General features: G+C 34.4%; 59 protein-coding genes (2 of these 59 cut by a window edge). 35 read left to right on the top strand and 24 right to left on the bottom strand.

Annotated features, from left to right (window positions below; all coding sequences use genetic code 11):
- From Q5N74_RS02425 to Q5N74_RS02385, 9 genes are all read right to left on the bottom strand, one after another.
- On the bottom strand, positions 1-60 hold the beginning of the coding sequence (locus Q5N74_RS02425) for an SUF system Fe-S cluster assembly protein (protein WP_304387099.1). The gene continues 264 nt to the left of window position 1, outside the view; 60 of the gene's 324 nt are visible here — the first part of the coding sequence; its start codon is at positions 58-60; the stop codon falls past the left edge of the window.
- Between the two features lie 75 nt (positions 61-135).
- Positions 136-558, bottom strand: coding sequence for a SufE family protein (locus Q5N74_RS02420; protein WP_304387098.1), 423 nt, complete (start codon positions 556-558; stop codon positions 136-138).
- A gap of 40 nt (positions 559-598) precedes the next feature.
- A complete protein-coding gene (locus Q5N74_RS02415; protein WP_304387097.1) occupies positions 599-1027 on the bottom strand; it encodes a hypothetical protein in 429 nt (142 codons plus the stop codon).
- Between the two features lie 82 nt (positions 1028-1109).
- Positions 1110-2180, bottom strand: coding sequence for a zinc metalloprotease (locus tag Q5N74_RS02410; RefSeq protein WP_304387096.1), 1071 nt, complete (start codon positions 2178-2180; stop codon positions 1110-1112).
- A gap of 155 nt (positions 2181-2335) precedes the next feature.
- The gene (locus tag Q5N74_RS02405; RefSeq protein ID WP_304387095.1) at positions 2336-3550 is read right to left on the bottom strand and encodes an aminotransferase class V-fold PLP-dependent enzyme; all 1215 of its coding nucleotides are present in this window, start codon (positions 3548-3550) and stop codon (positions 2336-2338) included.
- A gap of 150 nt (positions 3551-3700) precedes the next feature.
- Positions 3701-5014: a Fe-S cluster assembly protein SufD gene (gene sufD / locus Q5N74_RS02400; RefSeq protein ID WP_304387094.1), complete on the bottom strand. Its 1314-nt coding sequence runs from the start codon at positions 5012-5014 to the stop codon at positions 3701-3703.
- Positions 5015-5088: 74 nt separating this feature from the next.
- Complete coding sequence (gene sufC, locus Q5N74_RS02395) at positions 5089-5841, bottom strand: Fe-S cluster assembly ATPase SufC (RefSeq protein ID WP_304387093.1); 753 nt, start codon at positions 5839-5841, stop codon at positions 5089-5091.
- Between the two features lie 39 nt (positions 5842-5880).
- Complete coding sequence (gene sufB / locus Q5N74_RS02390; RefSeq protein WP_304387092.1) at positions 5881-7332, bottom strand: Fe-S cluster assembly protein SufB; 1452 nt, start codon at positions 7330-7332, stop codon at positions 5881-5883.
- Positions 7333-7383: 51 nt separating this feature from the next.
- Positions 7384-7713, bottom strand: a complete 330-nt coding sequence (locus tag Q5N74_RS02385; RefSeq protein ID WP_304387091.1) for an iron-sulfur cluster assembly accessory protein — start codon at positions 7711-7713, stop codon at positions 7384-7386.
- Positions 7714-7969: 256 nt separating this feature from the next.
- On the opposite strand from Q5N74_RS02385, the gene thiL reads away from it, so the two are divergent.
- Entirely contained in the window at positions 7970-9010 is a 1041-nt protein-coding gene (gene thiL / locus Q5N74_RS02380; protein WP_304387090.1) for a thiamine-phosphate kinase, read from the top strand.
- On the opposite strand, the gene Q5N74_RS02375 is transcribed toward thiL, so the two are convergent.
- The 4 genes from Q5N74_RS02375 to Q5N74_RS02360 form a co-directional block, all read right to left on the bottom strand.
- On the bottom strand, positions 9000-9248 hold the full coding sequence (locus tag Q5N74_RS02375) for a hypothetical protein (RefSeq protein ID WP_304387089.1): 249 nt from the start codon (positions 9246-9248) through the stop codon (positions 9000-9002). The two genes, thiL and Q5N74_RS02375, sit on opposite strands and share 11 nt — an antisense overlap.
- A 71-nt stretch (positions 9249-9319) precedes the next feature.
- Complete coding sequence (locus Q5N74_RS02370) at positions 9320-9586, bottom strand: hypothetical protein (RefSeq protein WP_304387088.1); 267 nt, start codon at positions 9584-9586, stop codon at positions 9320-9322.
- Between the two features lie 57 nt (positions 9587-9643).
- Positions 9644-10423: an alpha/beta fold hydrolase gene (locus Q5N74_RS02365; RefSeq protein WP_304387087.1), complete on the bottom strand. Its 780-nt coding sequence runs from the start codon at positions 10421-10423 to the stop codon at positions 9644-9646.
- Positions 10424-10433: 10 nt separating this feature from the next.
- Positions 10434-11090: a hypothetical protein gene (locus tag Q5N74_RS02360; protein ID WP_304387086.1), complete on the bottom strand. Its 657-nt coding sequence runs from the start codon at positions 11088-11090 to the stop codon at positions 10434-10436.
- 211 nt (positions 11091-11301) lie between these two features.
- Between Q5N74_RS02360 and Q5N74_RS02355 the strand changes: the two genes are divergently transcribed.
- Positions 11302-12624: an aspartate kinase gene (locus Q5N74_RS02355; RefSeq protein WP_304387085.1), complete on the top strand. Its 1323-nt coding sequence runs from the start codon at positions 11302-11304 to the stop codon at positions 12622-12624.
- A gap of 70 nt (positions 12625-12694) precedes the next feature.
- Here the strand turns inward: Q5N74_RS02355 and Q5N74_RS02350 are convergent, their stop codons facing one another.
- Positions 12695-13987, bottom strand: coding sequence for an aminopeptidase P family protein (locus Q5N74_RS02350; RefSeq protein ID WP_304387084.1), 1293 nt, complete (start codon positions 13985-13987; stop codon positions 12695-12697).
- Positions 13988-14167: 180 nt separating this feature from the next.
- Here Q5N74_RS02350 and Q5N74_RS02345 point away from each other — a divergent pair, with 180 nt between their 5' ends.
- From Q5N74_RS02345 to Q5N74_RS02325, 5 genes are all read left to right on the top strand, one after another.
- On the top strand, positions 14168-15961 hold the full coding sequence (locus Q5N74_RS02345) for a T9SS type A sorting domain-containing protein (RefSeq protein ID WP_304387083.1): 1794 nt from the start codon (positions 14168-14170) through the stop codon (positions 15959-15961).
- A gap of 258 nt (positions 15962-16219) precedes the next feature.
- Positions 16220-16900 carry a succinate dehydrogenase cytochrome b subunit gene (locus Q5N74_RS02340; RefSeq protein ID WP_304387082.1) on the top strand — a complete coding sequence of 227 codons (681 nt, stop codon included), beginning with the start codon at positions 16220-16222 and terminating at the stop codon, positions 16898-16900.
- A gap of 10 nt (positions 16901-16910) precedes the next feature.
- On the top strand, positions 16911-18923 hold the full coding sequence (locus Q5N74_RS02335) for a fumarate reductase/succinate dehydrogenase flavoprotein subunit (protein ID WP_304387081.1): 2013 nt from the start codon (positions 16911-16913) through the stop codon (positions 18921-18923).
- A gap of 12 nt (positions 18924-18935) precedes the next feature.
- Complete coding sequence (locus Q5N74_RS02330; protein WP_304387080.1) at positions 18936-19676, top strand: succinate dehydrogenase/fumarate reductase iron-sulfur subunit; 741 nt, start codon at positions 18936-18938, stop codon at positions 19674-19676.
- An 87-nt stretch (positions 19677-19763) separates the two neighbouring features.
- Positions 19764-20690, top strand: a complete 927-nt coding sequence (locus tag Q5N74_RS02325; protein WP_304387079.1) for a M28 family peptidase — start codon at positions 19764-19766, stop codon at positions 20688-20690.
- Here the strand turns inward: Q5N74_RS02325 and Q5N74_RS02320 are convergent.
- Complete coding sequence (locus Q5N74_RS02320; RefSeq protein WP_304387078.1) at positions 20687-24109, bottom strand: hypothetical protein; 3423 nt, start codon at positions 24107-24109, stop codon at positions 20687-20689. The genes Q5N74_RS02325 and Q5N74_RS02320 overlap by 4 nt on opposite strands.
- A gap of 121 nt (positions 24110-24230) precedes the next feature.
- Between Q5N74_RS02320 and Q5N74_RS02315 the strand changes: the two genes are divergently transcribed.
- The 3 genes from Q5N74_RS02315 (at position 24231) to Q5N74_RS02305 (ending at position 27264) form a co-directional block, all read left to right on the top strand.
- Positions 24231-24995, top strand: coding sequence for an exodeoxyribonuclease III (locus Q5N74_RS02315; protein WP_304387077.1), 765 nt, complete (start codon positions 24231-24233; stop codon positions 24993-24995).
- Between the two features lie 39 nt (positions 24996-25034).
- The gene (locus tag Q5N74_RS02310) at positions 25035-25994 is read left to right on the top strand and encodes an OmpA family protein (RefSeq protein WP_304387076.1); all 960 of its coding nucleotides are present in this window, start codon (positions 25035-25037) and stop codon (positions 25992-25994) included.
- A 229-nt stretch (positions 25995-26223) separates the two neighbouring features.
- A complete protein-coding gene (locus tag Q5N74_RS02305) occupies positions 26224-27264 on the top strand; it encodes an NADP(H)-dependent aldo-keto reductase (RefSeq protein WP_304387075.1) in 1041 nt (346 codons plus the stop codon).
- Positions 27265-27318: 54 nt separating this feature from the next.
- On the opposite strand, the gene Q5N74_RS02300 is transcribed toward Q5N74_RS02305, so the two are convergent.
- Positions 27319-28425: a peptidoglycan bridge formation glycyltransferase FemA/FemB family protein gene (locus Q5N74_RS02300; protein WP_304387074.1), complete on the bottom strand. Its 1107-nt coding sequence runs from the start codon at positions 28423-28425 to the stop codon at positions 27319-27321.
- 213 nt (positions 28426-28638) lie between these two features.
- Between Q5N74_RS02300 and Q5N74_RS02295 the strand changes: the two genes are divergently transcribed.
- From Q5N74_RS02295 to Q5N74_RS02285, 3 genes are all read left to right on the top strand, one after another.
- Positions 28639-29541, top strand: coding sequence for a neutral zinc metallopeptidase (locus Q5N74_RS02295; RefSeq protein WP_304387073.1), 903 nt, complete (start codon positions 28639-28641; stop codon positions 29539-29541).
- A 122-nt stretch (positions 29542-29663) separates the two neighbouring features.
- The gene (locus Q5N74_RS02290) at positions 29664-30935 is read left to right on the top strand and encodes a DUF2254 domain-containing protein (RefSeq protein WP_304387072.1); all 1272 of its coding nucleotides are present in this window, start codon (positions 29664-29666) and stop codon (positions 30933-30935) included.
- A gap of 105 nt (positions 30936-31040) precedes the next feature.
- Complete coding sequence (locus tag Q5N74_RS02285; RefSeq protein ID WP_304387071.1) at positions 31041-31445, top strand: PID-CTERM protein-sorting domain-containing protein; 405 nt, start codon at positions 31041-31043, stop codon at positions 31443-31445.
- Positions 31446-31627: 182 nt separating this feature from the next.
- On the opposite strand, the gene Q5N74_RS02280 is transcribed toward Q5N74_RS02285, so the two are convergent.
- Both Q5N74_RS02280 and Q5N74_RS02275 read right to left on the bottom strand, forming a co-directional pair.
- Complete coding sequence (locus Q5N74_RS02280) at positions 31628-33175, bottom strand: ribonuclease E/G (protein ID WP_304387070.1); 1548 nt, start codon at positions 33173-33175, stop codon at positions 31628-31630.
- Between the two features lie 410 nt (positions 33176-33585).
- Positions 33586-33906, bottom strand: coding sequence for an HU family DNA-binding protein (locus tag Q5N74_RS02275; protein ID WP_262711322.1), 321 nt, complete (start codon positions 33904-33906; stop codon positions 33586-33588).
- Positions 33907-34014: 108 nt separating this feature from the next.
- Here Q5N74_RS02275 and mutY point away from each other — a divergent pair, with 108 nt between their 5' ends.
- From mutY to gldD, 4 genes are all read left to right on the top strand, one after another.
- A complete protein-coding gene (gene mutY / locus Q5N74_RS02270; protein ID WP_304387069.1) occupies positions 34015-35058 on the top strand; it encodes an A/G-specific adenine glycosylase in 1044 nt (347 codons plus the stop codon).
- A 107-nt stretch (positions 35059-35165) separates the two neighbouring features.
- Entirely contained in the window at positions 35166-35618 is a 453-nt protein-coding gene (locus Q5N74_RS02265) for a single-stranded DNA-binding protein (protein WP_304387068.1), read from the top strand.
- A 52-nt stretch (positions 35619-35670) separates the two neighbouring features.
- The gene (locus Q5N74_RS02260; protein ID WP_304387067.1) at positions 35671-36975 is read left to right on the top strand and encodes a gliding motility-associated protein GldE; all 1305 of its coding nucleotides are present in this window, start codon (positions 35671-35673) and stop codon (positions 36973-36975) included.
- Entirely contained in the window at positions 36975-37556 is a 582-nt protein-coding gene (gene gldD, locus Q5N74_RS02255) for a gliding motility lipoprotein GldD (RefSeq protein ID WP_304387066.1), read from the top strand. Before Q5N74_RS02260 ends, gldD begins: the two co-directional genes overlap by 1 nt.
- Positions 37557-37612: 56 nt before the next feature.
- Here the strand turns inward: gldD and Q5N74_RS02250 are convergent, their stop codons facing one another.
- Complete coding sequence (locus Q5N74_RS02250; protein ID WP_304387065.1) at positions 37613-37939, bottom strand: cation transporter; 327 nt, start codon at positions 37937-37939, stop codon at positions 37613-37615.
- 274 nt (positions 37940-38213) lie between these two features.
- On the opposite strand from Q5N74_RS02250, the gene Q5N74_RS02245 reads away from it, so the two are divergent.
- The 4 genes from Q5N74_RS02245 (at position 38214) to Q5N74_RS02230 (ending at position 40150) form a co-directional block, all read left to right on the top strand.
- Positions 38214-38657: a DUF4199 domain-containing protein gene (locus Q5N74_RS02245; protein ID WP_304387064.1), complete on the top strand. Its 444-nt coding sequence runs from the start codon at positions 38214-38216 to the stop codon at positions 38655-38657.
- Positions 38658-38764: 107 nt separating this feature from the next.
- Entirely contained in the window at positions 38765-39433 is a 669-nt protein-coding gene (gene rplU, locus Q5N74_RS02240; protein ID WP_304387063.1) for a 50S ribosomal protein L21, read from the top strand.
- A 44-nt stretch (positions 39434-39477) separates the two neighbouring features.
- Complete coding sequence (rpmA, locus tag Q5N74_RS02235) at positions 39478-39738, top strand: 50S ribosomal protein L27 (RefSeq protein ID WP_106660099.1); 261 nt, start codon at positions 39478-39480, stop codon at positions 39736-39738.
- Positions 39739-39874: 136 nt separating this feature from the next.
- Positions 39875-40150 (top strand): hypothetical protein, encoded by a 276-nt coding sequence (locus tag Q5N74_RS02230; RefSeq protein ID WP_304387062.1) that lies wholly within the window; start codon positions 39875-39877, stop codon positions 40148-40150.
- Positions 40151-40261: 111 nt separating this feature from the next.
- On the opposite strand, the gene ahcY is transcribed toward Q5N74_RS02230, so the two are convergent.
- Positions 40262-41578, bottom strand: a complete 1317-nt coding sequence (gene ahcY / locus Q5N74_RS02225) for an adenosylhomocysteinase (RefSeq protein WP_304387061.1) — start codon at positions 41576-41578, stop codon at positions 40262-40264.
- A 138-nt stretch (positions 41579-41716) separates the two neighbouring features.
- Here ahcY and Q5N74_RS02220 point away from each other — a divergent pair, with 138 nt between their 5' ends.
- The 7 genes from Q5N74_RS02220 (at position 41717) to Q5N74_RS02190 (ending at position 48890) form a co-directional block, all read left to right on the top strand.
- Complete coding sequence (locus tag Q5N74_RS02220; RefSeq protein ID WP_304387060.1) at positions 41717-42343, top strand: 4'-phosphopantetheinyl transferase superfamily protein; 627 nt, start codon at positions 41717-41719, stop codon at positions 42341-42343.
- Between the two features lie 63 nt (positions 42344-42406).
- Positions 42407-43132, top strand: a complete 726-nt coding sequence (locus Q5N74_RS02215) for a geranylgeranylglyceryl/heptaprenylglyceryl phosphate synthase (protein ID WP_304387059.1) — start codon at positions 42407-42409, stop codon at positions 43130-43132.
- Between the two features lie 46 nt (positions 43133-43178).
- Positions 43179-43811: a nicotinamide riboside transporter PnuC gene (gene pnuC, locus Q5N74_RS02210; protein WP_304387058.1), complete on the top strand. Its 633-nt coding sequence runs from the start codon at positions 43179-43181 to the stop codon at positions 43809-43811.
- On the top strand, positions 43772-44341 hold the full coding sequence (locus Q5N74_RS02205; RefSeq protein WP_304387057.1) for an ATP-binding protein: 570 nt from the start codon (positions 43772-43774) through the stop codon (positions 44339-44341). Before pnuC ends, Q5N74_RS02205 begins: the two co-directional genes overlap by 40 nt.
- Entirely contained in the window at positions 44341-45882 is a 1542-nt protein-coding gene (locus tag Q5N74_RS02200) for a DUF4301 family protein (protein WP_304387056.1), read from the top strand. Before Q5N74_RS02205 ends, Q5N74_RS02200 begins: the two co-directional genes overlap by 1 nt.
- Before the next feature lie 2 nt (positions 45883-45884).
- Positions 45885-46292, top strand: coding sequence for an alternative ribosome rescue aminoacyl-tRNA hydrolase ArfB (gene arfB / locus Q5N74_RS02195; RefSeq protein ID WP_304387055.1), 408 nt, complete (start codon positions 45885-45887; stop codon positions 46290-46292).
- A gap of 378 nt (positions 46293-46670) precedes the next feature.
- The gene (locus Q5N74_RS02190) at positions 46671-48890 is read left to right on the top strand and encodes a TonB-dependent receptor (protein ID WP_304387054.1); all 2220 of its coding nucleotides are present in this window, start codon (positions 46671-46673) and stop codon (positions 48888-48890) included.
- Between the two features lie 52 nt (positions 48891-48942).
- Here the strand turns inward: Q5N74_RS02190 and Q5N74_RS02185 are convergent, their stop codons facing one another.
- Complete coding sequence (locus Q5N74_RS02185; protein ID WP_304387053.1) at positions 48943-49383, bottom strand: hypothetical protein; 441 nt, start codon at positions 49381-49383, stop codon at positions 48943-48945.
- 169 nt (positions 49384-49552) lie between these two features.
- On the opposite strand from Q5N74_RS02185, the gene greA reads away from it, so the two are divergent.
- The gene (gene greA / locus Q5N74_RS02180; protein WP_304387052.1) at positions 49553-50026 is read left to right on the top strand and encodes a transcription elongation factor GreA; all 474 of its coding nucleotides are present in this window, start codon (positions 49553-49555) and stop codon (positions 50024-50026) included.
- Positions 50027-50173: 147 nt separating this feature from the next.
- Positions 50174-50563 carry an HIT family protein gene (locus tag Q5N74_RS02175; protein WP_304387051.1) on the top strand — a complete coding sequence of 130 codons (390 nt, stop codon included), beginning with the start codon at positions 50174-50176 and terminating at the stop codon, positions 50561-50563.
- On the opposite strand, the gene Q5N74_RS02170 is transcribed toward Q5N74_RS02175, so the two are convergent.
- Both Q5N74_RS02170 and Q5N74_RS02165 read right to left on the bottom strand, forming a co-directional pair.
- Positions 50558-50908 carry a hypothetical protein gene (locus tag Q5N74_RS02170; protein ID WP_304387050.1) on the bottom strand — a complete coding sequence of 117 codons (351 nt, stop codon included), beginning with the start codon at positions 50906-50908 and terminating at the stop codon, positions 50558-50560. The genes Q5N74_RS02175 and Q5N74_RS02170 overlap by 6 nt on opposite strands.
- 10 nt (positions 50909-50918) lie before the next feature.
- Positions 50919-52067: a HAMP domain-containing sensor histidine kinase gene (locus Q5N74_RS02165; protein ID WP_304387049.1), complete on the bottom strand. Its 1149-nt coding sequence runs from the start codon at positions 52065-52067 to the stop codon at positions 50919-50921.
- A gap of 209 nt (positions 52068-52276) precedes the next feature.
- Between Q5N74_RS02165 and Q5N74_RS02160 the strand changes: the two genes are divergently transcribed.
- From Q5N74_RS02160 to Q5N74_RS02145, 4 genes are all read left to right on the top strand, one after another.
- Positions 52277-53146 (top strand): flavin reductase family protein, encoded by an 870-nt coding sequence (locus Q5N74_RS02160; RefSeq protein ID WP_304387048.1) that lies wholly within the window; start codon positions 52277-52279, stop codon positions 53144-53146.
- Positions 53147-53198: 52 nt separating this feature from the next.
- A complete protein-coding gene (locus tag Q5N74_RS02155; RefSeq protein ID WP_304387047.1) occupies positions 53199-53576 on the top strand; it encodes a DUF3127 domain-containing protein in 378 nt (125 codons plus the stop codon).
- A gap of 106 nt (positions 53577-53682) precedes the next feature.
- The gene (gene aat / locus Q5N74_RS02150; RefSeq protein ID WP_304387046.1) at positions 53683-54315 is read left to right on the top strand and encodes a leucyl/phenylalanyl-tRNA--protein transferase; all 633 of its coding nucleotides are present in this window, start codon (positions 53683-53685) and stop codon (positions 54313-54315) included.
- Positions 54316-54381: 66 nt separating this feature from the next.
- Entirely contained in the window at positions 54382-55143 is a 762-nt protein-coding gene (locus Q5N74_RS02145) for a DUF5995 family protein (protein ID WP_304387045.1), read from the top strand.
- A 31-nt stretch (positions 55144-55174) separates the two neighbouring features.
- On the opposite strand, the gene Q5N74_RS02140 is transcribed toward Q5N74_RS02145, so the two are convergent.
- Positions 55175-56107, bottom strand: coding sequence for an AraC family transcriptional regulator (locus tag Q5N74_RS02140; protein WP_304387044.1), 933 nt, complete (start codon positions 56105-56107; stop codon positions 55175-55177).
- Between the two features lie 139 nt (positions 56108-56246).
- On the opposite strand from Q5N74_RS02140, the gene Q5N74_RS02135 reads away from it, so the two are divergent.
- Positions 56247-56483: the 5' end (the start) of an aldehyde dehydrogenase family protein gene (locus tag Q5N74_RS02135; RefSeq protein ID WP_304387043.1), read on the top strand. It continues 1263 nt past the right edge of the window; 237 of the gene's 1500 nt are visible here — the first part of the coding sequence; it begins with the start codon at positions 56247-56249; its stop codon lies beyond the right edge, outside the window.

The following is a 56483-nucleotide window of genomic DNA, read 5'->3' as shown; positions in this document are numbered from 1 at the left end:
GGTTTTTAATACGTTTACTATTTTTTCACCTAATTCGGTGGTATCGATTGTTTCGCTCATTTTTATTAATGTTTAATTGTTGATTTGTTAAGGCGTTTATTAGTAATTAACAAATAAACGATTCAACGAATAAACTTATTTTAATTGTGTTTGGTATGCAATAGCATACATTTTAAGTTGTTTTATCATACTCACTAAGCCGTTAGCTCTGGTAGGTGATAAATGTTCTTTTAGCCCGATTTTATCAATAAAATCCATATCGGCAGCAATAATATCTTTAGGATGCTGGTTTGAAAATACACGTATTAAAATAGCAATAATACCTTTGGTGATAATCGCATCACTATCGGCTGTAAATTCTATTTTATCATTCTGCATTTCGGCATGAACCCATACTTTACTTTGGCAACCTTTTATAATGTTGCTGTCGGTTTTGTATTGGTCGTTAATTAGGGGTAAATCTTTCCCCAAATCAATCATATATTGGTAGCGTTCTTCCCAATCTTCAAACATTGAGAATTCGTCTATTATTTCGTTTTGTATGTCTTCAATAGTCACAAGCACTAAATTTTATGCAAAAATACAACAACAAATCTTGCTATTCAATGTTTTCTGAAATAGATAGCATTTCTTTAACAAGTTCGGCTATTTCGTGATGTGGGTTGCCATGGTCGAAGCTTGGGGTTTCATAGGTTTTACCCTCATAAGTTATTTTTAATTTCCCTATGGCGGCACCATCAAAGAGGCGGTTTTCTGAGGGTGCTTTTAAATTGGGTAAGTTTTCAATATTTATTTGTTTCAGTGCCTGAAGTATATAATCCCAATTGGTGTCGTCACAAAGTTTTATAATAGGGGCTACTTCTCTTAAAGATGCGTATGTAATAGTTTTTTTGTTGATTTTAATAACTTTGTATAAGCCTCTAGACATGGCTGAATACTCTACAGTTATAGAATCTTGGTTAATGTGTTGTTGTGCACAACCATTGTTTATGGTAAAAAGCGTTATAATAAAAAATAGGATTTTCATAGGTTTAAATTTAGGTTACTATACTTAATAATACAAAAAAGACGCCAAATATGGCGCCTTTTTACTATTTATTATGGAAGGATTAATTTCCTGCCATAGTTGCTCTTGCTCCGCCAGAGGTGAAAAGAGCGCGCATTCTGTTTCTTTGGCCGTCTGTAAACATGTACATGCAGGCGTCATCGGTATAATCCATATAATTCATAGTCATATCGGTAGTGCTACAATTTACTGTTGGGAATGAAGGACATCCGTAATTAGCACCGTCTGAACTTGGTGTATCTACAACAAAATCATCTTGTTTACATCTACCATCACCCCAAATGTGACGTAAGTTTAAATAATGGCCAACTTCATGAGTCGCTGTTCTTCCTAGGTTGTATGGTGCTGCCGATCCACCAGGTAAACTAGAGTGAAGTAGTACAACACCATCTGTGGATAAATTTCCACCAGGGAATTGTGCATAACCTAAAATACCACCTCCAATATTACAGATCCAAATATTTAAATGTGTTTGGGGTGTAATAGGCGGGTATGCTGCTTTTACGGCATTGTTTGTTCCCCAAGACGCTGTATTATCATTATATCTTGCTGTTCCTGCCAATGTGAAGTTAATATTGCTGTTTGTAGCATCGTTAACAAAGTTCGTCGCACCAGAAGGTAGCTGATTGGTGTTTGGGTTATTAAAGTCGCTAATAAGCACGTTTAGTTGTGATTGTATTTGGGAATTACTCACATCATTGGCGTTTGGTAATACAATATGAAAATAAACAGGAATGTTTACCGTACCTAAACCATCTTCTATAGGTAGTACATCAACATCTGTTTCTCCACCGCCATTTCCTCCGGGTTTACCTCCGCCGGTGGGCTTGCCTTTCGCGTTTATAAATTGTCTGGTATGGTATTCAACATCATACATTTTCTTTTCTAAACCGGGATTATCCATCAACTGCTTGTTCAGCACGTTCATGGTGTAACAAGATTTAGTTGATTTTTTAGAATTGACAGATTTTGCAATTTCGTTTTCATTAAAATCGGTGAAAACATAAAAGTCAGTCATATCAACTTCTTGTTGTTGAGTAATCTCATTTTTGTCGTTGTCACACGCTGTAAAAGCCAAAGCCACAGCAGCCATACTTAAAAATAGTTTTTTCATTTTTAATATAAATTTGAATTAGTCGATGTTCAAGATATATTAATTTTAGAAAAAACCTGTGATTTTGACAAAGTATTTGTTAATTATTCGACAAAACGTAAGTTTTTGTTAAATAGTTAACAGAAATGTGAGTTGAGTGGTTTTAATAAAGCGTACTAAGAAAGCATCATTTTAGCTTTTTTAACGGCAGCAACTAAAACATCAATTTCTGCTTTTGTGTTGTAAAATGAAAAGGAAGCACGCACCGTTCCGGGAATTTTATAAAAAGCCATAATTGGTTGTGCGCAGTGGTGACCTGTGCGAACTGCAATTCCTAATTTATCTAAAATAGTACCAACATCATAGGGGTGAATACCTTCTAAGTTAAAAGAAATAACAGAGGTTTTTTCTTTTGAAGTACCGTAAATTTTTAAGTCTTCAATTTGTAATAATTGCGTGGTAGCGTATTCGAGAAGCTCATGTTCGTAGTCTGAAATAGCATCGAAACCAATATGATTCATATAGTCGATGGCGGCTCCAAAAGCAATACCACCACATATGTTTGGCGTGCCTGCTTCGAATTTATGAGGTAAATCTGCATAGGTAGTTTTTTCGAAAGTCACTTCGGCTATCATTTCGCCACCACCTTGGTAAGGCGGTAGTTTTTTTAGCCAACTTTCTTTCCCGTATAACATACCTTGACCTGTTGGTCCGCACATTTTGTGTGCAGATGTTACATAAAAATCAACATCCAATGCTTGTACATCTGGTTTGATATGCGGACAAGATTGTGCGCCGTCAATTAAAACTGCAGCACCTACTTGGTGTGCTTTTTCAATAATATATTCAATAGGATTGATGGTTCCTAAAGCATTTGAAATATGATTTACAAAAACAAGTTTTGTGTTTTTTGATAGGAGTTTGTCGTACTCGGCCATAACCAATTCACCTTCTTGGTTCATGGGAATGACTTTTAAAAGAGCGCCTGTACGTTCACAAAGCATTTGCCACGGGACAATATTACTATGATGCTCTAAAGCTGAAACAATAATTTCGTCGCCTTTTTTTAATAGAGACGAGAAACCGTTGGCCACTAAATTAATTCCATGGGTTGTGCCAGACGTGAATATAATTTCATGCGCAAACTTGGCGTTTACATGGGCTTGTATTTTATATCGCGCTTGTTCGTATTTATCGGTAGCTTCTTGGCTTAACGTATGAACACCACGATGTATGTTGGCGTTGTAGTTTGAGTAATAGTCTACAATAACATCTATAACCTGTTGTGGGGTTTGTGATGTTGCTGCATTATCTAAATATACTAAAGGTTTGCCATTTACTTTGCGAGAAAGGATGGGGAAGTCTTTTCGAATGGTTTCTACGTTGAACATAGGGTTGTGTTTAGCCCCGATAGAAGCGGCATCCTTTTTTGCTCTTTTTTAAGCAAAAAAGATATAGCGGATAGCGGGAAATAGCTTCAAAAAAATATTATTAAAGTGTATATAAAGAAATTCCCTCTTTCGAGGGAATGGCCATATATATTATAAATCGAATCCGATATTAACGCCTAATTTGTTGGCGATAATTTTAGTAATGCGCTGTTTAATTTCGGGAATTTTAACCGAATTTAATACGTTATTACTAAAGGCATACATTAAAAGTGCTTTGGCTTCTTTTTCTGGAATACCACGAGATTGCATGTAAAACATCGCGCTTTCATCAAGCTGTCCAATGGTACAACCGTGAGAACATTTCACATCATCAGCAAAAATTTCTAATTGCGGTTTGGTGTTTATAGTTGCTTTATCGCTTATTAAAATATTGTTATTAGCTTGAAACGCATTGGTTTTTTGAGCTAATTTTTCAACAATAATTTTTCCGTTAAAAACCCCAGTGGAACTCTCTCCAAAAATACCTTTGTAGTCTTGATGCGATTCGCAGTTTGGTTCGATGTGGTGTACTAAAGTATTGTGATCTACATGTTGTTTATCGCCAATAATTGTAACCCCTTTTAAGATCGATTCGATACGTTCACCTAATTGATAAAAGTTCAAATTGTTACGAACTAACTTGCCGCCAAAAGAAAACGTGTGCACAGATGCAACACTTTCTTGCTTTTGTTTTATAAACGTATTGTCTATAAGCGTCGCGTTTTGGTTGTCGTTTTGAATTTTGTAATAGTCGACAATGGCGCGTTTGTTTGTAAAAATTTCGGTAACACTGTTTGTTAAAACAGGATTATCGGTTAAACTTTGGTGACGCTCTATAATTTGTACATGCGAATTCTCGTCTACCACAACTAAGTTACGTGGTTGTAACATGGTTGCCGCTTCACTTCCTGTTGAAAAGTAAATGATTTGAATAGGCTTCTGTACTAACTTGTTTTTCGGGATATGAATGTATGCACCTTCATTTGAAAACGCTGTGTTTAATGAAGGTAAGCTATCTTTAGTAGCTGCTTTATTAAAATAGTTTTCAATAACTAAACGGTATTTTGGTTTGGTTAAGGCTGAAGACATTAAGCACACATCTATACCATCGTGCGTGGTTTGAGATAGGTGCGAAGAATATTTTCCATCTATAAATACCACATTATAGGTGTCTATATCATGAATAAAATATTTTTTCACTTCGCTATATTCTATCGCATTTTCCTTTTTAGGGAATACGCTATAATCTTGCTTTAAAACACTATTTAAAGAGGTGTATTTCCAAGCTTCTTCCTTTTTAGAAGGAAAGCCTTTTTCTTCAAATATTTTGATAGCTTCATTTCTAACATCGTGCACGTAGGTATCTGTATCTACTTGGTTTTCGAATGCTAAAAAGGATGCTGTTAATTTTTCTTTTAAATCCATTTCGTTCAGTTTTCAGTTTTCAGTCGCAGTTTTCAGTGTTTCTGAATTCTGCTACTGTGACTGTTTACTTTTTTTTATGCGTTCACTTCTTCTTTAATCCAGTCGTATCCTTTTTCTTCAAGTTCGTGCGCTAATTCTTTACCACCCGATTTTACAATACGACCATTATAAAGTACGTGTACAAAATCTGGAACGATATAATCTAACAAACGTTGGTAGTGTGTAATAACAATAACAGCGTTGTCTTTGCTTTTAAGTTTATTAACCCCATTAGCAACAATACGAAGTGCATCGATATCCAAACCAGAATCAGTTTCATCTAGAATGGCTAATTTAGGCTCAAGCATCGCCATTTGGAAAATTTCGTTACGTTTCTTTTCACCACCAGAAAAGCCTTCGTTTAGAGAACGTGATAAAAATTTTCTATCAATTTCTAATAACTCAGATTTTTCACGGATTAACTTCAACATGTCTTTAGCAGGCATATCGTCTAAGCCTTTAGCTTTACGGTTTGCGTTGATAGCTGTTTTTATGAAGTTTGTAACGGATACGCCTGGGATTTCTATAGGGTATTGAAAAGATAAAAAGATGCCTTTATGTGCACGCTCTTCAGCAGCTAATTCGTCGATGTCTTCATCATTTAGGAAAATGCTTCCTTCAGTTACTTCGTACTCTTCTTTTCCAGCAATAACTGAAGCTAATGTGCTTTTTCCAGAACCATTTGGTCCCATGATTGCATGAACTTCTCCTGCTTTTACTTCTAAATTTATGCCTCTTAAAATGGCTTTATCCTCAACACTTGCGTGTAAATTTTCAATTTTTAACATGTTGTTAATTTGATTCTAATTTTATACTTTTTAAATAATTTATCCTACCGAGCCTTCTAAACTAATTTCTAGTAGTTTTTGAGCTTCAACAGCAAACTCCATAGGAAGTTTATTTAGTACTTCTTTACTAAAACCATTTACAATAAGTGCAATGGCTTTTTCAGTATCGATACCACGTTGGTTGCAATAGAAAATTTGGTCTTCACCAATTTTACTAGTGGTTGCTTCGTGCTCTATTTTTGCTGTTTTGTTTTTCACTTCAATGTATGGAAAGGTATGTGCGCCACACTCGTTACCCATTAGTAAACTATCGCATTGCGAAAAGTTACGGGCGTTATCTGCATTCGGGCTAATTTTAACCAGTCCGCGGTAACTGTTTTGAGATTTTCCTGCTGAAATACCTTTTGAAATAATGGTCGATTTGGTGTTTTTACCCAAATGAATCATTTTTGTTCCAGTATCTGCTTGTTGGTAATTGTTAGTAACAGCGATTGAGTAAAATTCACCAACCGAATTATCTCCTTTCAATACACATGATGGGTATTTCCAAGTAACAGCACTTCCAGTTTCTACTTGCGTCCAAGAAATTTTAGCATTCTTTTCGCATAAACCACGTTTGGTTACAAAATTGAAAACGCCACCTTTACCTTCAGCATTTCCTGGGTACCAGTTTTGTACGGTTGAATATTTTATTTCAGCATCGTCCATAGCAATAAGCTCTACAACGGCTGCGTGTAATTGGTTTTCGTCACGACTTGGTGCGGTACAACCTTCTAAATAAGAAACGTAACTACCTTCATCTGCAATAACCAATGTTCTTTCAAATTGACCAGTTCCTGCTTGATTAATTCTAAAGTAAGTTGATAATTCCATTGGGCAACGAACGCCTTTAGGAATGTAACAAAAACTACCGTCACTAAAAACTGCGGAGTTTAAAGCGGCATAGAAATTATCTTTTTGTGGCACTACGGTACCAATATATTTTCTCACTAATTCTGGATGCTCGCGCAATGCTTCAGAAATAGAACAAAATATAATACCTTTTTCACCTAAAGTTTTCTTGAATGTTGTTGCTACCGAAACGGAATCAACAACCACATCCATGGCAACATTAGATAGTTTTTTTTGTTCATCAATAGAAATTCCAAGTTTAGCAAATGTTGCTAATAACTCAGGGTCTACTTCATCTAAACTATCATATTTAGGCTTACTGTTTGGTGCCGAATAGTATGAAATAGCTTGAAAATCTGGTTTTGCATAATGCACATTTGCCCATTCTGGTTCAATCATTTTTTCCCAAGCACGAAAAGCTTCTAAGCGCCATTCGGTCATCCATTCTGGTTCTTCTTTTTTAAGAGAAATTGCACGAACAATGTCTTCGTTTAAACCAATAGGAAATGTATCGGAAGCTATATCAGTATAAAATCCGTATTCATATTCTTTGGTTTTAAGCTCTTCTCTTAAATCGTCCTCTGTATATTTATTACTCATATTTTTTTTACTAGTTGTAAACTCCTTCGCTTTTGGAAGGTTGGGATGGGTTTAAAGCGAAAAGGATTCGCCGCAACCGCATGTGCGATTTGCATTTGGGTTATTAAATACAAATCCGGTTCCATTTAATCCTCCAGAATATTCTAAAGTCGTTCCTATCAAGTATAGAAAGCTTTTTTTGTCTACAATAATTTTAACATCATTGTCTACAAAAACTTTATCATCTTCTTGATTTTCTTTATCAAACTTCAAATCGTAAGATAAGCCAGAACAACCGCCGCTTTTAACGCCTACACGTACAAAATCTACAGTAGGGTTAAAGCCTTCGTCTTGCATAAGTTCGATAACTTTTTTCTTAGCTGTTTCAGAAACTTTTATCATATTTTTTTAATTAGATCTAGATTCGCCTTAAAGATGTGTTTTATTAAGACGATTTCTAAATAGGGTACAAATATACAATATAAGTCACGTATTACCATGTAACCTAACATTATATTAGCATATAGTTTTATAGGTTTTTCTTATTGATTAAAAAACAACAGGTTTGTTGTAGATTTTTAGTTTTATGGTAACAAATTTGAATTTTTATTATTCAAAGTGTATTCGTTTATAAAAATAAGCTTCTTATTTTTGCAGCATGATAGAAGATAAAAATCAACAACGTACCCCTTTAAGTGAATTTGGTGAATTTGGATTAATAGACCATTTAACTAAGAATTTTGAGATTAGCCACAGTTCGACCATTAAAGGTATTGGTGATGATGCCGCTGTTTTGAGTTTTGAAAACAAAAAAATTGTAGTGACTACAGATTTGTTGGTTGAAGGTGTGCATTTCGATTTAAGCTATATGCCTTTAAAACATTTGGGGTATAAAGCGGTTGTTGTAAATCTATCTGATGTGTATGCGATGAATGCTAAAGCAACACAAATTACGGTATCTATTGCCGTATCGAATAGGTTTCCTGTGGAAGCGCTTGAAGATATATACGCAGGTATTGAAACTGCTGCTAAAATTTATGATATCGATGTTATTGGTGGTGATACAACATCGTCTAATACGGGTCTTTTAATTTCGGTTACGGCTATTGGTGAAGTGGAAGAAGAAGTTTATAGAAGTGGTGCAAACCCTAAAGATTTACTGGTTGTTACAGGCGATTTAGGTGGTGCTTTCATGGGTTTACAGGTGTTGGAGCGTGAAAAAGAAGTGTATAAAGTAAACCCAAATAATCAACCGGATTTAGATCCTTACACGTATATTATTGAACGTCAATTGAAGCCAGAAGCACGTAAAGACATTATTAAATTATTGAAAGATTTAGATGTAAAACCGACTTCGATGATTGATGTTAGTGATGGTTTATCCTCTGAAATTATGCATTTATGCAAGCAAAGTAATGTAGGTTGCGATTTATATGAAGATAAAATTCCTTTAGATCCTCAAGTAATTTCAACTTGCGAGGAATTCGATATTGATAGTACAACCGTTGCTTTAAACGGAGGTGAAGATTATGAATTATTATTTACCGTGTCGCAAGCCGATTTTCCTAAAATACAAGCCAATCCAAATTTTAGTGTTATTGGTTATATGAAAGAAGCTAGTGAAGGCATGCATTTAGTGACTAGAGGTGATTCTAGAATACCTATTAAGGCACAAGGCTGGAAAAATTTTAATGACTAAATACGAGTAAGTCGCTTTTAACTTTTTGTCGCTTGGTTTTAGACATGCGCTTATTGTGAATTCGTTCTAAAACATCGTTTATTTCTTTGAATTTGGGCGTTAATTCGGTGAGGTGGCCGCTGCCGTTTGTGGTGAGTTGTTTGTTGCATGTTTTACACGCGTATTCTTTAACATGATAGGTAACATTTCGAGTTACTTTGAAACCATGCCCGAATACCAGACACTGAATGTTTTTCATTTAAATATTTTAATTAGCTACATTAGAGACTATTAAACTATAAAAAACAATCAATATTTATTGTTAACTTTCTAGTAAATCGATGAAACGAGACTTTTATCCTTTAATCGCTCTATTCTTGTGTTGTGAATTCTTTCTAAAATGGCGTTAATCTCCTTAAACTTAGGTGTTAACTCTATAAGGCTGCCGTTGCTGTTTGTTGTTAATTGCTTTTTGCAATGTACGCAGGTGTACTCTTTTACGTAGTAGGTGACTTTTTTAGTTACTTTAAAGTCATGACCAAAAATGTTACAGAAAACCTTTGGTATGAAAGCCGATTTGGTTGTGTTTTTTTTCATTTTTACAGTTGTTTGGAAACTAAAGATAATGAAAAAAACAAATAAATCGTTGAAAAGCTATTTATTTTCGATGAAATGCATTATGCTTGTAAGAAAAATGTTCTTATTTTCGATATGGCTCATGTGTCCATCAGGAAATTGGATACTTTTTATGTTGGTGTTCTCTGTTTGTTTTAATAATGTTTTGTAGTCTAAAACAGGATCTTTGATGCTGATAATCATCATCTTGTTGAGATTTGGTGTTTTAAGGATATGTTCTCTGTTTTCTCTAATTTTCATACCTTCTAAAGCGGCGATAATACCTTGTAAAGGTGTTTTTAGTGCTTCGTTGATGACTTCTTTGATCTCGTTTGAAAAAGTGATTCTGTTTTTTGGACGGAATAGGTTGTTAACCGCAATTCTAATAAATGTTTTGTAATTCTGCTTTACTGCGGCAATAGCCCGATCTCTGTTTTGTTTTTTTTCGGGAGTGTCGGGCAGTGCGGTAGAATTCATCAGGCATAATCCTTTTAGGGTTTCTGGGTTTTTTTCCGCGAAAGCGAGCGCCACATAACCACCCATAGAATGGCCAATTAGAGTTGCTTGTGTAATGTTTAAATGGTTAAGTACCGTTTCAACGGCGTCTGCCATAAGTTCCATGGTGTGTATGTATCCAAGGCATTCGGTGTTGCCGTGCCCAAGTAAATCAATACAAATAACTCTGTTTTTTTTTGATAGTTTTGGAATAAATGCATCCCACATGGTTAAGTTTTCCAAAAAGCCGTGAAGAAAAACTACGGCGTTGCCTACGCCGTTATCTGTATAGTAAAGGTTGATGCCTTTGTGTGCTACTATCATATTATATAGTTTAGGCTTTTACCTTTTTTATAGCTGTGAAGGCTTTGTCTACAAATTCGTCTTCAACCAAAATAGTGAATTCGTTGGTGGTTGAAATAACTTCATAAAGTACGATGCCTTCCCAAGCTAAGCGCTTAAAAAATTGGTAGTATAAACCTGCAATTTTCGAGTTGTCTTGAGGTAGGTTTATGCTAATGGCTGATAAGCCGTCTTGAGTTGCTATAAAGGTTTCGTTTTTTAGGTTTTCAACAATAAATTCGTTTAAACTACTTGAAATAATGAGGTTGCTTTCATGAATACCTCTAGTAAAGGTGTAAAATAATTTGGATTCTTGATTGATACGGTCTAATATTTTAGCATGGTTATCAATAATCGTTTCTGAATTTTTTATAGTAAAATCTGTTAAATTAGAGCGTACCGTGATATCTCCTAAATTCTGCATGAATTTTTTCATCTTCACAGAATTTGATAGGGCTGGTGGCGGATTGTAGCGCCTTAAAGCCATCATAATAGCGCCTGGTTTTACATCCTTTTTCAGCATTTTACTTATAGGCTCTGTAAGTTCTATGGCTAAAGCGCTAAAATTTATAATGTTTCTAGAAAGTGCTTCTTCTAAATAAGGTTGGGTAATTAGAATGTCTTCTACACAGTTTGATACAGTTTTCATAGTGTGCCTAGTTTTAGGTGCTGGTTAATAATTTGTGCGTTTTACATGAAATAAAATGTAAGACGTTACATAGCGTGTTAATTATTTAACAATATGTGCAAAAATAAACATATTTTTTAATAAATATCTTTTTTAAGCTAAGGAGTTATAATTTAGCACTTTCAATTAATGAAAATGAACCAATTAGGTAAAAGATTAAGCTAATAAAAGTATGAAAGTATTAAAATTTGGTGGCACTTCTGTAGGCTCTGTTGAGAATATCTCTAACGTTAAAAATCTTATTAACGATGGCGAAAAGAAGGTGGTTGTTTTATCGGCTATGTCTGGAACAACGAATCAATTAGTTGCGATATCTAAACATATTGCAGATAATGAGGCGAATGAAGCTATTGATATTATTAATGTACTTCATGAAACTTATTTTAATGTTATAGATAGTTTGCTTTCTGATGTGTCTTTAAATAAAGATGTGAAAACATACGTGTCTAGTATTTTTAATTTATTAGTAGAATGTACCGATAAGCCGTACTCAATTGAGTTAGAAAATAAAATAGTAGCACAAGGCGAATTGCTTTCAACCTATATGGTGAATGGTTATTTAAATCAAGAAGGTGTTAGTTCTGTATTATTACCTGCATTGGATTTTATGCGTATTGATGCTTCTAAAGATCCTGATTTAAATTATATAAAAGAACATTTTAAAACAACCTATAATAAGGTTGAAGATTCACAAATTTATATCACACAAGGTTTTATTTGTTTGGATGATCAAGGTGTTATTTCTAACCTTCAACGTGGAGGAAGTGATTATACAGCAACTATTATTGGTGCTGCTATAAATGCTGAAGAAGTTCAAATTTGGACAGATATTGATGGGATGCATAACAACGATCCTAGATATGTTGATAATACAAGACCTATTTCAAACTTATCGTTTGATGAGGCTGCAGAATTAGCTTATTTCGGAGCGAAAATACTACACCCACAAACTGTAACTCCAGTTCGATCGCTTAACATTCCGGTTCGTTTAAAAAACACGATGAATCCAGAAGCGTATGGTACCTTAATAAACGACGACCATTCTGAAAGTGGTGTAAAAGCGATGGCTGCTAAAGATGGTATTACTGCTATAAAGATAAAATCTGGCAGAATGTTACAAGCACATGGCTTTTTAAGAAAGGTGTTTGAAATTTTTGAAACCTACGAAACGTCTATTGATATGATTACCACATCGGAAGTTGCGGTATCCTTAACTATTGATGACGATAAAAACTTAGATAAAATTTTAGCTGAGTTAGATAAATTCTCTACAACTGAAGTTGATAAAAACCAAAGTATTATTTGCTTGGTGGGGCACTCTGTAGTAAATCATCAAGAAACACATAAGTTGTTTCAAATATTGCAGGATGTAAAAATTAGAATGATTTCCTATGGAGGAAGTAATAACAATATTTCACTTTTGGTTGATACCAAAAACAAAATTAATACGCTACAAAAACTAAACGATTATTTATTTGAATTAGTCACTCTTTAAATTGCAAAAATTTAGTATTGTTAGCAAAAAGGGCTGTTTTTTAAAACAGCCCTTTTCTTCTTTTTAAGAATTATGAATTCATAATTTCTTCTATTTCTTCTGCTTCAATGGGTATGTTACCCATTAAATTGAAGGGTTCTCCAGTTTTTTGAATAACAACATCATCTTCTAGTCTGATTCCGAAACCTTCTTTAGGTATGTAAATTCCAGGTTCAACTGTAAAAACCATATTGGCTTGCATGGGTTCTGTTAAAATGCCGTAATCATGTGTGTCTAGTCCCATGTGGTGACTGGTACCGTGCATAAAGTATTTTTTGTAAGCGGGCCAATCAGGGTTTTCGTTTTGTACGTCGGCTTTGTCTAGTAAGCCTAAGCCAAGTAATTCAGATGTCATGAGTTTACCAACCTCTACATGGTAATCTGCCCAAATAGTTCCAGGAACTAATAGTTTAGTCGCTTCATTTTTTACTTTTAAAACCGCGTTGTAAACGGCTTTTTGTCTGTCAGTATATCTTCCGGAAACGGGAATGGTTCTACTTAAATCACTAGCGTAATTGGCGTATTCAGCGGCGGTGTCAAATAAAATTAAATCACCAGCTTTACATTCCTTATTGTTTTCAATATAATGTAATACGTTCGCATTGTTCCCAGAGGCAATGATAGGTGTATACGGAAAGCCTTTAGAGCGATTACGTAAAAATTCATGCATTAATTCGGCTTCAATTTCGTATTCCCAAACACCTGGTTTTACAAAATTTAAAATTCTACGAAACCCTTTTTCTGTAATGTTACAGGCTTGTTGAATTAAATCAATTTCAATAGGGTCTTTGACGGAGCGTAGACGTTGTAAAATGGGTGCGCTTTTCGCAACACTATGTGAAGGGTATTTTCCTTTTAACCATTTGGTGTAACGGTCTTCGCGAGTTTCTGTTTCAACATTGGCTCGGTAATGCTCGTTTGTATTTATGTAAACGGTGTCGCATTGTGTCATTAATTCAAACATGATTTTTTCCATGTCCTGAAGCCAATACACTGTTTTTATGCCGCTGGTTTCAAAGGCTTTTTCTTTAGTTAGTTTTTCGCCTTCCCAAACAGCAATATGGTCGTTGGTTTCTTTTAAAAATAAAATTTCACGATGTTTTTCTTTTGGGCAATCTGGAAACAAAACCAAAATACTTTCTTCTTGGTCTACACCACTTAAATAAAAAATATCGCGATGTTGTTGAAAGGGCAAGGTGCTATCTGCACTTATTGGATAAACGTCATTTGAGTTAAAAACAGCTAAACTGCTAGGTTTCATTTTAGCAGCAAAATTTTTTCTGTTTTTAATGAATAGTGAAGCGTTTATTGGTGAGTATTTCATGTGTTTGTTTTTAAATTCGCTGTAAATCAATTTTATATGATACAGCTTTTAATGTTTTTAAGTTTGTGTTATTTAAGCGTTAAGTATGCTTAAAGTAGCAAAACTAAGCAAATCATATCTAATAATTTGTTATATTTGGTACTGTCCCTATTCGAACCAGTATTAAAAATTTTAGATATCATGAAAAGAGTTATGTTACAAACAGGATTTAGCTTATTAGTTTTTCTAGTAAGTGTATCAGGTTTAAATGCCCAAATCCTACTTAAAGAAGCGTCGTTAAAAAAACAAATTGATAATTCTAGCTTGGTTGTAGAAGGTCAAGTGGTGTCCAAGAAATCCTTTAGAGATGCAGGGAATAAAAATATTTATACCGTGAATACAGTTCGGGTTTATAAAGTTTTTAAGGGTGAATTTGTAGAAACTATTGAAGTTGTTACTAGAGGTGGAACTGTTGGTTTATCTGCTGAAGTTGTGACTCCAAGTTTAACATTGGACGTGAATGATGTAGGTGTTTATATGCTTTATGATAATAACGTCAAGTTGAATACTCAAAGTAAAACTTCAAAAAAACAATTTAAACCTTACGGGTCTTTACAGGGGTTTTACAAGTATAATGTTTATACAGATCAAGCCATTAATCCGTTTAATAAAAAGTCAGGAATAGAAACTCGTTTTTATGATGAAATTATGAGTCATACTAAAACTGGCTATGTGAATGTTTCTAGTTTTGAGGGCATGAGCAAACAATCTAGTGTTAGTAAAAGTGTATTGGCACCCGGTAATATAACGTTCACTCCAACTTCAGGAACAGGAGGTACTAAAACAGTACTTACTATTAATGGTACTGGTTTTGGAGGAAGTAAAGGGAAGGTTTTATTTAGTAATGCAGATGATGGAGGTGCTACATTTATAGAGGCATTAGGAACGCAAGTGTTGACTTGGACGGATACGAAAATTACAGTAGAAATCCCTTCAAGAGCGGGGACAGGTAAGATAAGAGTTGTAGATAGTGCTAGTGGTTCGGCGCCTTCTGCGAGTAATTTAACAGTTACAGCTACGGAAACAAATATTGAGTATGATGCTGATGATGCTGCTGGACCGCTTCCTGCTTATGCTTATAAATTACAACATGTTAATGAAAACGCTGCAGGCGGTTATACTTGGCAAATGTTTACAGATTTTAATGCGAATGCGAATGCAAAGGCAGCCTTTTTAAGGGCGTTTGAATCATGGCGTTGTGCTACTGGAATTAATTGGGTTATTGGAGCAACAACTACTGTAGATATTGATGCCGATGACGGGGTAAATGTTATTAGATTTGATAACGGCTCCGAACTGGAAACAGATGTTTTGGGTCAATGTATATCTTATTTTAATGGTTGTTCCTCAGGAAGTACGTTTAGTTGGTTTGTTGCAGAGTTGGATATTGTTTTTGATGACGCAGCGAATTGGAATTATAGTCCTGCTGTCAACTCAACAGGGATTACTCAGTATGATTTTGAAAGTGTAGCACTTCATGAGTTGGGGCATGGGCACCAACTATCTCATGTTAACGATACGAACGATGTGTTGCATTATGCGATTTCAAACTCTGAAGAACAACGAGCATTGGGTTCAAGAAACATTAATGCGGCAAATGTTATACAAGCTAGAAGTACAAGTTCTATGTCTTGTGGTCAGTTGTCTATGACGAATCATCCGTGTTATTTAAGTGTTGAGGAAGAGGAGTTAAATGCTTCAATAAGTATGTATCCGAACCCTACAAATGGTCTGTTTTATATAAAAAACACATCTCTAGTTAATTTAGATAAAATTGTTGTTTATGATGTTAGTGGTAGGCTAATTTCTGAACAAGATGCAACTAGTGGTTCACGTACTAAAACCATTAATTTAAGAGGTGTTTCAAAAGGTTTGTATTTTGTTAAGATTATTTCCGAAAGAGCTGAAATCACTAAAAAAATACTTATTGATTAAGTTTATTTTTGTTTAAGTGCGTTTTTGCTAGATTTTAAATAGTTGAGACGTTACTTTTGTTGTGATATTTTTAGTTTTATATCCTTTTAATTTTATTATGTTCAGTTTTTCTGTGTGTAAACAGTAAATAACGCAAGTTTTTGCGTTAACTAAGTATTTTTACTTATAATAGTTCTAAATTAGAATTTTACGGCTTAACTTTTTGCCTATGAATTTATTGTAAATTACATTTGTAAACTATACTTAATAAATTAAATAATGAGCGGATTTTTTAAATCTTCAATTGGAAGAAAAGTAGCCATGGCGCTTTCAGCTTTTTTCCTCATGTTTTTCTTACTTCAACATTTTGCAATTAACCTTTTATCTGTTTTCAGTGCCGACCTTTTTAACGAGGTCTCTCACTTTATGGGAACCAATTGGTTAATTCAATTTGCATTGCAACCTGTGTTGATTTTTGGAGTAGTATTTCACTTTGTTATGGGCTTTATTCTAGAAATAAGGAACAAAAAAGCACAAGGTGTTAGTTATGCTAAAAACAATGGTGCAGCAAATTCTACATGGATGAGTAGAAACATGATTTACAGTGGTATTGCTATTTTAGCATTTATCATTTTACATTTTATCGATTTTTGGTTTCCAGAAATTAACGTGAAATTCATTCAAGGCGATTGGTCTGGAGTACACGAAGGTGTAGAAGGCTATCGTTATTTCCATGAGTTACAAGAAAAATTTGTTAGCCCAATTAGAGTAGGTGCTTATGTTATAGCATTTGTGTTCTTAGGCTTGCATTTATTGCATGGTTTTACTTCTGCATTTCAATCGATGGGTGCTACTGCAGGAAGAAAAAAGACACTACAAAATATAGGGACAGCTTACTCGATTATTATTCCTTTAGGGTTTATAATTATTGCGCTATTTCATCATTTAAATCACCATTAATCTCAGATATATGGCATTAGATTCAAAAATACCACACGGTCCATTAAAAGATAAATGGACAGATTATAAAAATCATATCAATCTTGTAAATCCTGCAAATAAGCGTCACATTGATATTATTGTTGTTGGAACAGGATTAGCTGGTGGTTCTGCTGCAGCTACTTTAGCAGAGCTAGGTTATAATGTAAAAGCATTTGCTTATCAAGATTCTCCTCGACGTGCGCATTCTATTGCAGCGCAAGGAGGTATTAATGCTGCCAAAAACTATCAAGGTGATGGCGATTCTACATATAGATTATTTTACGATACTGTAAAAGGAGGCGATTACCGTTCTCGTGAAGCTAACGTATACCGTTTGGCTGAAGTGTCGGCTAATATTATTGACCAATGTGTGGCTCAAGGGGTTCCTTTTGCACGTGATTATGGTGGGTTATTAGATAACCGTTCGTTTGGTGGTGTATTGGTTTCAAGAACTTTTTACGCTAAAGGGCAAACAGGTCAGCAACTACTTTTAGGTGCTTATTCAGCAATGAACCGTCAAATTGCACGTGGTAAAATTGAAATGTTTAACCGTCACGAAATGCTTGATGTTGTTAAAGTTGATGGTAAAGCTAGAGGTATTATTGCTCGTAATTTAATTACTGGTGAAATAGAACGTCATTCTGCACATGCTGTAGTTATTGCTTCTGGTGGTTATGGAAATGTATATTTCTTATCGACTAACGCGATGGGAAGTAACGCCACTGCTGCTTGGAAAATTCACAAAAAAGGAGCGCATTTTGCAAATCCTTGTTATACACAAATTCACCCAACGTGTATTCCACGTTCGGGCGATTATCAATCTAAATTAACGTTGATGTCTGAATCGTTACGTAACGACGGACGTATTTGGGTGCCAAAGAATATTGAAGATTCTAAAGCATTACAACAACGTAAAATGAAACCAACGGATATCGCTGAAGAAAATAGAGATTATTTCTTAGAGCGTCGTTATCCTGCATTTGGTAATTTAGTACCTCGTGATGTAGCGTCTCGTGCAGCTAAAGAACGTTGTGATGCTGGTTATGGTGTGAATGCTACTGGTGAAGCTGTATATTTAGATTTCGCTACCGCTATTACACGTTACGGAAAAGTACAAGCTAAAATTCAGAATATAGAAAACGCTTCAGATGCTAAAATATATGCATTAGGTCAAGCGATTGTAGAAGAGAAATACGGAAACTTATTTCAAATGTATGAGAAAATTGTAGATGAAGATCCATACAAAATGCCGATGATGATTTATCCTGCAACCCACTATACAATGGGTGGTATTTGGGTGGATTATAACTTAATGACTTCGGTTGATGGGTTGTACTGTATTGGAGAAGCAAATTTCTCTGAGCATGGTGCGAATAGATTAGGCGCTTCTGCATTAATGCAAGGATTGGCCGATGGTTATTTCGTATTACCTTATACTATTGGAGACTATCTTTCTAATGAAATTAGAACAGGAAAAATTCCAACGAATACACCTGAGTTTGATGAAGCTGAAAAAGAAGTTTCAGATAGAATCAATTTCTTCATTAATAATAAAGGAGAACACTCCGTAGATTATTACCACAAAAAATTAGGAAAAATTATGTGGGATAAATGTGGAATGTCACGTAACGAACAAGGTTTAAAAGAAGCGATGACGGAAATTAAAGCTTTACGTGAAGATTTCTGGAAAAACGTAAAAGTGCCAGGTTCTGCAGGTGAAATGAATCCTGAATTAGAAAAAGCAGGGCGTGTTGCAGATTTCCTTGAATTAGGTGAATTATTTGCTAAAGATGCACTTAATAGAAATGAATCTTGTGGAGGTCACTTTAGAGAAGAGTCGGTTGAATTAGACGGCGAACAAAAAGGTGAAGCAAAACGTAATGATACAGATTACGCGTATGTAGCTGCTTGGGAATACAAAGGAGAGCCAGCTGATGCGGTTTTACATAAAGAAATATTAGAGTTTAAAGATATTGAACTAAAACAACGTTCATACAAATAAGATAAAGACATTATGAATTTAACACTTAAAATTTGGAGACAAAAAGACTCGAAAGCAAAGGGTCAAATGGTCGATTATAAAGTAACTGAAATTTCAGAACATATGTCTTTTTTAGAAATGATGGATGTTTTGAATGAGCAGTTAGTAAATACAGGAGAAGAGCCTGTGGCCTTCGATCACGATTGTCGTGAAGGTATTTGCGGTATGTGTTCTATGTACATAAACGGTGAAGCACATGGTCCAGATAGAGGCGTAACAACTTGTCAATTGCACATGCGTATGTTTAAAGATGGCGATACGATTACTATCGAACCATTTAGAGCGGCTGCATTTCCAGTTATAAAAGATTTAGTAGTAGATAGAATGGCTTTCGAGCGTATCCAACAAGCTGGTGGGTATATTTCTGTTAATACTTCAGGAAACACACAAGATGCAAATTCGCTTCCTATTTCTAAGCATGCTGCCGATGAAGCTATGGATGCAGCAACCTGTATAGGTTGTGGAGCTTGTGTTGCTACGTGTAAAAACTCATCTGCGATGTTGTTTGTAGGTGCTAAAGTATCGCAATACGCTTTGTTACCCCAAGGACAAGTAGAAGCTGCAGACCGTGTTCGTAACATGGTAGCACAAATGGATCTAGAAGGTTTTGGAAACTGTACAAATACAGGTGCTTGCGAAATTGAATGTCCCAAAGGCATTTCATTAGAAAATATTGCACGTATGAATAGAGAATTAATGAAAGCGAGTATTTAGTAGTACGCACTTCCTTTCATCGATAAATTATAAAACCCAGGCTTTTGCTTGGGTTTTTTGTTTAGTTTTAAAAATAAATTAGAACTAATGATTAAAAATATTCTTTTAAGTACGCTTTGTTTGCTCGTGTTTCTTCATGGCAATGGGCAATCATCCGTTATAAACGATTCAGTTTCTAGTGCTTTATTTAATGAACACTCTTTACTTCAGCATATAAAAACCTTATCATCCGATGCTTTTGAAGGGAGAAGAACCGGAACAAAGGGAGGCGAGAAAGCAGAAAAATATATTATCAATCAGTTTGTAGCAGCTCATGTTTTGCCATTAGGTAAAAGCTATACGCAGCCTTTTTCATTTTCAAATGAAGGAAAACAATATAAAGGTTCGAATGTTTTAGGGCTGATTAAAGGTGCGCTATACCCTGAAAAGTATGTTGTTATTAGTGCACATTACGATCATGAAGGCATTAAGAATGGGCAAATTTATAATGGTGCAGATGATGATGCATCTGGGGTGAGTGCCTTGTTTAGTTTTGCTGAATATTTTAAAAATAATCCGCCAAAACACTCGGTTATTTTGGCTGCTTTTGATGCTGAGGAATTGGGGCTTCAAGGTTCCAAATATTTTGTAAATCATTCCATAATTCCATTAAAACATATCATGGTAAATCTTAATTTGGATATGATTAGTAGAAGTGATAAAAAGGAACTATTCGCAGTAGGTACAGTGCATAATGAAACGTTGAAACATGTGATTGTAGATCATGACTATTCGCTAAAAATGAGTCTTTTGACCGGGCATGATGAGGGGAATTGGAAAGACAATTGGACTTATGCCTCAGACCATGCAAATTTCCATAAAAAGAAGATCCCGTTTTTGTATTTCGGAGTAGATGATCATGAAGATTACCACAAACCAACTGATGATTATGAGAACATTCATCCTGAATTTTATATTGAAGCAGTCAAAGTTATCATGTCTGTTTTTGAAAAAATAGATGTACTACAATTTTAAAAATAAGCTTTCAATTGTACGGTTCCTGTATGAATGGTTTTACTAGTTTCAGTTTTTCTGCCAAAGTAACTCAGGTTGAGGTCCAAAAACTCAGTTAGTTTTTTTTGGGCAAGTACACTCCAAGTAAAGTTCTTACCAGGTTGCAAGCCTTCCAACATTTGATAAGAAACGGGAGTGTTGGCATTTCCATCAAATTTATTAGAGAAAAAATTAAACTCACCAATTATGGAGTTTTTTTGACTTCCAGCGAAGGTGAAAGATGTCCCGTATTTTTGTTGATTTAAAGTCTCTAAACTACCAATGGTATTCGCTTTACTGGCATGTTGATAGAAGATGTCGAATCGTGAATTATCATTAAATAAATAGGATAATTTGGGGTTTAAACGGGTTTCATCAAAATTGTAATTTTTACTTGCGAAATTTTCGCTAATGCTTTCATTGTTTTCAAAATAAGATTGAAGTGTTAGCAACCAACTTTCAGCAATTTTATGGTTGAAATTAAACTGATGACTATTCAGTCCGTTTTCAATAAAACCGATAGATAAAATATTACGGGTTTTGTTAGAAAGGTAGGTGTAAGATGTTGTGTAGTGCTGTTTTCCGCGATTAAGAAACAATACATTTCTAAAGTTTAATTGAAGGCCTAATTGGTTTTCTTCACTGCTTTCGAACGGGTTTAAGTTAAAGCCACCACCATCTCGCTTCAGTTTTCTATCTACTAAATAACTGGTTTGGTTGTAAAAATGAGACCAGAACTTTTGAGTTTTATTCTCACTTACAGCCCACTTTGCGGGATTGATGGTAAGTGTTTGACTCAATCTATTTTGATGGGTTTTTATGTAAACCCGGTTGGGTAATAGCACCCGAATGTATTTACCTTGATCTTGAAATTGGGCAATTTCGAATTCTTCCAGTTCTTGAATGTTGTTTTCGTTATAATCAATCCATGTGTAAGTACCTTGGCCAGGTTCTACTTCAACATACGTAAAATCTTGTTGTGGTAAACTCCCCGAGTTGGTTTCAAATAAAGTGTTCCATTGCACCAATTGGTTAAATAATTTTTGGTTGAACTGCAATCGGGAATTTATAGATTGTTCGTCATCAATAGTTTCATCTTCACTTTCTAAAGTTCTGTAATTGGCGTATAACGCTAAGTTGGTGTTGGTGTTTTGGATGAGGCGCGTGTTTAAATATAACGTATTCGATGTGTTTACTTTTTGTAATTGATTATTTCTAATACTATCATTTACTCTGTTTTTATAACCAATCTCGGTAAAAATTTTGGTGCTATCACCAACGCCAAAAAACACTTCGTAGGATTTGAATTTCTGACTTAAATCTGTCAGTTCTTGTGTAGCAACTGTTTTTTGTTCATTGTCTTCAATGGCCAACTTAGTTCCTAACCAACTTGAATTCATGCTATAAGTAAGGGTGTTTGACGAGCGCAAGAATGTGGAAGTATTTAAACTAGAATTGGCATTTAAAAAACTGGAATTGGAGGTGACTCTGAATTTATTAAGTAGTAAATAGGTGTTGAAGATGTGTCGATTTCCATTAAAATTTTCAGAATAACCCAGATGTTCAAATTGATAGTTGGCGTTTCCTTTTTCTGGATGGTTCAAGCTTAAACCAGAAGTTAACAAGGTTTGGTTTCCAAAGTTAATAGTGGTAGAATTAGTGCCATCAGTATCTAAATTCCAATCTCTACTAAACTCCGCATTATACAAACGTTCAATGGTTTTGAAATTTTGCTGAATATAGTCTGCATCTGCAAAAACCTTCAAGTTCCATAAACTGTCATTGTTAATAAGGCTTTGTGTAATTTTAATTTTACCAGCTAATCCATTGTTATTGGCATCATCTAAACTTGAAAACAAGTTTAGATCGTTTTTACTGGCAGCTAATTCAAAACCAATATCTGTTTTTTCAGTAGGCGTATAGGTTCCATTCACCACTGCCATCTGAAGTTTTGTTGGTGCAATTAATTGAATGATTGGAGCATAATCACCCAAAGAAGCACCTGCATATTCGTAAATATTATTAATAGCATTAGTGCTTTGTAAAACATAGTCACCTTGGTTAGTACCCACTTGAGAAAAGGTGACGCGGTACAGCGTATCGTCAGGATTGTTGGAAAACACAAAGGTTTCAACCGCACCAACGAGTTCTTTTTTATACAAAATGCGGTTCTCATTGATGCTTTCTTCAACTTCCGATGGTGCTACCATTTGTGTTCTATCGTCTCCTGCTTCTGAAAGTATTTGCACTTGAGCTTCCGATAAGTTTTGTTGCAGCGGTTGGTTTTTAGCATCATTTTCAGAATACACCGATACGCCCAAGCTTAGTTTGTCACTTTTAAAGTTGCTACCGCCATAAGCTACTAAACGGGAATAGTTGCGTTCACTGTATTGATAATCGACTGTGATTCGCATTTCAGAAGTTATCGGGAATGTTGAATTAAATATAATTTCACCGGCATTATAATCAATAATATAATCTTGGTCTTCCCCACGTTGCGCCACCACACCATTTACATAAACGGTTTCACTGCCAGATACAATAAGCACAAACAACTCCCCATTTTGACCCTGTAGTTTATAGGGGCCCTGATTGCCTTCCTGCGCTTTAAATTGACTTCTAGTAAACTGTCCACGTACTAGGGCACCAGCGGCAAATACATTTGTTTCGGTATCATCATCGCCTAAAGTAGCATTTACGGATAGTCCTTGTACACGTTTAGAAAAACTCGAAAAATAAGAGTTGGTATTTTGTAAATCGATATCACCTGCACGTACGTTCCAACGGTCACTGTAAAGTTCTATGAAAACTTGGTCAAATTCATCCAATCGCTGGCTGTATCCGCTTTCTTGTAATGGGATGTTGGCATCTTGAATGGAAGCACGAAGGGATACTTTATCACTCAACTTCCCAGATATTTGAAGGTCTAATTCACTATTTAAAACCGAATTTTGATTGTTTCCAACAGTCACACCTCGAGAAATGCTCCCTGAAGTTGTTAAACCATCAAAAGGAATATAATTTTTTGTGTCATTGGGTTGTGAAAGTTGATACAGTTTTTGAATATTATCAGTATTTTCTACAATAATGGCATCGTCGAGTTGCTTGTATGTTTTGGTTAAAAACTCGGGATATTTTAAATAATTAATGATGATAGAATCCGTTTCAATCGGTTTTATAAATTTCAGACGGGCTTTTCCAAAATGGACTTTATAAAACGACGTGTCAATAACCACCTTGTTTTTAGTTTGAATTGAAAAGTGATTAGAATTAATACTTACGCTATCAATAACAACCGTGTCTTTTACAGCAACTTTTTTAGTTCTATAGTTAGATATTGGGTTTTGCGAAAAGCCACAAAAACCAATAAAAAAAATAAAAAGGCAGGTTATAAACTTCATTAGTTACTTAAACTTCAAATAGTTTAAAATATTTTGTTAATAGATTTCGTTAAATGTGGCATAAAATAATAGTGTAAAAGTAACGCATTATTTATTTTAGCTGAAATTCTTATTTTATTACATGAAAATAATCTCATACAACGTAAATGGTATTCGCGCAGCACTTAGTAAAGGGTTCATAGATTGGTTAAAAAGTGCCAATCCGGATGTTATTTGCTTACAAGAAATTAAAGCTTTAAAGGAACAATTAGATTTAGATGTTTTTGCTGAAGCAGGCTACACGTATAACTATTGGTTTAGTGCACAGAAAAAAGGGTACAGCGGTGTTGCTATTTTAAGCAAAATAAAACCAAATCATGTAGAATATGGCACGGGAATTGCGTCAATGGATTTCGAAGGTCGCAATATTAGAGCCGATTTTGATGGTGTCTCGGTAATGAGTTTGTATTTGCCTTCAGGAACCAATGATGCTAGGTTAGACCATAAATTTGAGTACATGGATATGTTTCAAGAGTATATAGGTAATCTTAAAAAAGAGACTCCTAATTTAGTTATTTGTGGTGATTATAATATTTGCCATGAAGAAATTGATATTCATAACCCAAAAGGTTTGAGTAAAGTATCTGGGTTTTTACCATCAGAACGTAAATGGATCGGGGCTTTTATTGCTAATGGTTTCATCGATTCTTTCAGACATTTAAATAAAGAACCAGATAACTATACATGGTGGAGTTACCGAGCTAATTCTAGGGCAAACAACAAAGGTTGGCGCTTAGATTATGCGATGGTTTCAAATACCATACAAGAAAAGATAAAAAGAGCCGTTATACTGTCAGACGCTGTACATAGCGATCATTGTCCAATTTTAGTAGAAATTGAAAATTAAACCCGTTTTATTTTAACCAATCCCATAAAGAAATTAAAAATGATTAAGAAAATTTCCTTAGTTGCCCTATTATTGGTGTTTGCCGCTTCTTGCGTATCACCTAAAATTTACAAAGAATTAGAAGCTAAATATGCTAACCTAAAAAAAGAGAATAGAAAACTTTCAGATGATAATGAAGAGTTAACCTATTTAAAAACGACTGCCGAAAACGAATTAAAGCAACTTAAAGCCGCTTATAAGGAAGCCGTTGCAGATCGTGATAGATTGCAAAGTGATTACGATGCTACGAAAGCAAATTTAGAGGCATTAAAGGCTTCTTATGATGCGTTGGAAAAAAATAGTTCTGCGGCGATTTCAGCCAATTCTCAAAAAAACAGAGAGTTGTTAGCCGAGTTGGAAGCTAAAGAGCAAGCCTTGGCAGATGAAAATCAACGTTTAGAAAAACTAAAAAAGGAACTTCAAGACCGTTCCAATCGTGTAGCTGAATTAGAAAAAGTAATATCAGATAAAGATGCTGCTATGACCGCTTTAAAAGATGCTATTTCTAGAGCTTTAACAGATTTTGAAGGTAAAGGTTTAACTGTAGAACAACGTGATGGTAAAGTATATGTTTCTATGGAAAACAAGTTATTATTCAGTTCAGGAAGTTGGGCAGTTGGAACAGAAGGTAGAAGAGCCGTACAACAATTAGGAACTGTTTTAGGAACGAACCCTGATATTGCCGTTTTAATTGAAGGACATACTGATAATGTACCTTACCAAGCAAATGGTCAAATTACCAATAACTGGGATTTGTCTACCAAACGTGCTACAGCGATAGTAAATATTTTAAGAGAAAATACAGCTATAAACCCTGAGAATTTAACGGCTGCTGGTCGTGGCGAATTTGCACCTGTTGCAACGAACGATTCTCCAGAAGGTAAAGCAAGAAACAGACGTATAGAAGTTATTTTAACACCTAAGTTAGATGAACTTTCTAAGTTGTTAAACGATAATTAGTAACGTCATTGTGAAGCACGAAGCAATCTCTTGATGTTGAAATTAAAGGCAGATAGCTTTGTTTCTTAGTCATCACAGAGACATTTAGATTAATAACATAATTTTAAAACCTTTCGAAGTTGTAATAACTTTGAAAGGTTTTTTATCTTTAGCGTCTTATCAAAAGAATTAAACAACCAACGGTCTGAAGGTCTTAGGGTCTAAAATAGCATCGTTCAAAAAAACGAAAATGAAATACACCAACATACCAAAAACCGATATAAAAGTTAGTAAAATATGCCTGGGCACTATGACCTGGGGAAACCAAAATACCGAAGCGGAAGGGCATGCGCAATTAGATTACGCTCTAGAACATGGTGTGAATTTTATAGATACAGCTGAAATGTATCCCGTACCAGCAAGTCCGGAAACTCAAGGTATAACCAGTAAAGTTATTGGTACATGGTTGCAAAAAACTGGTAACCGCGATAAAGTGGTGTTGGCAAGTAAAATTGTTGGGCGCCCAAGCGATTATACGGCGCATATTAGAACTACTGGTTGGAATGCAGACTCTATTAAAGAAGCTATCAATAATGAGTTAAAACGGCTGCAAACAGATTATATCGATCTGTATCAATTGCATTGGCCAGAACGTGAAACGAACACCTTTGGTACTCGCGATTATAAGCACAACCCGAATGATAGTTGGACCGATAATTTTAATGAGGTACTTCAGGTTTTAGAAGGACAAATTAAGGAAGGTAAAATTCGTCAAGTTGGAATGTCTAACGAAAAAGCGTGGGGAGCCATGCGTTTTTTAGAAGAATCTAAAAAGCACAGTTTACCACGTATGAAAACCATACAAAATGCCTATTCCTTAATAAATAGAGGTTTTGAAGGTGATTTGGCCGAAGTTTCCATGCGAGAACATGTAGGTTTATTAGCGTATTCGCCTATGGCATTTGGAGTGCTTTCTGGTAAATATATTAAAGGAACAGCGGCAGAAAATGCGCGATTGAAATTATTTCCAAGGTTTGGGCGTTACAGCAGCGAACAAAGCACCGAGGCTACTAAACGTTATCTTAAAATAGCTGAGGATAACAAGATGACATTAGCGCAAATGAGTTTAGCCTTTGTAAACCAACAACCGTTTGTAACTAGTAATATTATTGGTGCTACCAATTTAGAGCAACTTAAAGAGAATATAGGAAGTGCAGCTATTACTTTAAGTGATGAGGTATTGAAACAAATTAATGATGTTCACGAATTAATTCCGAATCCGGCGACATAATATGATGTTTAAGTTCAAGAAGTTTGAATATCTCAAACTTCTTGAACTTAATATTTAGTTTTTTTGAGCTTCTTGTAGCTTATATAAATTGTACATGTTTTTGTTATATGGGTAGTCCCAGCATCCCATTCTGTGATAAAGGTCACCTCCAAATCCTTTTTTGTAAATATGGATACCGTGTAGAGGATGGGCTCTATTTAAATTGGGTGCAGAACCAAACATATCATATTCAGTGCAACCCCATGCTTTTGCTATGCGTATAGATTCCCATTGCAGTGCATAACTTGCCATTAAGTTGTTTTTAGAAGATTTTGAGGCGCCATACAAATAGGTGCCTCTGTTTTTTGATAACACTAAAAACATAGAAGAAATGAACTTGCCATCAACATCGGCCATGAGCATTTTAATGGTAACACCATTTTTACTATTATCTTGGTTTTTTAAAATAGTAGAAAAATAGTCTTGATTTTGTAAAGGCATGCCATGTCGAGTCGCAGTATCTAAATATAATTGATACCAGATATCCATATATTCAATGCCATACTCGCGAACTCTAATACCTTTTTTATTCGCCTTTCTAACATTGTATCTTGTATTGTACCTCATGTTATAGAGCAAATCTTTTTCGTCCAAAGTCAAATCAAGGAAAAAAGTGTTTTTGGGAAGGTTGTCTGTGACGCTTTTATGCAAGTTCCAGTTTTCGGTGCCAAAATTGACTCTGAATTCCTGGGTTTGGTGGGGAGGTGGTCCTATCCAATTACCAGAATCGTCAAAATACTCTTTTTCAACAGCCCATTGATTCTCCCAAATTAAATCGTAGCGTATAAAAATACAATTGGGAGGTAAGTGTGGTTTTATGGATTCGGATAACTGTTCTAAAAATAAACCTTGGTTTTCAAAGGTAGGTACTAATTTGGGACCGTACGGAACGTAAGCAATGCAACTTTCCTCGTTTATATACTTAATGAGAATTAATAAATCTTCAACTACTTTTTCCGAAGGACTAGCGGTGCTAACTAGCAAATCTTTTGAAATAGTTAACTCAAACCCTTGAGGTATAAATCCTTGTTCACTTTTTACGCGACCCCAAAAAGGAGTTTGAGGTAGTATATTTGTTGTTTTAAATGCTTCAAAATCTTTTCTCTCTAACTCGCAAATCATTTTTTTTGCGGCAAAACTAAGAAATCATATACTTAATTTAAAATCATTTGTAATTTTGATTACTATTTTAACAAAATAACGGGTGTGCTAAATAGGTGTAAACGTCTTTTGGTGAAATTTGAAAACAACTTCAATTTAATTAATTTATAATTTTGAAATTATATGTAAATTGAAGCAATGAAAAAAATAATTATAATTTAATTTATACGCATTATGAAGTGGCAAGGTAGAAGGAAAAGTTCTAATATAGACGATCGTAGAGGCAAAAGTGGTAGTGCTGGCCAAGGAATAGGCGGGTTTAGCCCGATGTTGTTAGGGCCAATTGTTAAACTCCTCTTTTCAAAAGTGGGACTTTTTATAGTGGGAGGTTTTTTAGTGGTGTCTTTAATAATGGGTAAAAACCCACTTAGTTTAATAACTCAGCTTTTAAGTGGCGGATCTTTACCAACGGAATCTTCAGCGCCATATAAACCAACGGCTAAAGATCAAGAGTTAGCCGACTTTAGCGCTACAATACTAGCAAATACAGAAGATGTATGGAACAAACTTATAAGTAACTATAGAGAACCAGAGTTGGTTCTTTTTACAGGCTCTGTGTCGTCTGCATGTGGTTCCGCTTCTAGTGCTACCGGGCCTTTTTATTGTCCTGGTGACGAAAAATTATATATAGATTTAAGTTTTTTCGACGAGATGGAACGTAGGTTGAATGCGCCAGGAGACTTTGCGCAAGCGTATGTAATTGCCCATGAGGTTGGGCACCATATCCAGAAGATAACAGGGGTTTCAGATAAAATGAATCGCTTAAGAGGGCAACTTAGTGAAAAAGAATATAATAAATACTCGGTAAAAGTAGAGCTTCAAGCCGATTTCTTGGCGGGTGTTTGGGCACATCATTCTCAGCAAATGACACAGATGATGGAAACAGGCGATCTTGAGGAAGCTATGAATGCAGCGAATGCCATTGGTGATGATCGATTGCAAAAACAATCGAGTGGTCGGGTAGTTCCAGATTCGTTCACACATGGTACTTCTGCACAGCGTATGCGCTGGTTTAAAAAAGGCTTTGATACCGGCGATTTATCACAAGGCGATACGTTTAGTGCGACGTCGTTATAGAAAATGTTATATTAAATGAGTTTAACACTAGATCATGTAAGTCATTTGAAGGTGTCAAAAAGAGTAACCCCATACAGATTGATAATCAAACGATTTTAACTTTAGTCTGTAAAATCAATAATATGAAAGATAAATTGCTTTTCTTATTCAGAAAACTATATCGACTTACAGATAAAATTGCGTTCTATCCTACGCTTTTAGCTGTTTTAGGTTTTGTTTTCACGTACGTGATGATTTATCTAGAAGAACAAGGAATTTCTAAATACCTTCTAGAAACGTTTCCAGCCTTAGTTATAAATAATACTGAAACGGCGAGAAGTTTACTAACTACCTTTATTGGAGGTCTCATTTCTATTATGGTGTTTAGTTTCTCTATGGTTATGATACTACTTAATCAAGCCTCTAGTAATTTTTCACCACGATTGTTGCCAGGTTTAATTAGTAATAGAAGGCATCAAATGATTTTGGGCTTGTACATTGCAGCGATACTCTATTGTACCTTCATTTTAGTTTATATAGAACCCAATGGCGATAAGTACCAATTACCAGGTTTTTCGGTGCTTTTTGCTATTCTATTCATGGTAAATTGTCTTGGTGCTTTCATCTATTTTATCCATTCTATTTCTCAGGAAATTCAAATCAATAATATCATGGATAAGATTTTCAATATCTCCAAACAAAGAATGTTGTACTTAATGGATAATGAGAAGTATAAAGAAGGTGATTTTCCGAAATCTGATAATTGGGAAGTGCATAAATCTAAAAAATCGGGCTATTTACAAAATGTTTCAGTTGAAAATATTGCTAAAATAGCCAAGAATCAAGAGGTAAAAATAGATGTAGTGGTTATAAAAGGTTTGTTTGTGGCCGATGAAAACACCCTTTTCAAAAGTGAAAAAAAATTAGAAGATGATGTTATAGAAAGTATCATGGAACACTTCGATTTTTCTAAAAGTGAATTTGTTGAAGACAATTACGTGCTGGCATTCAAACAAATTACGGAAGTGGCAGTTAAAGCCATGTCTCCTGGAATTAACGACCCTGGAACCGCATTAAATGCCATTGATTACTTATCGCAGTTATTTTCTTTACGTGTTCAAAAGAAGGATAAGAGCTTGAGTTATATAGACCACGAAGCCTACGTGTCTATTGCTACTATAAATTTTAAGGATTTAATTTTTCAGGTTATGGCAGAACTGAGAACCTATTGTAAACATGATGTGGTTATTGTGGAAAAGTTGCTAACCATGCTTTTATACCTGAAACACATCATGAATAAAGAAAATACAAAATATCAGGTTATTATAGAAGAAGAAATAACTAATTTAATTTTAGACGCTGAAGAAGCGATTACTAATAAACGTGATATAGATTTTATTAAATCGTTGTCATAAATTATAAATGTAATGTGTTTGCATCAATAATTTATTTAATAGAGCAAATAGTGTTTAGGTAATTATAAGACCTTTGAATTAGTAATAATTTAAATAATAGCGCTTATGAAAACTAAAAACATTACATTTTTAAAATCTATAAATCTCATTGCCTTAACACTGTGCTTAGTGTTTTCAATGAATGCGAATGCAGCAAGCCTGAATACAAACTTAAATACAGTTGCGACTAATATGAGTTCTACTACGATGAAAGTAGCTCCGGCAATGGTTGTTTTAAAATCGGTAACTGTTTGGGAATGGATTGTTGGGTTATTTAATAATAAGAAGAATCTTGGAGAGAAAATTACTCCGGGCACAACTGCTCCAACAGCACCGCAAGGAAAACCAAGTTCAGGAGGTGCAGATTCAATTCCGCTTGATGGTGGTTTGAGTATTTTACTAGCAGGCGCAGCTGCACTTGGTGTAAAAAAATTGCGAGATTCTAGGAATAAGGAAATTAAAATTAGTTAGAAATAAAATATGTAACTACCGCTAATCCCTCTATAGCAGTGGTAGTTTTAATAAATGTGAAAGCTTTTATGTCCAGTTTATTTTGGATGTAAAGGCTTTTTTTGTTTAAGTAGTAGAATTAAAACTTCCAGTTGATATAAAACAAAAAAGCCTCACTAAATAAATAGTAAGGCTTTTTTAAATTATTTAATTTGTTTACCATCTTTATCGAAAAAGTGGTATTCCAAATACGTGTAAGCATCTCTTGGTAAAATTTTAACCCATTTTTTGTGTTCAAAAAACCATTTTGAACGTGTTGATGGAAAACCTTTTGTTAAGAAGGCTGCTATAAAAGGATGTGTGTTTAAGGTCAACTTTGTATAGTCTTTTTTTAATAGTTGTTCTAGGTCGTGTTTAATTTTAGACACGATACCTATTGGTGCTTCTACCTCAGAGCCATTGTTTACTTCGTCGGGGTTTTCCTCCTTAGTTTTAATGTTCATTTCTGGGCGAACGCGTTGTCTTGTAATTTGTATCAAACCAAATTTACTTGGAGGCAATATCTTGTGTTTAGCTCTGTCGTCCTTCATTTCATCGCGAAGGTGATTGAATAGCTTTTGCCTGTTTTCTGCACTAGTCATATCAATAAAATCGACTACAATAATACCACCCATATCACGTAAACGTAATTGGCGCGCCATTTCTGTAGCTGCTATTAAATTAACTTCTAATGCTGTATCCTCTTGGTTGTTTGCTTTATTAGAGCGGTTTCCACTGTTTACGTCTATAACGTGTAAAGCTTCGGTGTGTTCTATAATAAGATACGCACCTTTTGCCATAGAAACGGTTTTACCAAAGGAGGTTTTAATTTGTCTTTCAATTCCGAATTTTTCAAAAATAGGAACGGTAGACTGATACAATTTAACGATTGATTCTTTGTTTGGTGCAATTTCTTGCACGTAATCTTTAATTTGAATGTAAAGCTCTTCATCATCTACATGAATACTTGTAAAGGTATCATTGAATATGTCTCGTAAAATGGACGAGGCCTTATTCATTTCACCTAATACTTTACTTGGATGATGTGCTTTGTGCAGTTTTTTACACATTGCGGTCCAACGACCTAACAAATTTTGTAAATCTTTATCTAGTTCTGCAACTTTTTTGCCTTGTGCTACAGTGCGTACAATAATGCCAAACCCTGGTGGCGTAATGCTTTTTACCAATCGTTTTAAGCGGTCTTTTTCATCTTTGTCTTCTATTTTTTGAGAAATAGAAATACGGTTAGAAAAAGGCACCAAAACAATATACCTACCAGCAATAGAAAGCTCTGAGCTTATTCTAGGGCCTTTGGTTGATATGGGCTCTTTTACTATTTGTACCAATAGCGATTGATTTGATTTTAAAGCGTCGGCAACTTTGCCGTCTTTATCAATATCTTTTTCAAATGGAAAATTTTTTAAAGAAAAATCTTTTAGTTTACCTGTGCTTACACTTTTTGTGAATTTTAAAAGGGAAGGTAGTTTTGGGCCTAAATCATGATAATGCAAAAATGCATCTTTCTCATAACCTACATTTACAAATGCAGCATTTAACCCAGGAACAGCTTTTCTTATTTTGGCTATAAACACATCGCCAACCGAAAAGTTATTACCGTCTTCGTCTTTCTGTAATTCAATAAGTTTTCCATCTTTTAATAAGGCAAAATCAACGTGCTCGGAACTAGATCGAATAATCAATTCTTTATCCATTATGTTAATTTTTATCCATACGTTCTAGTACACAGTTCCAGTTAATGGCCTACAGTAATTGCTACCGTAAACTGTAACTGTTCACTGTTTACTGAACTGTACAGATGGATTATACATTATTTTTCACAGGATTTTTAATATCCGTGGAGTTCATAAAACGCCGAAAAAGCGTCTAAAAATTTAATGAACTCATTTCAATGAACGTTGTTGTTTAAAACCGAAAAAAGTAGTTTATCAACTACTTTTTAAGGCTTACTTTTTCTTTTTGTGACGGTTAGCACGTGCACGTTTTTTTCTTTTGTGCGTTGCTACCTTATGTCTCTTACGTTTTTTACCACTTGGCATAAATAGTGTGTTTTTTTGATTAATAATTTATTTTAGAACTGAAACAAGTTTCAGCCAATGCAATTTTATTTAACGTCTACATTTGTTTTAACGCCTTCTACAAAAACTTTTGCAGGCTTAAATGCAGGGATATTATGTGATGGTATTTTAATGGTAGTGTTTTTTGAAATGTTTCTACCAGTTTTTTCAGCTCTTGTTTTAATAATAAAGCTACCAAAACCTCTTAAGTAAACATTATCACCGCTCTCTAAAGAAGATTTTACCTCTTCCATAAATGTTTCAACAGTCGCTTGAACATCACCTTTTTCAATTCCCAATTTATCAGAAATTTTTGCTACTATATCAGCCTTAGTCATTTTAATATATTTTTTTAAGTTACTATAAATTTTAAAAGGGATGCAAATATAGGGATTTAAAATTCAATATTTCAAACCTAATTCATTAAAATTTAAGATTATAAACGTTTATTTTTGTTGGAAGCATTTATTTAATTAATGATATTTTCAAAAACCCTAAATAACTGGTACTCAATTAATAAACGGGAGCTTCCTTGGAGGCAGACAAAAGACCCTTATTACATTTGGCTGTCAGAAATTATATTACAGCAAACTCAAGTCGCTCAAGGCTTACCATATTACAACAAATTTGTTGATGAATTTCCGTCAGTTTTCCATTTAGCAGAGGCTGAAGAAAGTCAGGTTTTAAAATTATGGCAAGGCTTGGGGTATTATTCAAGAGCTAGAAATTTGCATGCCACCGCAAAATATATTGCTGGTGAGTTGGGGGGCGAGTTTCCTAATAATTACAAAGACTTATTAAAACTGAAAGGTATTGGCGATTATACAGCAAGTGCCATCGCTTCAATTTGTTTTAATAAAGTGGAAGCTGTGGTAGACGGGAATGTGTACCGCGTGCTATCGCGTTACTTTGGTATAGATACTGCTATTAACTCATCAAAAGGGGCCAAGGAATTTAAACATCTGGCACAAGAACTGATTGATAAAAAGAATCCGGCCGATTTTAACCAAGCCATCATGGAGTTTGGTGCTACGCAATGCAAGCCACAAAGTCCAGATTGTACTGTCTGTCCTTTTAATAATGGTTGTGTGGCATTAAGTGAAAATAGAATAGGCGACCTTCCTGTTAAAATAAAATCCGCGAAAGCGAAAAAGAAGTATTTTAATTTTTTGGTCTTTATAAATAATGAAGGCCATACTGTTTTAGAGAAACGTGAGGGGAAAGGCATTTGGCAAAACCTCTATCAGTTTCCTTTGGTTGAAACAAAAACAAGTTTAGGGTTCGATGATTTTAAATTAGTGGTTAAAAAACATACCTTATTAACAGCAGCTTCTTTTGAATTATCCTTATATAATGAAGATGTTATCATTCATAAATTATCGCATCAGCATTTATATACAAGGTTCTGGATTGTGAAAGTGAAAGATTCTTTGCTGGGAGGTATTCCTATTAATAGTATACATAGCTATGCGGTGCCTATTTTAATTGGTAATTTTATTGAAAATTTTAATTTTAACTAGTTTAATGGTCGCAATCATTTTTTTTATTAATTTTAAAAAAACGGAAAGCAAGTCTCTAAAATGCAAAGCAATTCAGTAATTTTGCTGTCCTATTAAAAAGAATAATTATGTCTGGAACATTAAATAAAGTGATGCTAATTGGGCATTTGGGAGATGAAGTTAAAATGCATTATTTTGAAGGTGGTGGTTGCGTAGGCAGGTTTCCTTTGGCAACAAACGAAACATATACTAGCAAACAAACTAACGAACGTGTTACTAACACGGAATGGCATAACATTGTTGTTAGAAATAAAGGTGCTGAAATTTGTGAAAAGTATTTGAGTAAAGGTGATAAAGTATATGTTGAAGGCCGATTGAAAACCAGAAAATGGCAAGATGAAAGCGGAAACGAGCGTTATTCAACAGAAATTCAATGTACAGATTTTACGTTTCTATCTACTAAAAAAGAAAGTGAGGGTAACGCATCAAACGCGGCAGCTCCTGCTGCACAAAAACCTGTTGCAAAACCACAAACTGCTCCTCAACCTATTAAAGAAGAGGAAGACGATTTACCATTTTAATAATAATTGTCTCGTTATTACGAGATGCTTTGTATAACTAAAACCATATTACTTGGATCCTGACCCCACAAGTTTAAAAAGTTTAATAATCGCAGTTGATTTTTCAATTGTTTTAGGTATCGTATTATTGTTTTTGCTTCTGCTTTGCTCTGCACTTATTTCTGGAGCAGAAGTGGCGCTTTTTTCACTTACACGAACAGATGTAGATAAAGGACTCGAAGTAAAATCAAAACGCATTCAAATAATAGCAAAGCTATTAGAGCGCCCCAAAAAATTATTGGCAACCATATTAGTAGCAAATAACTTTATAAATATAGGTATCGTTATTTTGTTTGCCTATTTGGCGAGTTTTTTGTTTTCTAGTATAGCTTCTCCTGTTGTTCAATTTGTGGTTGAAGTGGTAGTTGTAACCTTCTTAATTTTATTGTTTGGCGAAATTTTACCTAAAATTTATGCAAGCCGTAACAATTTAAAGTTTGCCACTTTTATGGCGTATCCTCTAAAGGTTTTAGATGTGTTATTGTCGCCATTAAGTTTGCCAATGCGTAGTTTAACTATTGCGATTCATAATAAATTAGGGAAACAAAAATCGAATTTAAGCGTAGACCAATTGTCGCAGGCTTTAGAGCTTACCAGTGAAGAAGATACTACCAAAGAAGAGCATAAAATACTGCAAGGTATCGTCTCTTTTGGTAATACAGACACTAAACAGGTCATGCGCCCGCGTATCGATATATTTGCCTTAAATATTGAACAAAAATACCTTGAGATTTTACCAGATATTATAAAAAACGGGTATTCGCGAATTCCTGTTTATAAAGATAGTATCGATACTATCAAAGGAATTCTTTACGTTAAAGATTTATTACCTTATATAGATAGGAAGCAATTTGATTGGTCTACCTTAATAAGAGAACCGTTTTTTGTGCCCGAAAATAAAAAACTGGACGATTTAATGGCAGAGTTTCAGGAGAAGAAAGTGCATTTAGCTGTGGTGGTAGATGAGTATGGTGGTACGTCCGGACTTATTTCATTAGAAGATATTATTGAAGAAATTGTAGGTGATATTAGTGATGAGTTTGATGATGAAGATTTAACCTATTCTAAATTAGATGATAACAATTTTGTGTTTGAAGGAAAAACAGCTCTAAAAGATTTTTATAAAATTATTAAAGTTGATGATGAAGCTGTGTTTGAAGAAAATAAAGGAGAGGCTGAAACTATCGCGGGGTTTGTTTTAGAGATATCAGGCAGTTTTCCAAAACAAAACAGTAAAATAAATTTTAAAAATTACGTTTTTAAAATAGAAGCTTTAGATAAAAAGCGTATCAAGCTCGTGAAATTTACAATAACTTAATGAAGCATCATTTTTACTTAGTCGCTATAATGGTCTTGTGTTTTTCTTGTGGGCAAGATTATATACCGAAGCCTAAAGCTTATTTACGCTTAGATTACCCAACGGCAGCCTATAAGCCAGCTCATGTAAATGTGCCGTTTTATTTTGAAACGAACAGTTTGGCAACTAAAATTAAATTTAAAAAAATTGCAGCAGCCAAAGAAACCTACGGTATTAATTTAGAATACCCGACGTTAAAAGGAACTATCTTTTTAACTTACAAAGCCATAGATGGCGACTCGAATGCCTTGACAGAATACCTTAGAGATGCTCAAAAATTTACTCTAGAGCATACTGTAAAGGCCGATGAAATTCCGGTGTTTCCTTATGAAAATAAAGAACGAAAAGTGTATGGTGTTTTTTCTGAAGTAAAAGGAAATGTCGCTTCACCAGCACAGTTTTATGTAACGGATAGTGTTCAGCACTTTTTAGTTGGTTCCCTATATTTTTACGCGAAACCCAATTACGATTCTATTTTACCCGCAGCAAATTATCTGCAAAAAGATATGGTTCAAATAATGGAATCGTTAAAATGGAAATAAAAAAAGGGTGCTTAATTTAAAATTAAGCACCCTTTTTTTATTTGAATTCACTTTTTTTATTGAGTCGCAACTGTTTTCATATCACTAACCTTATAAGTGTCTGATACTTTAGTCACCGTTTCTTCTAGTGAAACGGGTGTTACTTTCGCTTCATTATATTCAACCATAGCTAATTTTTTATCAAAATCTACAATGGCAGATTTTACTCCATCCATTTTAGCAATTTTCTTTTCAATGGTTTTGGCGCAACCCATAGCGCAGGTCATCCCGTCAATAGTGAACTCTGCTTTCGCATAAGTTGCATTCGGGTCTATGGTGTTTGTGGCTTCGGTGGCCACTTCAACAGTTTTAACTTCTGGTTTGGTTTCGTTTTTACAACTCATTGCAAATAAGGTTATCACCCCAACCAACATTATATTTTTTATTGAAATCATCATATTTTGGTTTTAATTCAAACAAATTTAATAAATAAAGAGGTGTTCTAATTATATATCTATATTAAAAACGCGTTAAAATTATTTTTTTACCAAAATTTTCACGAAATTTAATAGCATAAATTTTTTTAAAGTGAAATAAGTTAGACTAAAAGCTTATTTGTTAAAATGCTGAATGATTGAATTAACCATTACATTTTTAAATAAAATTAAATTTTAATCCATGAAAAAAATAGCGCTCCCCATTAGGTTTGGACTTGTTACAAGTGCCGTGTTAATTGCTTATTTTTTAATTTTAGCATTGTTTCACAAACATACAAATCCCGTATTTAGTTTTTTTAACGCCATAATAACGGCCTTCGGAATTTATGAGGTTATTAGGCTAAGTAAGTTGGAGAATCCAGGCGCCTTTTCTTATGGTGAAGGCTTTAGAATTGGGCTTGTTACAGGTTTTATAGCTACAGTAGTTTTTACAATCTTCTTCTTATTTTATGCCACCGAGTTTAGTCCTGGTTTTTTACCAGAGTTACTTAAAGAAATGCATGGCGGTTTAGGCGCCGATGTGGGTTTAGTAACCTTTGTAGTAGCCATTATGGGACTTGCAACTACGGTAGTTTCTACCCTTACGGTTATGCAGCTTTTTAAAAATAGTAAAAATATTGCCTAAAAAAAACAAAACGTTTGTAGATTAATTAATTAGCAGTATATTTGCACCCGCCTTCCGTAGAGGTTGGTACATTTTTGAATAAAATTTAATTAATAAAACGTTACGCTATGTACGCAATTGTAGAGATAGCAGGGCAACAATTTAAAGTTGTTAAAGACCAAAAGGTTTATGTACACCGTTTACAAACAGAAGAAGGAGAGCAAGTTGCTTTCGATAATGTTCTTCTTATTAGTGATGGTGACAATATAACTGTAGGCGCCCCAGCTATAGACGGAGCTCAAGTAGGAGCAAAAGTCTTAAAGCACCTTAAAGGTGATAAAGTTATAGTTTTCAAAAAGAAAAGACGTAAAGGTTACCGTAAGAAAAACGGCCACCGTCAATCTTTAACTGAAATCGTAATTGAAAGTATTGCTGCTTCAGGAGCTAAGAAAGCTTCTAAAGTTGAAAAGAAAGCAGAACCAAAGGCTGAAGCTCCGAAGGCAGAAGTTAAGAAAGCTGCACCAAAAAAATCTGCTACTAAAGCGGATGATTTGAAAAAAATTGAAGGAGCTGGACCTAAAGCTGCAGAAGCATTAGTAAGTGCAGGCTTAGACACTTTTGCTAAGGTGGCAAAAGCAAAACCAGAAGAATTAAGTGCAATTCTTACTGAAGCAAGTTCAAGATTATCTCACATCGTTACAGATACGTGGCCTAAGCAAGCTAAATTAGCTGCAGATGGTAAATGGGATGAATTAAAAGAATTACAAGATAATTTAGACGGTGGTATTGAAAAGTAATTTTTCAATAACACTTAATATTAACAATATAAAAACTTAAGACAATGGCTCATAAAAAAGGAGTAGGTAGTTCTAAGAATGGTAGAGAATCAGAATCGAAACGTTTAGGTGTTAAGATATTTGGTGGTCAAGCTGCTATTGCTGGAAACATTATCGTAAGACAAAGAGGTAATACGCATCACCCAGGTGAAAATGTGTATTCTTCTAAAGATCATACATTACACGCCTATGTTGATGGTGTTGTAAAATTCACAAAGAAAAAAGATAACAAATCTTATGTTTCTATTGAGCCTTTTGAGGTTTAATAAAAAACTTTTCTTACAATGTAGTAAAAACCTTTCTGGAAACAGAAGGGTTTTTTTATTGTCTTTATTGGAATAATTTACTAACTTAGAGTATTGCATTTAGTATGCATGTATTGTTTCACTTAAATTCGCTGTTATGTTACTCCCATTTAGATCTGAAATTAGAAATTCTCCAACGAGGCAAACCATTAAAATATTTTTGAATGATGAATCTTTAGATGGTCAAATTAAAAGTCATCTAGAGCATTTTACCGAAATAGAACTTATTGAAATAAATGAAACTGTTGAGCAAAATTTAGCAGATGAAAATTTAACCATATTTTTAAAAGAAATGGTTGATATAAATAGAATGAAAGCGTCTATAGATTCTAGCTTGTGGTGGTATTTTGAAAAAGACATGGTTGATGAGTAGGTTTGTGTATTCTTCCTTTAATACGCTTAAAATAATAAAATAAAAAATCCCAAACATAAATGCTTGGGATTTTTTATTTTAACGTGATGCTGAACAAATTCAGCAGACGAATTAATATCTGTAATATTCTGGTTTAAAAGGCCCTTCAACAGCTACACCAATGTAGTCTGCTTGCTCTGTACGCAGTTCTGTTAACTCTACACCAATTTTCGCTAAGTGTAATTTTGCTACTTTTTCATCAAGATGTTTAGGTAACATATATACATCGTTTCCGTAAGCGTCATTGTTATTCCAAAGCTCTAACTGTGCTAAAGTTTGGTTGGTGAATGAATTACTCATTACAAAACTTGGGTGACCTGTAGCACAACCTAAGTTTACTAAACGACCTTCAGCAAGTATGATAATATCTTTACCATTTACGGTGTATTTATCAACCTGTGGTTTGATCGTGTTTTTAGTATGTCCGTGGTTCTTGTTTAACCAAGCCATATCAATTTCATTATCAAAATGTCCAATGTTACAAACAATGGCTTTGTCTTTCAATGCTTCAAAATGTTGTGATTGTACAATATCTTTATTTCCAGTAGTCGTAATAACGATATCAGCGATTGGAGCAATAGTTTCAAGTTTTTTAACTTCAAAACCGTCCATAGCTGCTTGTAAAGCACAAATTGGGTCAATTTCTGTAACAGTTACGATACTTCCTGCGCCTTTAAAAGAAGCAGCTGTACCTTTACCTACATCACCATAACCACAAACAACAACACGTTTTCCAGCAAGCATTAAGTCTGTTGCACGACGAATCGCATCTACAGCACTTTCTTTACAGCCATATTTGTTATCGAATTTCGATTTTGTAACCGAATCGTTTACGTTAATAGCAGGCATTGGCAATGTTCCTTTTTTAACACGTTCGTAAAGTCTGTGAACACCCGTAGTAGTTTCTTCACTTAAGCCTTTAATGCCAGAAACTAATTCTGGGTAACGGTCTAAAACCATATTGGTTAAATCGCCACCATCATCAAGAATCATGTTAAGTGGTTGTCTGTCTTCACCAAAGAAAAGTGTTTGTTCAATACACCAATCAAATTCTTCTTCAGTCATATCTTTCCAAGCATAAACAGCGGTACCTGCATCTGCAATCGCAGCAGCAGCTTGATCTTGGGTAGAGAAAATGTTACAAGAACTCCAAGTAACATCGGCGCCTAAAGCTTGTAATGTTTCAATTAAAACCGCAGTTTGGATGGTCATGTGTAAACATCCTGCAATACGTGCGCCTTTAAGTGGTTGTGAATTTCCGTATTCTTCACGTAAACTCATAAGTCCTGGCATTTCCGCCTCGGCTAATTCTATTTCTTTTCGGCCCCAAGCTGCAAGTGAAATGTCTTTTACTTTATTAGCTACGTAAGGAATCGTTTTTGTACTCATATCAACTTTTTATTTTTTCTTTGTTTTATAAAAGGAAAACATCTTTGGAATCGTATTTAAATTAGTTAAATTGCTCAACAAAAATGTTTATTCGACCTTAGACGGTGCAAAGATAACTAATAACTTTTAGAATATTAAATGCCTCTTTACAAAACCATTACTCCTAATTCACAAACTGTTGTTAAAATCTGGAAGATTACAGAATCTTTTGACGAATTAATACAAGCAGTAAGTTTGAAGCCTGAAAGTTTGCAGCGTGTTCTAGCAATGAAAAGTGAGCTGCATCAGCGAGGTTTTTTAAGTGTACGTCGTTTGTTGAAAGAATTTGGGTATGCAGATGCGGACTTGTTTTATGATGAAAATGGCAAGCCACATTTAAATGATGGTAAACAAATATCTATTACACATTCGTTTCATTTTGCCGGCGTTATAATAAGTGATTCCATTATTGGAATTGATATTGAAAAACAACGTGATAAAATAACTGTGATTGCTCATAAATTTATCGATTATGAAGGCAGTTACCTGAATAAGAAAGCGCCAGATTATATTAAAAAACTAACTGTTATTTGGTGCATTAAAGAATCGCTATATAAATTGTTTGCAACTCCAGGATTAAGTTTTAAGAAACATTGTTTGGTGATTCCTATTTCTGATAATGAACTGGAAACCATTGCTTGGGTTGATTATAAAACTAAAAAACAGCGCTATCAAATTCAATTTTTAGAGTTTGAAGATTTTACATGCGCGTATGCCATAAAATAAAACAAACCATTTTATACTAATATTTGTGTATTTTTCGAAGTATCGGAACAAGCTGTGGTAGTAATGAAAAACATATACCAAAACATTTTAAAATCAGTTTCTACTAAAAAAAAACTTTTAGCCGTTTTAATAGACCCCGATAAATTTCCTGTTGAAAACACTAGAAAGTTCATAGACAAAGTGAATGTATCTATCATTACACATGTTTTTGTTGGAGGTAGTACGGTTGAAGCTGGTGTAACTAGTATTTTAGTTGCTGAAATAAAAAAGGAAACCACACTTCCTGTAATTCTGTTTCCAGGTGATGTCACTCAAATTACAAATCATGCAGATGGTCTGTTGTTTTTAAGTTTAATTTCTGGTAGAAACCCTGATTATTTAATAGGAAAACATGTGGAGTCCATCTCCAAATTGAGAAAAACACAGCTAGAAGTTCTTCCTACAGGTTATATTTTAATTGAAAGTGGTAGAGAGACCGCGGTACAGCGAGTTACGGGAACGCTTCCAGTAGCAAGTGCAGCTATTCAAAAGATAGTAGATACTGCTAAAGCAGGAGAGCTGTTAGGAATGGGACTAATATATTTAGAAGCAGGGAGCGGTGCTGTTAGTCCAGTGTCCGCTGAAATTATTAAGGCTGTTAAACAAGAATTAGAAATACCCTTAATTGTTGGTGGCGGAATTAAAAATAAACTTCAACTTGAAAGCGCATATGCTTCAGGGGCTGATATGGTGGTAATAGGTACCGCTTTTGAAGAAGATGAAAGTTTTTTTGATGATTTACTGGTATAGTTTGTTGTTTTTAATTGATGATAAAATAAAATAGTGCAGTTCGATTATGAATGAGATTTTTGATTTCTTTTTAGAAGCGTATCGCAATACGCCAACCTATCAAATAGTTTTGGAAGGCATCGCGTTCGTGTTTGGCATTTTAAGTGTTTGGTATGCTAAAAACGAAAATATTTTAGTGTATCCCACGGGTATTATTTGCACGGTGATAACTGTTTACTTGTTGTATATAAATGAGTATTTTGGAGATATGTTGATGAATTTCTATTATTCCATTATGAGTATTTACGGGTGGTGGAATTGGTCAAGGAAAAAGGAGAATTCTGCAGTATTACCTGTTTCAAGAACAAATTTAAAAGAAAAGCAACTAGGGGTATTACTATTCATTTTAACCATGATTGTTACTTATTTGGTTTATCAAGCATTTAATTATGATATGCAAATTCCTAACTATATAGATGTTGTAACCTCTGGCATTTTCTTTACGGCAATGTGGTATATGGCTAATAAAAAACTTGAAAATTGGACACTTTGGATAATTGCTGATTTAATAACGATTCCGCTTTATGCTTATAGAGGACTGGGAGTATTATCGTTTCAGTATGTAATCTTTACTATATTAGCAATTCAAGGATATAGAGAATGGAAGAAAAGTATAAGCAAGAACCTGCAAACTGTGTGAAAATAGTGTTATTTGGTCCAGAATCTACTGGGAAAACAACACTTTCTGGCCAATTGGCAAGATATTATAATTCGGTTTGGGTGCCAGAATATGCTAGAGAGTATCTTCAAAATAAATGGAACGACGAGCGTAAAACTTGTGAAGCTCAAGATTTACTTCCAATTGCAGAAGGGCAAATGCACTTAGAGAATAAGTTAGCGAGAAAAACGGATACTGTTTTAATTTGTGACACCGATTTATTGGAAACAAAAGTGTATTCTGAAGCCTATTACTTAGGGATTTGTGATCCAATTCTTGAGAAATTCGCCTTACAAAACACGTACGATTTATATTTTTTAACCTATATTGACACCCCTTGGGAAGCAGACGATTTAAGAGATAAGCCAGATGAAAGGTTGGCTATGTTTAAGGCCTTTGAAAAGGCTTTAATAGATAATAAACGTCCCTACGTTTTGCTAAAGGGGAATATGAAAGACCGATTAGAAACCGCCGTTAATTATATTGATAAATTATTAATTAAAAACAAGTGATGTTTACAGTACAAGATATTCAGCAAATAGAAAATCATGGATTAACAGAAGAAAAAGTTAATGCCCAGATTAAACTTATGAAGTCTGGAACAGCTTATTCAAATCTAATAGAAGCAGCGTCTATTGGTAATGGAATTTTGAGAAAAAATAAACAGCAGGAACTTGATTGTATTGATTTTTTCGATGGTAAGCGCGAACAAATTACGGTTGTGAAGTTTGTGCCAGCTTCTGGTGCGGCTACTCGCATGTTTAAATTCTTGTTTCAGTTTTTAAATGAATTTGACCCCAAAAAGCAAACGATAGAATCTTATACGGAAAAGAATAAGGATGTTTCTGTGTTTTTAGAAGGCTTAGAAAAGTTTCCGTTTTACGAAGCTGTTAGGGGAGAAGTACTTGAAATAACACCCGGTTTTGATGGTTTATCACTTGGTGAACAAGGTCTTTTATTTGTGAAAACGATGTTAGATCCTGATCAATTAAATTATAGTTTTTACCCTAAAGGTTTGTTGCCGTTTCATAAGTACGACAGCCATATTTCAACGGCCTTTAAAGAGCATTTATTTGAATCGATTATGTATGCTTCATCAAATAATAAGGCTAATTTACATTTTACAATTTCAGAAGTGCATCAAGCGATGTTTGAAAAGGAATTGGAACTTATTAAAGAGCCTATTGAAAATGAAACCAAAACAAAATTCAATGTGTCCTTTTCATACCAAAGTAAATCTACAGATACTGTTGCGGTAACTTCTAAAGATGAACTTTATAGAACTGAAGAAGGTGAATTATTATTCAGACCATCGGGTCACGGGGCATTAGTTGAAAACCTAAACACACTCGATTTTGATCTTATTTTTATTAAAAATATTGATAATATTGTTGTTTTAGAGCAAAATTTCGAAATTTCTAATTGTAAAAAAATGTTGGCAGGTATTCTTCTGCAAATACAAACGCAAGCTTTTAAGTATTTAAAAAAGTTAGACGACGAAACTATTTCTGAGGATGAGGTTCATAACATAGAATTATTTGTTATAAACCGGATTAATGTTGAATTAAATGAAGCTTATAAATCATATCCATTAAAAGAGAAAATAAGTTATTTACACAAAAAACTTAACAGACCCATTCGCGTTTGTGGGATGGTTAAAAATGAAGGAGAGCCTGGTGGTGGTCCGTTTTGGGTCAAAGATAATCATGGAGAGGTGTCTTTACAAATAGTGGAATTTGCACAAATTGATATTGAAAACCAATCACAAAAAAATATTGTAGACCATGCAACACATTTTAATCCAACAGATTTGGTATGTGCAGTAAAAGATTATAAAGGACATAAATTCGATTTAACAAAATATGTAGATCCTAACGCGGCTTTTATGACTATAAAATCCCAAAATGGTACAGATATCAAGGCTCTAGAGCTTCCTGGGTTATGGAATGGTACTATGGCTTTTTGGAATACTATTTTTGTTGAAATTCCTGTAGAAACCTTCCATCCAGTAAAAACAGTAAACGATTTATTAAAGCCCGCGCACCAAGTATAATAATGTTGAATAAAGACGCTTTGTTTCAAGAATTGACTTTTAAGGCCGTTAGAAGTTCGGGTGCTGGTGGGCAACATGTAAATAAAGTATCATCAAAAGTAGAACTTACTTTTAATGTGTTTGAATCGTCGGTTTTTAATGAAGTATTAAAAGTGCGACTTATAAATAAACTTCAAAATAGGCTAACTAAGGAAGGTGTTTTAATGTTGCAATGTGATGAAAGTAGAAGTCAGCATAAAAATAAAGAACTCGTAATAAAACGTTTTTTTGAACTTATTAAAAACGGTTTACTCATTCCTAAAAGAAGAATCCCAACAAAAATTCCAAGAGCCGTTATTAAAAAGCGCCTAAAAAGTAAGCGTAATCTGTCTGATAAGAAGGCGAATAGACGAAAGCCTGATGTAGATTGAAAAAAAATAACAATTGATAATTGACAATTGCTAATTGGTTAGTACATTTGCAGCGTTCTCAAAAAAGGGGTGCCTAAATCGGCTGAGATCATACCCAATGAACCTAGAACAGGTAATGCTGTTTAGGGATGCGATAATCGCTAATTAGATATTATATTTTTGTTTAGAGTTGCCTAAAGTAGATACTGAAGGTCTTTTTTCAAAAGAAAGTATCAAAATTAAATTTTTTAACTATTAAGAATAATGACCTCTTTTTATTCGATTATAAGTATAATCGTAATGAAATCTACTTTTCTTATTCCTTCGTCAAAAAGTGTTAATTGCTTTTTTATGAAATTCAGTTTTGACTTTCAAAATAAAGTTGTCAAAACTAAAAACATGTTTCTTTTTTTAACACTCTTCGTGTTAACTATTAGTGTTTCAGCACAAAAGAATCAAATTCAGCAAGATTCTACTAAAACAGAAAAACTAGATGAGGTTTTAGTGAGTGCTGTTCGTGTTAATGCCACATCACCTATTACGCATTCAAACATTACCAAAGAAGATTTAGAAAAACGTAATTTAGGTCAAGATTTGCCTATTTTACTAAATTATTTACCGTCTGTTGTTACCACTTCAGATGCCGGTGCTGGCGTGGGTTACACTGGTATTCGTGTGCGTGGTGTAAGTGGGCAATCCACCAATGTGACTATCAACGGGATTCCTTATAACGATAGTGAGTCGATGGGGTCGTATTGGGTTGATTTACCTGATTTTTCTTCTTCAGTGGAAAGCTTACAGTTGCAACGTGGTGTAGGTACATCTACCAATGGTTCGGGCGCTTTCGGTGCGAGTATAAACATTTTAACCGATGCTGTTTCGTATGAAGCAAATGCCGAAATTTCAAATGCTTTTGGTAGTTATAATACGAGAAAGCATAATGTAAAATTTAGTACAGGGTTAATTAATGATCACTTTGAGTTGTCTGGACGTTTATCCCAAATTAATTCTGATGGGTATATAGATAGAGCTGCTTCCGATTTAAAATCGTATTTCCTTCAAGGTGTTTATAAAGATGGTAATACCTTATTGAAAGCCTTGGTGTTTGGTGGGCATGAACTAACATATCAAGCATGGTATGGTACGCCTTTGGCTAGAATTAATGGAGATACTGCAGGTGTTGAAGCTTATATTTCAGAAAATTATCTATCAGATGCTGAGGCAGAAAACCTTAGAAATTCAGATAGAAGGTATAATTACTACACCTATGAGAATGAGGTTGATAATTACAAACAAGATCATTACCAATTGCATTGGAACGAGCGTTTTGATAATAAGTGGTCTACTAATTTAGGGTTGAATTACACATATGGTCGTGGTTATTTTGAGCAATATAAGGTCGATGAAGATTTTGCCGATTATGATTTAGATGAAATCACCATGGGTGGAGAAACCATTAATAGCACCGATTTAATTCGCAGACGTTGGTTAGATAATGATTTTTATGTGGTTAATGGAAGCGCTAACTATAAAACGGGTGAGTTAGATATGTCTTTCGGTTTGTCTTACAGTAAGTATGTTGGTAAGCATTTTGGTGAAATTATCTGGGCCCGTTATGCGAGTAATTCAGAGTTTGGTGATCATTATTATGATGGCAAAGGGGTGAAGAAGGATTTTAGTAATTTTATAAAAGCGACGTACAAATTAAGTGATCAAATAAGTTTGTATGGTGATTTACAAACGCGTGTTGTAGATTATAAAACAACAGGATTAACATCTGATAGGGTGAGTTTATTAGTAGATGAAACTTTTAATTTTTTCAACCCAAAAGCAGGTATAACTTATGAGTTTGATGCGGATAATAACATTTATTTCTCGTATGCCAGAGCAAATCGTGAACCAAGCCGTAATGATTTTGAAAACAATCCAGAAATAAAACCAGAACAATTAAACGATTTTGAGTTGGGTTGGAGACATACCAATAAAGCCTTTAATGTGAGTATTAATGGTTACTATATGAGATATAATGAGCAGTTAACTTTAACCGGTGCTCTTGATGATGTGGGGTCACCTATAAGGGAGAATAGTGGTAAAAGTTACCGTTTAGGTTTAGAGGTTGATGCGGGTATTCAAGTATCTAAGCAGTTTGCCATTCGACCTAATTTTACCATAAGTTCAAATAAAAACGAGGAGGCTGTGGTTTCAAAGGATGGGGCTTTTGTGAATTTAGGTGAAACTAATATTTCATTTTCACCAGAACTTGTTGCGGCAAATGCGTTGGTGTTTCAGCCAATAAATAGTTTGCAAATGTCTTTCTTAAGTAAGTTTGTGGGCGAGCAGTTTATGGGGAATTCAGATTCTGACGCTTCAAAATTAGAAAGTTATTTCGTGAACGATTTCAATATTACTTATGAATTGAAATTGAATTCAGTATTCAAATCCATTCTATTTTCAGGATTGGTAAATAATATTTTTGGAGAGAAATATATATCTAACGGGTATTATTTCACTTATGATGATACGTGGTCAGACCCAAATGCCACTACAACCATTGAAGGTGCAGGGTATTATCCGCAAGCAACTACTAACTTTTTAGTAGGAGCGACTTTAAAATTTTAATTTTTGCCTCAAATTTTAATTTGGAAAAGCGGTTCTTACGGGAGTCGCTTTTTTAGTTATTATAAACTCGAATAATCGAGCCAGAAACATCAACCCTGTAACGAATTAAGGTGTAAGAACCCGTAGTGCCTTCTCTTCTTATCCCGTTTAAAATATCATAAGAATTCCCATCGTCACAATTACATGTGGCTATAATGCCTGCAACACTTAGTTTGGAGCAGCTGCTTATTTGGTGGTTGGGATCTGTTATTTCAAAAGCATTGTAGTTGTTAGCGCCAGCATAGTATAGAACCACGCCGTTTATGCCATACGGACTGTTTAAAATAACAAAATTACCAGGGAATTTTAATTGACTAAACTCCGGTAAATTGGTGTTTATTAAGCTTCCAGTGTTAAATTGGTAGTTTGGTAAATAAGGGTTTTCTGTAACAGTGCCATTGGTGCTGCAAGCGGCTAAAAGTAAAAAACTAAGTAAGAATAAAAGGGATTTCATATGTAATTGGGCCATAATTTTCAATTTACAACATTAAGCAAAATGAGTTAAATATTTTGTATATTTGTTATTCAATCTCGTGTAAACGGGATTTTTTTATGCTGAACTCCTGCACTGATTATTATTGAAGTGGGTTTCAGCATTTTATTATTAATAAAACGATGAAGTTATGAGTAAAGTATCATACTATACACCAGAAGGGTTAAAAAAATTAAGAGAAGAGCTTAAGCAGTTAAAAGATGTGGAACGCGTAAAAGCATCTAGAGCTATTGCAGAAGCTAGAGATAAAGGTGATTTAAGTGAAAATGCTGAATATGATGCTGCTAAAGAAGCGCAAGGGATGTTGGAAATGCGTATTGCTAAATTAGAGGATGCATTGGCAGGAGCGCGACTTATTGACGAGTCTCAATTAGATAGTACCAAAATATTAGTGCTATCTAAAGTGAAAATAAAGAACCAAACCACAGGTATGGAAATGAACTATATGTTAGTGGCTGATGGTGAGGCTAATTTAGCTACAGGTAAAATATCTGTTAATTCACCTATTGGTAAAGGCTTGTTAGGAAAATCTGTTGGAGATGTAGCCGAAATACAAGTGCCAAACGGCGTGATTAAGTTTGATATTATAGAAATTTCAAGATAATTCATTCGCGCGTAAGCGTACACTTTACGATTTTTAAACACTATTTAATTTGAAATAAAAATCAAAAAAAATATATAAAAGATTCCTGATTTATTTAATCAGGAATCTTTTATATTTACAATTATTCACTTACCCTCAATAAACATTATGGCTTCAATTTTCACTAAAATAATTAATGGCGAAATACCTTGCTACAAGATTGCTGAAACAGACGAGTTTTTAGCTTTTTTAGACGTAAACCCAAATACAGAAGGACATACGTTATGCATTCCTAAAAAAGAAGTTGATAAAATTTTCGATTTAGATGAAGCCACATATACGGGTTTAATGCAGTTTTCTAGACGTGTAGCTATCGCTATTGAAAAAGCTATACCGTGTAAGCGCGTTGGGGTGACAGTTATTGGTTTAGAAGTGCCTCATGCCCATGTGCATTTAATTCCGTTACATACTATGGATGACGCTCGGTTTATTCAAAAAACAAAGCTATCTACGGAGGCGTTTCAGGAACTTGCAAGTCGCATTAAGGCAGAATTATAAGCTGGTGTAGATTATTGCCGAAACAATACAAATAACCACAATGATGCCCGAAAAAATAGCCAACCACGACGTTTTTTTTAAGCGAGTCGAGGTCTTTTTTGGTTTTACTGCTTTTTTGTGATATTCAACAACCCGATCAATGTCTTCAGTCCAATTAACAGGGTAGATGTCGGTTTTACATGTTTTACAAGCCAAATCATATTTAATTTCAGCGGTAATGGCTTTATAGAAATCTGTTTCCACCATTTTTTGCTTAATAGTTAGGCGCAAACCATCCGTATTAAAACATGTGGGGCAGTTGTTGTTTAAATCAACTTCCTTAATAAATACAAATTGTTCGGTCATAATTTAGAGTTTAAGCACGTTTTAGTATTATTTGAAACGTGGTTCCTTTATCTTTTTCAGATTGTAACACTTTTATTTTTCCATCGTGAAAATCTTCAATAATACGTTTTGTAAGCGATAAACCTAGACCCCAACCACGTTTCTTGGTAGTGTATCCAGGTTCGAATATTTTATTAAAATCCTTTTTAGAAAGTCCCTTTCCGGTATCGGTTACAGTTACCATAATAGTGTTTTCTAATTGAGAAATTTCTACAGCAAGTTTTCCGCGGCCCCTCATAGCGTCAATCGCATTTTTCACCAAATTTTCTATACACCAACTATAAAGTTGTTTGTTTAAATTAACTTGAATGGGATCATCCGGAATTGTAAGATCAAATTCTATAAGGTTTGAAGACCTTGTTTTTAAATAATCATAAGAGTCAATGGTTTCTTTAACAATATCGGCAACTTCTAAAGTGGGCACAGAGCCTATTTTACTAAAACGTTCGGTAATGGTTTGAAGCCTGTCAATATCCTTCTCAATTTCAACTATATATTCTGGATTTGTGTTTTCAGATTTTAATATTTCAGTCCAACCAATTAATGAAGATAAAGGCGTGCCTATTTGATGTGCAGTTTCCTTAGCCATGCCAGACCATAATTTGTTTTGGGTGGCATTTTTATTGCTTCGGTAGAAAAAGAAAATAACGGCGCCAAAAAGAAAAACAATAAGCAATAAAGCCAGTGGGTAGTATTTTAATTTGTTTAATAATTCTGAATTTCCATAGTAAATGGTGCCTACCACGCTTTCACCTAATTTTACGGGAATGGGGTTGTTTTCTTCTTGAAACCTTACTATTAATTTTTTAAGGTATAACGAGTCGGAAATTTTAGCTTCATTAATATTGTTATAACTGCCTAAACTTCCATCTTGATTAATTACCAACATGGGTGTCGTTATATTGCTGTTAAGTATTTTTAGGGTTAAATCTAAATTCGCATTGGTATCAGAATTTATAAAATCGGTTTGTGCAAACGACCAATTTTCCATTTTGCTGCGTTCTTCTTCTTTAAAATGTTGAAAAAACTCAAAGGTTTTCCATAAAATAAGTGAAACAATAGCAAATGAAGCTATTATAATTACCCAGCGCAGTGTATTACTATATTTCGTAAAAATCATTCTTAATTTTATAACTGGTAATATAATGCAAATCTGTTAATATTATTGTTCAAGTTGTTAGTAAAATGGTTTTTTGTTATACTATAGATTGGTTACATTTGCCAACGCAGTTTAAAATTAGATATTTTTAACTGTGTAAAACTAACGGCATTATTTTGTTAAGTAATTATAGAATAAATTGTTAGCTTTGTTGAAATTAAAAAAGAGCGATGCTTTCAATAGACCCAAAAACCTTATCAACCAGTAAATTACACGGTTATTTGTTAAGTGCTGTAGCGCCTAGGCCTATTGCTTTTGCGAGTACTGTTGATGTTGATGGGAATGCTAATTTGTCGCCGTTTAGCTTTTTTAATGTGTTTAGTGCGAACCCACCAATATTGATTTTTTCACCATCACGTCGTGTAAGAGACAATACGGTTAAGCACACACTTAAAAACGTTATGGCTACAAAAGAAGTCGTTATAAATGTTGTGAGTTTTGAAATGGTTCATCAAACATCCTTATCAAGTACCGATTATCCTGAAGGGGTAAATGAATTTGAAAAGGCTGGTTTTACCATGTTAAAGTCCGATGTGGTTAAGCCGTTTCGCGTAGCAGAATCACCCATACAATTAGAATGTAAGGTGAATGATATTATTGAATTAGGAGCTGAAGGTGGTGCAGGGAATTTGGTGATTTGTGAAGTTGTAAAGTTTCATATAGACGAAGATGTACTGGATGCAGACGGTTCTATAAACCAGATAAAGTTAGATTTAGTAGCTCGTGCTGGTGGTAGTTACTACAGTCGTGCTAAGAAAGGCTTTTTTGAAATACCGAAACCATTAACAACTTTAGGTATTGGGGTTGATAGTTTCCCAGAAGCTATTAAAAATAGCATGGTGTTAACCGGGAACGATTTGGGCATGTTGGGTAATGTAGAACGTTTACCAACCATGAAAGATGTTCAAGCGTTTATTGAAGAAGTTGGTGCAAACCATCCAGATATAAAAACGGCAACACACAGAGAAAAACATAAACTGGCTCGTAATTATTTGAGTTTTGGTGATGTGGAAAGTGCTTGGAAAGTATTGTTGTCTTAAATTTTAGAGAGCAACGAGTAGTGAATAAATAATAAGAATAAAAATAGATTAAATGGAAGTTCAAGGAAGAATTAAAATGGTAGGAGAAACTCAAACTTTTGGAGGTAATGGGTTTAGAAAAAGAGAGGTTGTAGTAACCACAGAAGAACAATATCCACAACACATTATGGTGGAGTTTGTGCAAGATAAATGTGATTTACTTAACAGTTATAAAGCCGGACAACAAGTAAAAATAAGCATCAATCTACGTGGTAGAGAATGGGTGAACCCACAAGGTGAAACTAAATATTTTAACTCGATTCAAGGTTGGAGAATTGAAGCTTCACAAGAAGCTAGTGCAGATGGAAGTTTGCCTCCAGTTCCACCAATGGATGCTTTTGAGCCTGCAGGCGATTTAAAAGAAGATGATCACGACGATTTACCGTTTTAATTAAACTGGTTTGTCGTTCTCGCGCAGTCGGGAATCACATAATATTAATAACCTCCTTGTTTTTTAACCTGGAGGTTTTTTATTTTTATAGAATATTAAGCTACTTATGAAGGTGTTAACCCAAGACATAAAATTTCCAGATTTATCCCAAGCAACCGAAGACGGTTTGTTGGCCATTGGTGGCGACTTATCGGTAGCACGGTTGGTATATGCCTATCAACACGGGGTATTTCCATGGTTTAATGAAGGTGAGCCTATTTTGTGGTGGTCACCAAATCCACGTTTTGTATTGTTTCCAGAAAAGCTTAAAGTTTCAAAAAGCATGAAACAAGTGCTGAGGAATAAGGACTATGAAGTGACTATCAATAAAGATTTTAGAGCTGTAATTACAGAGTGTGCTGTTGCAAAACGTGATGGACAACCAGGAACGTGGATTACTAATGATATGATTGAAGCCTATGTGAAATTACACGATTTAGGGTATGCAACCTCTGTGGAGGTTTGGGATAATCATAGATTAATTGGTGGTTTTTACGGGGTTGATGTAGGGAGCGGTGTGTTTTGTGGTGAAAGTATGTTTGCTAATAAAAGTAATGCCAGTAAAATTGCCTTTATTACTTTTATTCAAAATACAGACTATAAACTTATAGATTGCCAAGTGTATACCAGCCATCTAGAAAGTTTGGGTGCAGAAGAAATACCTCGAAACACCTTTATTGGATATTTAGATGTATCTTAAAACAGTGTAATCAGTTTTTAGTTTAGGTGGTATTCAATACCAAGAGAATTACTTAATTTTTTAAATATGGAAGCAAAAACAATTGACGAAGTTATTGTGTTTTTGGAAGAAATAATCCAAACATCAAAAAAGGAAGAAAGTACTTTAGGGTATTTTGCGGCTCTATACCAAAAGGTAACCATTGCTGTTAAGGGTAAATTGAATCAAAATTATTTTGATGACGATGTGCGAATGGAGCAATTAGACATCATTTTTGCAAACCGATTCTTAGTAGCCTATTCAAATTATAAACAAGGCATTAAAAATACGAAATCTTGGAAAATTGCTTTCGATTTGGCGATGAATAAAGATCTAATTGTGCTACAACATTTAATGCTAGGGATGAACGCCCACATCAATCTAGATTTAGGTATTGCTGCGACTCAAGTGTCCAAAGCTTCAGAGATGCATCAATTGCAATCTGATTTTAATAAAATTAACGAGATTCTCGGCTCCTTGGTCGATGAGATTAAAACCGATTTATCATTAATATGGCGGCCTTTAGTCTGGATTTTAAAACGGGTAAAAAAGGTTGATAATTTTGTGATAAATTTCAGCATGGGAATTGCTAGAGATGGCGCTTGGAAATTTGCAAATGAATTGGTTTTAGCAAAAGAAAAAGGAAATGAAGCGCAAGTGGTTTTAGTGCGAGACGGCAAAATAGCGGTGCTGTCTGAACAAATACTGTGTAAAGGTACTATTGAGCAGATTCTGTTTAAGATTATAAGGTTTATGGAATCGGGAAGTGTTTCGAAAAAGATTGATTTTTTGAAGCAAAAAAGTGTTTAGATCCCACTAGAAATAGAATTCCGTTTCGGAGTTATTGTAAAGAATCTTGTTGATGAAAGGATTTAATGAATTGACTAGGTGTAATCATTTCATGTTTTTTAAATTGTCGGTTAAAATAACTCGTATTATTGAAACCCGCCTTAAATGCGACTTCAGATAATCTGAAATTTTTATTCTCCTTAATCATTTTCTTCGAAAACTTAATTTTTTCAGAATTTATATAATCTATCGGGGAGATTCCCAAGGTGTTTTTAAACTGTTTATGAAAGTGAGACGCACTCATATGTGCTTTTTCCGCTAATAATTCAACCGTAATATCCTTGTTTGTTAAATGGTCTTTTATGTATTTAATAACCGTTCCTATTCGGGTGTCGTTAAAAATTTGGTTTGAATTGGTTACTATTAACGATCGCGCATTGGTTTGTAATAATCGAACAATTAGTTCTTGAATCATTAAATCAAGTAGAACATCTTTCGATTTGTTGTTGTTTGTAAACGTATAAGTGAGGCGCTCAATTAAATGATTTACATCGGTGTTATTAATTAAGTGCGAGGTTGTTTCGTCAATACTCCAGGTATTGTTTTCGTTTTCTATAGCGACACGTTGGTTAAATTTGCCTACAACTTCATCAATTTTAAACTCATCTATACCCAATGCTAAACATTGTGTGGGTCTATCTTTTGTTGCGATAGGGAAATCAATAACCATTTCCTTATTGGTGGGCATCACTACCGATTCGCCAGGGTAAAAATCAAACGGAGCAAAACCATCCAAATGCATGATTTTCTTTCCGGTTAGCATGCTTGCAATAATGGGAAAATCGAATTTTAAACAGACTTTTTCAGCAAAGGCATGAGTTTCATAAATATTTAGTTCGGCATACTCAGAGTTGTAAGTCGTTCTGTTCTCTACAAGTGTAGTGAGTTTTCTCGTGCTTCTATGTTTGCTAAGTAATTTACTCATGTCTACTATTTCTAAAAAATCACATTAAATAAAATTTGATAGATATGTTCAAATATATAGTAAAAATGTACTATTTAAATAGAATATGATAAAATAACTTTATAAAAATTAAATATTTACTAATTAAACCCGAGAATGTATGAGTTATTCTAAGCCTGAATTTAAAGAGAAATATCACAATTTTATAAACGGAAAATTTGTGCCTCCTATTGGTGGCGAATATTTTGAAAATAGATCGCCAATTGATAATAGTTTAATTGCTAAATATCCGAGATCCCAAAAAGAAGATGTCGAATTGGCTTTAGATGCTGCCAATGCCGCAAAAGAAGCTTGGGGGAATACCTCGGCTACAGAACGGGCGACATTACTTAATAAA

Origin of the sequence: Mariniflexile sp. AS56 (genome assembly GCF_030552475.1) — a bacterium.
In the GTDB taxonomy this organism is placed as follows: Bacteria; Bacteroidota; Bacteroidia; order Flavobacteriales; family Flavobacteriaceae; genus Mariniflexile.
The sequence above is the reverse complement of the archived record's forward strand: the minus strand, read 5'-3'. Positions and strand labels throughout refer to the sequence as shown.

What these genes read in the sequence shown, in the direction of transcription:
- Q5N74_RS02190 (WP_304387054.1), top strand. Translation starts at nt 46,671, where the DNA reads ATGTTTCTTTTTTTAACACTCTTCGTGTTAACTATTAGTGTTTCAGCA.
- Q5N74_RS02160 (WP_304387048.1), top strand. Translation starts at nt 52,277, where the DNA reads ATGCTTTCAATAGACCCAAAAACCTTATCAACCAGTAAATTACACGGT.
- Q5N74_RS02230 (WP_304387062.1), top strand. Translation starts at nt 39,875, where the DNA reads ATGTTACTCCCATTTAGATCTGAAATTAGAAATTCTCCAACGAGGCAA.
- Q5N74_RS02220 (WP_304387060.1), top strand. Translation starts at nt 41,717, where the DNA reads ATGCCTCTTTACAAAACCATTACTCCTAATTCACAAACTGTTGTTAAA.
- sufC (WP_304387093.1), bottom strand. Translation starts at nt 5,841, where the DNA reads ATGTTAAAAATTGAAAATTTACACGCAAGTGTTGAGGATAAAGCCATT.
- Q5N74_RS02385 (WP_304387091.1), bottom strand. Translation starts at nt 7,713, where the DNA reads ATGATAAAAGTTTCTGAAACAGCTAAGAAAAAAGTTATCGAACTTATG.
- Q5N74_RS02245 (WP_304387064.1), top strand. Translation starts at nt 38,214, where the DNA reads ATGAAAAAAATAGCGCTCCCCATTAGGTTTGGACTTGTTACAAGTGCC.
- Q5N74_RS02350 (WP_304387084.1), bottom strand. Translation starts at nt 13,987, where the DNA reads ATGAAATACTCACCAATAAACGCTTCACTATTCATTAAAAACAGAAAA.
- Q5N74_RS02185 (WP_304387053.1), bottom strand. Translation starts at nt 49,383, where the DNA reads ATGAAATCCCTTTTATTCTTACTTAGTTTTTTACTTTTAGCCGCTTGC.
- Q5N74_RS02265 (WP_304387068.1), top strand. Translation starts at nt 35,166, where the DNA reads ATGTCTGGAACATTAAATAAAGTGATGCTAATTGGGCATTTGGGAGAT.
- Q5N74_RS02305 (WP_304387075.1), top strand. Translation starts at nt 26,224, where the DNA reads ATGAAATACACCAACATACCAAAAACCGATATAAAAGTTAGTAAAATA.
- rpmA (WP_106660099.1), top strand. Translation starts at nt 39,478, where the DNA reads ATGGCTCATAAAAAAGGAGTAGGTAGTTCTAAGAATGGTAGAGAATCA.
- ahcY (WP_304387061.1), bottom strand. Translation starts at nt 41,578, where the DNA reads ATGAGTACAAAAACGATTCCTTACGTAGCTAATAAAGTAAAAGACATT.
- Q5N74_RS02370 (WP_304387088.1), bottom strand. Translation starts at nt 9,586, where the DNA reads ATGAAAAAAAACACAACCAAATCGGCTTTCATACCAAAGGTTTTCTGT.
- Q5N74_RS02325 (WP_304387079.1), top strand. Translation starts at nt 19,764, where the DNA reads ATGATTAAAAATATTCTTTTAAGTACGCTTTGTTTGCTCGTGTTTCTT.
- Q5N74_RS02300 (WP_304387074.1), bottom strand. Translation starts at nt 28,425, where the DNA reads ATGATTTGCGAGTTAGAGAGAAAAGATTTTGAAGCATTTAAAACAACA.
- Q5N74_RS02290 (WP_304387072.1), top strand. Translation starts at nt 29,664, where the DNA reads ATGAAAGATAAATTGCTTTTCTTATTCAGAAAACTATATCGACTTACA.
- Q5N74_RS02315 (WP_304387077.1), top strand. Translation starts at nt 24,231, where the DNA reads ATGAAAATAATCTCATACAACGTAAATGGTATTCGCGCAGCACTTAGT.
- Q5N74_RS02200 (WP_304387056.1), top strand. Translation starts at nt 44,341, where the DNA reads ATGTTTACAGTACAAGATATTCAGCAAATAGAAAATCATGGATTAACA.
- Q5N74_RS02155 (WP_304387047.1), top strand. Translation starts at nt 53,199, where the DNA reads ATGGAAGTTCAAGGAAGAATTAAAATGGTAGGAGAAACTCAAACTTTT.
- rplU (WP_304387063.1), top strand. Translation starts at nt 38,765, where the DNA reads ATGTACGCAATTGTAGAGATAGCAGGGCAACAATTTAAAGTTGTTAAA.
- Q5N74_RS02320 (WP_304387078.1), bottom strand. Translation starts at nt 24,109, where the DNA reads ATGAAGTTTATAACCTGCCTTTTTATTTTTTTTATTGGTTTTTGTGGC.
- Q5N74_RS02285 (WP_304387071.1), top strand. Translation starts at nt 31,041, where the DNA reads ATGAAAACTAAAAACATTACATTTTTAAAATCTATAAATCTCATTGCC.
- Q5N74_RS02280 (WP_304387070.1), bottom strand. Translation starts at nt 33,175, where the DNA reads ATGGATAAAGAATTGATTATTCGATCTAGTTCCGAGCACGTTGATTTT.
- Q5N74_RS02410 (WP_304387096.1), bottom strand. Translation starts at nt 2,180, where the DNA reads ATGAAAAAACTATTTTTAAGTATGGCTGCTGTGGCTTTGGCTTTTACA.
- sufD (WP_304387094.1), bottom strand. Translation starts at nt 5,014, where the DNA reads ATGGATTTAAAAGAAAAATTAACAGCATCCTTTTTAGCATTCGAAAAC.
- greA (WP_304387052.1), top strand. Translation starts at nt 49,553, where the DNA reads ATGAGTAAAGTATCATACTATACACCAGAAGGGTTAAAAAAATTAAGA.
- Q5N74_RS02345 (WP_304387083.1), top strand. Translation starts at nt 14,168, where the DNA reads ATGAAAAGAGTTATGTTACAAACAGGATTTAGCTTATTAGTTTTTCTA.
- Q5N74_RS02140 (WP_304387044.1), bottom strand. Translation starts at nt 56,107, where the DNA reads ATGAGTAAATTACTTAGCAAACATAGAAGCACGAGAAAACTCACTACA.
- arfB (WP_304387055.1), top strand. Translation starts at nt 45,885, where the DNA reads ATGTTGAATAAAGACGCTTTGTTTCAAGAATTGACTTTTAAGGCCGTT.
- Q5N74_RS02175 (WP_304387051.1), top strand. Translation starts at nt 50,174, where the DNA reads ATGGCTTCAATTTTCACTAAAATAATTAATGGCGAAATACCTTGCTAC.
- Q5N74_RS02355 (WP_304387085.1), top strand. Translation starts at nt 11,302, where the DNA reads ATGAAAGTATTAAAATTTGGTGGCACTTCTGTAGGCTCTGTTGAGAAT.
- Q5N74_RS02205 (WP_304387057.1), top strand. Translation starts at nt 43,772, where the DNA reads ATGGAAGAAAAGTATAAGCAAGAACCTGCAAACTGTGTGAAAATAGTG.
- Q5N74_RS02170 (WP_304387050.1), bottom strand. Translation starts at nt 50,908, where the DNA reads ATGACCGAACAATTTGTATTTATTAAGGAAGTTGATTTAAACAACAAC.
- thiL (WP_304387090.1), top strand. Translation starts at nt 7,970, where the DNA reads ATGATAGAAGATAAAAATCAACAACGTACCCCTTTAAGTGAATTTGGT.
- mutY (WP_304387069.1), top strand. Translation starts at nt 34,015, where the DNA reads ATGATATTTTCAAAAACCCTAAATAACTGGTACTCAATTAATAAACGG.
- Q5N74_RS02375 (WP_304387089.1), bottom strand. Translation starts at nt 9,248, where the DNA reads ATGAAAAACATTCAGTGTCTGGTATTCGGGCATGGTTTCAAAGTAACT.
- sufB (WP_304387092.1), bottom strand. Translation starts at nt 7,332, where the DNA reads ATGAGTAATAAATATACAGAGGACGATTTAAGAGAAGAGCTTAAAACC.
- Q5N74_RS02360 (WP_304387086.1), bottom strand. Translation starts at nt 11,090, where the DNA reads ATGAAAACTGTATCAAACTGTGTAGAAGACATTCTAATTACCCAACCT.
- Q5N74_RS02405 (WP_304387095.1), bottom strand. Translation starts at nt 3,550, where the DNA reads ATGTTCAACGTAGAAACCATTCGAAAAGACTTCCCCATCCTTTCTCGC.
- Q5N74_RS02250 (WP_304387065.1), bottom strand. Translation starts at nt 37,939, where the DNA reads ATGAGTTGTAAAAACGAAACCAAACCAGAAGTTAAAACTGTTGAAGTG.
- Q5N74_RS02340 (WP_304387082.1), top strand. Translation starts at nt 16,220, where the DNA reads ATGAGCGGATTTTTTAAATCTTCAATTGGAAGAAAAGTAGCCATGGCG.
- Q5N74_RS02145 (WP_304387045.1), top strand. Translation starts at nt 54,382, where the DNA reads ATGGAAGCAAAAACAATTGACGAAGTTATTGTGTTTTTGGAAGAAATA.
- aat (WP_304387046.1), top strand. Translation starts at nt 53,683, where the DNA reads ATGAAGGTGTTAACCCAAGACATAAAATTTCCAGATTTATCCCAAGCA.
- Q5N74_RS02335 (WP_304387081.1), top strand. Translation starts at nt 16,911, where the DNA reads ATGGCATTAGATTCAAAAATACCACACGGTCCATTAAAAGATAAATGG.
- Q5N74_RS02330 (WP_304387080.1), top strand. Translation starts at nt 18,936, where the DNA reads ATGAATTTAACACTTAAAATTTGGAGACAAAAAGACTCGAAAGCAAAG.
- Q5N74_RS02415 (WP_304387097.1), bottom strand. Translation starts at nt 1,027, where the DNA reads ATGAAAATCCTATTTTTTATTATAACGCTTTTTACCATAAACAATGGT.
- gldD (WP_304387066.1), top strand. Translation starts at nt 36,975, where the DNA reads ATGAAGCATCATTTTTACTTAGTCGCTATAATGGTCTTGTGTTTTTCT.
- Q5N74_RS02310 (WP_304387076.1), top strand. Translation starts at nt 25,035, where the DNA reads ATGATTAAGAAAATTTCCTTAGTTGCCCTATTATTGGTGTTTGCCGCT.
- Q5N74_RS02215 (WP_304387059.1), top strand. Translation starts at nt 42,407, where the DNA reads ATGAAAAACATATACCAAAACATTTTAAAATCAGTTTCTACTAAAAAA.
- Q5N74_RS02165 (WP_304387049.1), bottom strand. Translation starts at nt 52,067, where the DNA reads ATGATTTTTACGAAATATAGTAATACACTGCGCTGGGTAATTATAATA.
- Q5N74_RS02365 (WP_304387087.1), bottom strand. Translation starts at nt 10,423, where the DNA reads ATGATAGTAGCACACAAAGGCATCAACCTTTACTATACAGATAACGGC.
- Q5N74_RS02295 (WP_304387073.1), top strand. Translation starts at nt 28,639, where the DNA reads ATGAAGTGGCAAGGTAGAAGGAAAAGTTCTAATATAGACGATCGTAGA.
- pnuC (WP_304387058.1), top strand. Translation starts at nt 43,179, where the DNA reads ATGAATGAGATTTTTGATTTCTTTTTAGAAGCGTATCGCAATACGCCA.